Source organism: Novosphingobium sp. (assembly GCF_041905565.1).
Classification (GTDB): Bacteria; Pseudomonadota; Alphaproteobacteria; order Sphingomonadales; family Sphingomonadaceae; genus Novosphingobium.
On sequence record NZ_JAYRKX010000020.1, the window covers coordinates 1 to 53441 of the forward strand.

Genomic DNA, 53441 nt, shown 5'->3' on the forward strand with positions numbered 1-53441 from the left:
CCCGCTCCCCCGGCCCAACCACCCACAGGGTACCTTGAACGGGTGGTTGGGCCGGGGGAGCGGGCTGGTGTTGCAAGGACAGGCCGGATGGCCTGTCCGCACCGCCGTCAGGCGGATAAAAAGAGCCCCCGTCCTTGCGGGCGGGGGCCTTCTTGAGGTGGGGGCTGTAAGGAGTGCCTGGGTATTGCGTCAGGCGGCCGCGTTGCAGCGCGCGAGCTTGTCGGCGCTCAATTCGCCCTTCGGGGTGGCGAACTTGGTGATCTGGCCGAATTCCTTGGCAACCCGGGCGCAGGTGTTGACCGGCGACGAACCGTCGCTGCGGCCGGTGCACTGATCGCCGGTGCAGTTCCACACCGCACCGTTGACGACCTTGCGCACCGGGGCATCAAGGCCCTTGGCAAGGACAGCCGAATAGGAGGCGCTGGACTGCGCCTGGGCCGGCGCGGCGGTGAGCGAGAAGCTGGCGACGGTGCCGACCACGGCAAGGGCGCCAACGAACAGGTTGCGGGCAAACGGCCGCTGGAAAGTGCGGATCATGGTAATTCCCCTTATGTCTGGCACGCAGGGATCAAGCCGTTCCTGGGAGGGAGGGATGCCGATTTGCGTTGCGAAAGGCTACCTAATGCGCTAGTCGATCAGTTGCAAGATGAAACGATGCAGTGCAGCAAAGATTTTTTTGTCACACTCAAAGCGGCTTTGCGTTAGGCTCGTTACGGGTATGGGGAATTGAACATGGGCAAATTGCACGAACCGCTCGACAGCCAGACTTGCGGGCTGCCTGCCGCGCTGGAAGTCATGGGTGAACGCTGGAGCTTCATGATCCTGCGCGCCGCGTTCAATGGCCTGCACCATTTCGAGGAATTCCTGGGCGTGCTGGGCATTGCCCGTAACATCCTGTCGAACCGCCTGGCGCGGCTGGTCGAACATGGCATCATGAAGCGCGAACCGCTGCCCGATGATCGCCGCAAGATCGAATACCGTCTGACCGAAAAGGGGTTGGACCTGCTCCCGGCCATGCTGGCGCTGCGCCAGTGGGGCGAAAAGTATGGCTGCGGCGTGCCCGCCAACCCCGTGCTGTGCGATGAGCGTGACGGCCTGCCGATCGCGCCGATCGGGATTTACGCCCACGATGGCCGCCTGCTTGGTCCCAAGGAGCTGGAATGGCGCGATCCCGCCGATGTCGGCAAACTGCGCGAGCAGCATGAAGACCCCGTGGTGCGCCCGCAGCTCAACGTGCTGCGATGAATTTAGGGCGACGGTCTGATTTTCAGCCCTTGCCCTGATCGGCAAGGCTGCGCATAGCGCCGTGATGCCCGCCGATTCCCCCGAACGCACCTGCCTTGAAGCCATCGCCACGCGCAAGTTGATCCGCGCCGATTACAACGGCGCCGAACTGCGGCTTGCCCCGCACCTGCTGTTCATGCGCCATGGCGAGCCGTTCATCGGCGCGTTCAACCCCGGCAAGGCCTGGCGCAGCGAGGAAGAACGCCGCCTCGGCTATTTCAAGCTGGCCGGCCTGCACAACCTGGCACTGACCGACGAGGGGTTCGAGCCGCTGGACGGCGCCGACACCAGCCCTCCGCGCGAGGACGACGATCTGCTGTTCGCGATCTAGACTGCCTCAACTGCGCGGGGCGACTCGGCGATAGCTCAGCGCCTCGGCCACGTGGATCCGCCCGATCCCCTCGCTGCCCGACAGGTCGGCAACGGTCCGGGCCACGCGCAGCATCCGGGTATAGCCGCGCGCCGACAGGCGCATGGCCTCGGCCGCCTGCATCAGCAGCTTGCGGCCCGGCTCATCCGGCGTGGCGTGGCGTTCCAGCAGGTCGCCGTCCAGTTCGGCATTGCTGCGCCGACCCGTCCCTTCGAGCCGCGCGACCTGCACCCGGCGAGCGGCGGCGACCCGCGCGGCCACTTCGGCGCTGCCTTCTGCCGGTGGCGGCAGGGCAAGATCGGCCGCGCTGACCGGGTCAACCTCGACGTGCAGATCGATTCGATCGAGCAGCGGGCCTGATACCTTGCCCTGGTAATCGGCGGCGCAGCGCGGAGCGCGGCTGCACCCCAGCGCCGGATCGCCGAGATAGCCGCAGCGGCACGGGTTCATCGCCGCGACCAGCTGGACCCGCGCCGGATAGGTAACGTGGGCATTGGCCCGCGCCACATCGACCACCCCGGTTTCAAGCGGCTGGCGCAGCGAATCGAGCACCGCGCGCTGGAATTCAGGCAACTCGTCGAGAAACAGCACGCCGAGGTGCGCCATGCTGACCTCGCCCGGGCGGACGCGCAGGCCGCCCCCGGTCAGCGCCGCCATCGAGGCAGAATGGTGCGGCGAACGGAACGGCCGGGTGCGGCTGATCCGCCCTTCCTCCAGCGTTCCCGCGACCGAGGCGACCATCGACACTTCCAGCGCCTCGGCCGGGGTCAGCTCGGGCAGGATGCCGGGCAGGCAGCTGGCCAGCAGGCTTTTCCCGGCGCCAGGCGGGCCGATCATCAGCAGGTTGTGCCCCCCGGCGGCGGCGATCTCCAGCGCGCGCTTGGCCGTTTCCTGGCCCTTTACCTGGCGCAGGTCCGGGCCGTGGTCAGGCTCTGCCGCCACGCCCGGCGCGGGCGGCGGCAATTGCTGCACGCCCTTCAGGTGGTTGAGCAGGCTGATGATGTCGGGCGCGGCCAGCACCGGCACACCGCTCGCCCAGCTGGCCTCGCTGCCTTGCGCGGCGGGGCAGATCAGCCCCCGGTCAATGCCGCTGGCGTGAAGGGCGGCGAGCAGCACGCCCGGAGTGGGCACGATTCGCCCATCCAGTGCCAGCTCCCCCACGGCGACGAAATCGGCCAATTGCTCCGCATCGGTCACCCCCATCGCGGCGAGCAGCGCCAGCGCGATCGGCAGATCATAGTGCGAGCCTTCCTTCGGCAGGTCGGCCGGGGACAGGTTGATGGTGATTCGCTTGGGCGGGAGCGCCAGCCCCATCGAGGCGAGCGCGGCGTTAACCCTTTCGCGGCTTTCATTCACCGCCTTGTCCGGCAGGCCGACCAGGTTGAAACGCGGCATCCCCGGGGCGATCTGGCACTGCACTTCGACGCTGCGCGCCTCAAGCCCCAGGTAAGCCACTGTCTGAACCAGTGCGACCAAGCAAACCCCCACGGATAAACACCTAATTGCCGGTGATGGCCCAGCGCCCCGCGCAAGTCGAGAGGGACTGCGCCCATTGCGGCGACAACCTGTTCTTAACTGTCTGGCTTGCGATTCGCGTAAGTGGCCCATGCGATAATCCGGTCATGCGCAAGCTGATCGTCCTCTTCCTCTCGTTGCTGGCCCTGGCCGCCCATCCCGCCCTGGCGGGCGAGCGGGTGACCGTGACCACCGAGGAGACGGTCGAGGAGACAGTCTTTGTCAGCGAGGGCGGTTCGGAACGATTCGTCGCCAGTATGCCGACGGCGGTGCCGCAAGGCATCGCCCGGTTCGGCCCGTTCCGCGTGCTCGATGCCGGCCGGGCCGCGCTGGTCGATGTTACCGATGCGCGCAGCCCGGCGCAGTTCGCCGCGCTGCTCAAGGCCTTTCCCGGCGTCTCGCTGATCGAGATGATCGATTGCCCCGGCACCGAGGACGACCGCGCCAACCTGGCCCTGGGCCGGATGATCCGGGCGCGCGGCATTGCCACTCACGTGCCGCAGGGCGGCTCGGTCCGCTCGGGCGGGGTGGAACTGTTCCTGGCCGGCGCGCGCCGCATTGCCGATCCCGGCAGCGAATTCGCGGTCCACAGTTGGGCCGACGAGGACGGCCGCGAGGCCCGTGACTATCCCGAAAACGCCCCCGAAAACCGCGCCTACCTTGATTATTATGCCGAAATGGGGATGAGCGCGGACCAGGCCCGGGCGTTCTATGCCATGACCAATTCCGTGCCGTTCGAAAGCGCCCTGTGGCTGGGCGCGGCCGACATGGGGCGGTGGGTACCGCTAGACTGATCCGGCCTGCCCAGCGAATCCCTTGACTCGGTCCATGGCCTCCGTTAACGGCCCGCCTCTCTATTCCTGCTGACGGTTTCCGCCAGCGTATCAGTTCTGATTCGAAGGTTTTTGCAATGAAGCGCACTTTCCAGCCCAGCCGCCTCGTCCGCGCCCGCCGCCACGGTTTCCGTGCCCGCACGGCCACTGTTGGCGGTCGCAAGGTGCTGCGTGCGCGCCGCGCCCGCGGCCGCAAGAAGCTCAGCGCCTGAGCGACACTCCGAAGATGTCCGTCCTTGTGCGGCGGGCTGACTTCCTAGCAGCAAACCGGGGCTTGCGGGTAGCACGTCCCGGTTTCGTGTTGCTGGTAAACCCCAACGGCGCCGACGACCTGCGCTGGGGTATTACCGTCACCAAGAAGATTGGCGGCGCGGTGATCCGCAACCGGATGAAGCGCCGCTTTCGCGCCCTGCTGCGCGAGGCGCTGCCCGGCGCGGGGCTGCCCGGCCACGATCATGTGCTGATCGGCCGCGAAGGCGGGGTCGAACGCGATTTCGCCCTGCTGCGCGGCGAGCTGTCCGCCGCGCTCGCCCGCGCCGCCGCCGGCAAGGGCGATCCCCCCCGCCGCCGCAAGCCGCCCCGCAAATGAAGCGCGTGCTGATCCTGATTGCGCGCGGCTGGCAGCTTGGCCCCTCGCGCATTCTCCCGCCCTCGTGCCGCTATGCCCCCTCGTGCTCGCAATATGCGATCGAGGCGCTGGACAAGCACGGCGCGATCAAGGGTGGATGGCTGGCGCTTAAGCGGCTATTGCGCTGCCACCCATGGGGGGGACACGGCTATGACCCGGTGCCTTGAACGGCCCGGTGTCTTGACCTTGTAATACACACCCCCATCTAACGACTTTACGCAAGAAAACAGGAAGTGCCTCGTGGATAGCCAGAACCAGCGCAACATGATCCTGGCGGTGTTGCTGACCGCACTTATCCTGTTCGGCTGGGACGCGGGGATGCGCTATCTCTATCCCAACGCGGACAAGGCCAAGCCTGCCGCTGCCGCCAGCCCCTCGTCCGCAGCCAGCACCACGCCGACCCGCGAAGGCGGCCTGACCAGCGCGGCCGACCAGGCGCTGGAAGCGCGCGACCTGCAAACCGCGCTGAACCCCGCCAGCCGCGTGCCGATCCAGGCGCCGGGCCTGGCCGGCTCGATCAACCTGGCCGGCGGCGTGGTCGACGATCTCGTCACCAACCGCCACACCGCCAGCGTCGATACGGCCAGCGGCCCGCAGCGGATCTATTCGCCCGCCGGCACCCCCGCGCAGCAGTTCGCCCAGTTCGGCTGGGTCGGCCAGAACGTTGCGCTGCCGACTGCCGGGACCATGTGGACCGCCCCCGCCGGCGCGAAGCTGACCCCGCAGACCCCCGTAACGCTGAGCTGGAACAACGGCGCCGGCCTGAACTTCACGCTGACTTACGCGATTGACGCGGACTACATGATCACCGTCAGCCAGGCGGTCAGCAATGCCGGCCAGGCCCCGGTGGCGGTCCAGCCCTTCGCGCTGATCAACCGCACCGACAAGACCGCCAGCGTCGACATCTGGAACCTGCATTCCGGCCCGTTCGGCGCCTTCGACGGCAAGGTCGCGTTTGCTCCCAACTATTCCGAAGTGGCCGAAACCGGCCAGTTCGTGCCCGAAGGCAAGGCCGACTGGGTGGGCTTCACCGACATCTACTGGATGAGCGCGCTGATTCCCGACCGGAATGATGCCAGCAGCACCTTCCGCGCGGTCACCCCCGGCGTGTTCCGCGCCGACCTGCTTTACCCCGTGGTTTCGATCGCGCCGGGCAAGCAGTGGGTGCGCCAGACCCGTCTGTTCGCCGGGGCCAAGGAAAGCGCCGTGTTGGACCGCTACGAGGACAGCGGCATCACCCATTTCAGCCTGGCGATCGACTGGGGCTGGTTCCGCTGGTTCGAAAAGCCGATCCTGCTGCTGCTCAAGTCGCTGTTTTCCGCCGTGGGCAATTTCGGCGTGGCGATCATGCTGCTGACCGTGATTGTGCGCGGGATCATGTTCCCGCTGGCCCAGCGCCAGTTCGCCAGCATGGCGGCGATGAAGGCGATCCAGCCCAAGATGAAGGCCCTGCAGGAGCGCTACAAGGACGACCGCGCCAAGCAGCAGGAAGAAATCATGGCGCTCTACAAGAAGGAAGGCGTCAACCCGCTGGCCGGGTGTCTGCCGATCTTCCTGCAGATCCCGGTATTCTTCGCGCTGTACAAGGTGCTGACCCTGGCGATCGAAATGCGCCACCAGCCGTTCGTGCTGTGGATCAAGGACCTGTCCGCGCCCGATCCGCTGCATGTGCTGAACCTGTTCGGGCTGCTGCCCTTCACCCCGCCCGCCTTCCTGGCGATCGGCGTGCTGGCCGTGCTGCTGGGCATCACCATGTGGCTGCAGTTCAAGCTGAACCCGGCGCAGATGGACCCGATGCAGCAGCAGGTCTTCGCGATCATGCCGTGGATGATGATGTTCATCATGGCGCCGTTCGCCGCCGGGCTGCTGCTCTACTGGATCACCTCGAACGTGCTGGCGATTGCGCAGCAGGCCTATCTCTATTCGCGCCACCCGCAATTGGCGGCCCAGTCCGAAAAGGACGCGGTCGATGCCAAGCGCGCCCAGGAACGGAGCAAGTAGGATGGATCCCGATACCGCCGAACAGGCGCGCCGCCTGTTCGCGGGGCCGATCGCGTTCCTGAAAAGCGCCCCGGCGCTGCAATTCCTGCCCGATCCAGTGCTACCCGAGATCGCCTTTGCCGGCCGTTCGAACGTCGGCAAAAGCTCGCTGCTCAACGCGCTGACCGGGCGCAAATCGCTCGCCCGCGCCTCGGTCACGCCGGGGCGGACGCAGGAACTGAACTTCTTCGACGTGGGCGATCCCACCGTGATCCGGCTGGTCGACATGCCGGGCTATGGTTATGCCAAGGCCCCGATCAAGGTGGTCGAACAGTGGAAGCGGCTGGTGCGCGATTACCTGCGCGGGCGGGTGGTGCTGAAGCGCACCCTGGTGCTGATCGACAGCCGCCACGGCGTGAAGGACGTCGACCGAGACATGATGAAGCTGCTTGATGAAAGCGCGGTCGGCTACCGGCTGGTGCTGACCAAGGCAGACAAGATCAAGGCGAGCGAGCTGGAAGCAGTCCACGCCGCGACCATGGCCGAAGCGCGCAAGCATTCCGCCGCCTTTCCCGAAGTGGCGATCACCAGTTCGGAAAAAGGCATGGGCATTGCCGAGCTGCGCGCCGCCGTGCTGGAAGATTCCGGGATCTGACCACCATGCATGAGCATATCGAGGAGGCCGATCTCGAACGCGTGATCCCGGCCTTCTATGCGCGTGTCCGCCAGGATCCGCTGATCGGCCCGGTGTTCGATGCCGCGATCGACGATTGGGACCACCACCTGGGCAAGCTGGTGGCCTTCTGGTCATCGGTGATGCGCTCGACCGGGCGGTACAAGGGCAGTCCGATGGCCGCCCATGCCCAGCACCGCGCCGTGCTGACGCGCGAGATGTTCGCCCGCTGGCTGGCACTGTGGGGCGAGGTGACGAGCGAACTGCTATCCGCAGAAGGCGCCGCCGCGATGCAGGCCAAGGCCGCAACGATTGCCGAAAGCCTGCAACTGGGCCTGTTCTTCCGCCTTGCGCCCGGCGCGCCGCCGCAGCCCTACCGGGTCACTGCCGAATGGGACGAAGCCAGCCTGCCGCAGGCGCTGCGCCAGCGCCACAACACCAAGGCCGGCACCTGGGGCCTGCTGCGGGTCAGCGCAGGCAGCGCCGACCTGGTGTTCGAGGACCCGCCCGCGCGCGTCACGGTTACCCCCGGCCAGCCGGCGCAAATCCCGCCGCAGGCGTGGCACCATGTCGAACTGACCGGCCCGGTGCGGCTGCGGGTCGAATTCTACCGCGAACAGCCGCCGGGCTGACCCGCTACCTGGCGAACAGCTGGTCCAGGCTGGCGAAGGCCTTCATCTCGACCGCGTTGCCGCTGGGATCGCGGAAGAACATGGTCGCCTGTTCGCCCACTTCGCCTTTGAAGCGAACGTAAGGCTCGATCTCGAACTTTACACCCGCCGCGCCCAGCCGGTCGGCCAGCGCGTGCCAATCCTCCAGCGTCAGCACGATGCCGAAATGCGGCACCGGCACGCCGTGCCCATCGACCGGATTGTTGCCCGCGTCCGCCGCCGCCTGCCCGGTGCAGTGCGCGACGATCTGGTGGCCATAGAAATCGAAATCGATCCACTGCTCGCTGCTGCGCCCTTCGGCGCAGCCCATTACGCCGCCCCAGAAGGCGCGCGCTTCGGCCAGATCGCGGACGGGAAAGGCGAGGTGGAAGGGACGCAGGCTCATCGCGGGGGCTCCGTTCAGACTCGACAGCACTTGACTGAATGGCTAGCCCGCTAGGCCATGAAGCTGATCCTCGGCAACAAGAACTATTCCAGCTGGTCGCTGCGCGGGTGGCTGGCGTGCAAGCAGTCCGGCCTGCCGTTCGAGGAGATCATGGTCCCGCTGTTTGGCGAGGACTGGGACGAGATCAAGAAGAACCACGAGGAAATCGCCCCCTCCAGCGGCAAGGTGCCGGTGCTGTGGGATGGCGACGCGGTGGTGTGGGACAGCCTGGCGATCATCGAATACCTGGCCGACAAGGTCGGGCGCGACCGGTTCTGGCCCAAGGCCGACGATGCCCGCGCGATGGCGCGATCAATGGTCGCGGAAATGCACAGTTCCTACCAGGCGCTGCGCAGCGAATGCCCGATGAACATGCGCGCCGAGGTTGAAGGCGTGGAACTGAGCGCTGCCGCCCGCGCCGATGTGGTCCGCATCCTGACCCTGTGGGCCGAAGCGCGCGCCCGGTTCGGCCAGGGCGGCCCGTTCCTGTTCGGCACCTACAGCGCGGCGGACATCATCTATGCCCCGGTGGTCAGCCGCTTCATGACCTATGGCATCGGCGTACCGGGCTTCGCGCTGGCCTACATGGAAGCGGTGTGGGACCACGAATGGCTGCAATCCTGGCTCCACGCTGCCGAAGCCGAGGACTGGACGATCGAACAGTACGAGACGCCGGTCGCGCGAAAATAAGTCAGTAAGCCGTGCCGTCCTTGTGGCGGTACAGGTCGTCGGTGCCCCAGATCATGTCGATATCCGAGTAGACCCCGCCCAGCGCCTGCCCGGCGCTGACGCACAGGAAGGCGCAATCCTCGGCGCTTTCGTTGATCAGGTGATGGCCGTTTTCGACCCCCGCCGGCCAGGCGCAGATGTCGCCGGGGCGCAGCACGGTCCGGCTCTCGTTCTCGACCAGCACCACCTCGCCGCGCAGCATCACCAGCAATTCGTCCTCTCCGTGGTGCCAGTGGCGCTGGCTTGACCAGGCTCCGGGCTTCAGCTCGACATAGCCCGCACCCAGGTGCGCCAGCCCCAGCGCCGCGCCGATCCGGCGCGACTGGCGCCCGGCCACTGCCCGGTCGAAGGGCGCGGGATAAGTGGTGGTAGTCTTGAGCGGGATCTGGCTGAGGTCGATCCTGGGCATGGGCTTGTCTCCGGCTTGTCTTGGCGGGGCATAGCCCATATGCCGGGCGTCAGTCATGACTTCCGTCCTTGCCCTTGCCGAAGCGCTGATCGCCTGTCCCAGTGTCACCCCCGCCGCGGGGCTGGTGTTCGATTGCCTGGAAGGGCAGCTGCGCCCGCTGGGTTTCGAAGTGCACCGTTTTTCCGCCGGCGAAGCGCCGGATGGTCCGGTGGAGAACCTGTTCGCGGTCCGGCGCGGCCCTGCGGGCAGCCGCCACTTTGCCTTTGCCGGGCACGTCGATGTCGTCCCGCCGGGCGAAGGCTGGGCCAGCGCGCCCTTCGCGCCCGAAGTGCGGGGCGAGCTGCTCTATGGCCGGGGGGCGGTGGACATGAAAGGCGCGATCGCCGCCATGGTCGCGGCTTGCGCCGAGGTGCCGCAGGATGCCGGCACGATCAGCCTGATCATCACCGGGGACGAGGAAGGCCCGGCGCGCTTCGGCACGCTCGCCCTGATCGACCACATGCGCGAGCTGGGCGAGCTGCCGGACCTGTGCCTGGTGGGCGAGCCGACCAGCGTCAACCGCCTGGGTGACATGATGAAGATCGGGCGGCGCGGTTCGGTCAACATCTGGCTGGAGGTCGAGGGCAAGGAAGGCCACGTCGCCTATCCGCACCTCGCCGACAATCCGATCACCCGGCTGGTCGCCATGCTGGCCGAACTGGACGCGCTGGTGCTGGACGAAGGGACCGAATGGTTCCAGCCGAGCAACCTGGAAGTGACCGACATCACGGTCGGCAATCCCGCCACCAACGTGATCCCCAGCCGGGCGTCGGCGCGGATCTCGATCCGCTTCAACGCGCTCCACACCGGACAGCAGCTGGCCGATCGGGTCGGCGCGATTGCGCAGAAGCACGGCGGCACGGCTCGCCCGGTAATTTCGGGCGAAGCGTTCCTGACGCCGCCGGGCGATTTTTCCGCAATGATCGCCCGCGCGGTTGAAGCAGAAACCGGCCTGTCGCCCGAGGCCAGCACCACCGGCGGGACGAGTGACGCGCGGTTCCTGAAGGACCTGTGCCCGGTGATCGAATTCGGCCTGTGCAACGCCACCATGCACAAGCGCGACGAGGCCGTGGCCATTCCCGATCTGGAAGCGCTGGCGCGGATCTATGCCCGCGTCGCGCAGGATGCCCTGGCCCAGGGGTGAACCCGGGCTTCTGACCCTCTGCCAAAATCGACGGGCGCTGGGCGGGGAGGCACGATTGCCCCCCGGCCATCGCGCTGTTACCAAAGACACAAACCGACAAGGGGAGCAGCATGACCACCACCACCACCCAGCGGCGTTCGGCCTTCGGCCTGCTGCTGCACGTGCTGACCGAACACCTGACCAAGGCGATCATGGCCGGCATGGTGCTGGGCATCTTCGTGGGCTACCTGGTCAACCAGGGGGTGCTGGCCGGGGTGATGGAGACCGAGCACTGGACCCGCAGCTTCCAGATGCTGTCCACCATCTTCCTCAACCTGATCAAGATGCTGGTCGCGCCGCTGGTGCTGGCCACGATCATTTCGGGTCTGGCGCACATGGGTGATAGCGCGGCGGTGGGACGGATCGGCTTTCGCGCGATCGTGTGGTTCATCCTCGCCAGCTTCATTTCGATCAGCCTGGGGCTGGTCATGGTCAACTTCTTCCAGCCGGGCGTGGGCGTGGACCTGACCGCCAAGGCCCAGACCATCGGCGAGGTCAAGAAGCTCGACCTGTTCGAATTCATCGAACACGTGTTCCCCAAGAACATCATCGCCGCGATGGGCGAAAACAACGTGCTGCAGATCCTGGTCTTCGCGCTGTTCGCCGGGATCGGGCTGACCGCGATCGGCGAAAAGGGCGCGCCGCTGGTGCGCGGGGCCGAAGCGCTGGGCGACCTGATGCTGCAGGTGACCGGCTATGTCATGCGTTTTGCCCCCTTCGCGGTGTTCGGCGCGCTGGCCAAGGTGGTGGCCGAAAACGGGCTGGGGATCCTCGGCACCTATGCTCAGCTGCTGCTGGAATTCTACCTTTCGCTGGGGCTGCTGTGGTCGCTCCTGCTGGGGATCGGCTTCCTGTTCCTGGGCGCGCGGGCCTTTACCCTGGTGCGCTATGTGCGCGAGCCGGTGATGATCGCCTTTTCGACCGCCAGCAGCGAAGCGGCCATGCCCAAGCTGTTCGAACAGCTGGACCGGTTCGGCGTGCCGCGCCGCATTTCGGGGCTGATGATCCCGCTGGGCTATTCGTTCAACCTTGACGGGTCGATGATGTACGCCAGCTTCGCGACGATCTTCATCGCGCAGGCCTATGGCATCCACCTTGATTGGGGCACCCAGATCCTGATCCTCTTGACCCTGATGGTCAGTTCCAAGGGCATCGCCGCCGTGCCCCGCGCGAGCCTGGTGGTGATCGCGGCGACGCTCGCGATGTTCGATCTGCCGGTTGAAGGGATCGCGCTGGTGCTGGCGATCGACCAGTTCCTCGACATGGGCCGCACCGCCACCAACGTCCTGGGCAACGCGGTGGCGACCAGCGTCATCACCAAGTGGGAAGGCATGCTCCAGGTCCCGCTCGATCCCGACCAGGGCGAGCCCGAGGCCCCGACGCAAACCCCGGACCACGGCAAGAAGGGCCTGCACCTCGACGGCGAACAATAAGCCCTACTTGCCCTTGGGCGGCTCGCTCTTGGGCTTGTAGGCGCACAGGTCCGCCACCGGGCAGCGCCAGCATTCGGGTCGGCGCGCCTTGCAGATGTAGCGGCCGTGCAGGATCAGCCAGTGGTGCGCCCCCACCCGGAACGGCTGGGGGACCTTCTTTTCCAGCGCCTTCTCGACCGCCAGCACCGTCTTGCCCTTGGCCAGGCCGGTGCGGTTGCCCACCCGAAAGATGTGGGTATCGACCGCGAAGGTTTCCGCCCCGAAGGCGCAGTTCATCACCACGTTGGCGGTCTTGCGGCCGACGCCCGGCAGGGTCGTCAGCACGTCGCGGTCGGCCGGAACCTCGCCGCCATGCTCGCGCACCAGGATTTCCGACAGGGCGATCACGTTCTTCGCCTTGCCGTTGAACAGGCCGATGGTCTTGATGTGCTGCTTCAAGCCTTCCTCGCCCAGGTCCAGCATCTGCTGGGGAGTCTTGACCGTCTCGAACAGCGCGCGGGTGGCCTTGTTCACCCCCACGTCGGTCGCCTGGGCCGAAAGCACCACCGCGACCAGCAATTGATAGGTGTTGCCGAATTCCAGCTCGGTCTGGGGCGAAGGGTTGTCCTCGGCCAGCCGGCGGAAGAACTCGAAAATGGCCTCGCGCTTCATCGCAGCCACCGGGTCATGGCCGGAAAGGGCTCGCGCCCCCATTCCGCCGCGCGGCTTGGTTCGGCGCTCATCCCCCAGGCGGACAGCAGCGGCACGCCCGGCCCCATCGGCCCGGCAAAGGCCTCCAGCAGGGCTTGCGAGCCGCCGCGATAGCCGGCGGGGTGGAACACCACCTCCAGCGGCAGGCCGCAGTGCTTAGCAGCGGCGACCGACCAGGCGATCGCGGTCATTTCCTCGCCCGGTTCCACCTCGAATGCGCTGGCGGCGGTGCGCCGTTCGGCCTCGACCACCGCAAGGTGCCCGGCCTCGTGCAGCAGGTCGCCGGGATGGGCGTCGCGCGCCGGATCGATCCGCACCGCGCCCTGGTGCACATCGATCCCGGGCAGGAACATGTCGCCCTCGACCGGCTCGATCCGCAGCGCGATGCCGATCTCCTGCAGGAAAGCGCAAATCACCTGGGCCGCCGCCGTTCCGCCCGGCTCAAGCCAGCGGCACTGCGCGACCTCAGCCGGGGTAATCACAGGTTCAGCACCTGCGGCATGGTATAGCGGCCCGCCGGGCGGCCCAGCAGCCACTGCGCCGCGCGGATCGCGCCCTTGGCAAAGATCCGCCGGTTTTCCGCCAGGTGCGACAGGGAGAGACGTTCGTCATCGCCCAGGAACAGCACGGTGTGATCGCCCGCGACGCTACCGCCGCGCAGCGCGGCAAAGCCGATGTCGCCCGCCCGCCGCGCCCCGGTGATCCCGTCGCGCCCGCGCGCGCTGACGCCGGCCAGATCGACCTGCCTCCCTTCGGCCGCGGCCTGGCCCAGCAGCAGCGCCGTACCCGACGGCGCATCGACCTTCATCCGGTGGTGGGTTTCGCTGATCTCGATGTCCCAGTCCTCACCCAGCCGGGCAGCGGCCTCGCGCACCAGGTGTGCGAGCAGGGTGACGCCCAGCGAGGTGTTGCCGGTCTGCAGCACGGGGATGTGTTCAGCGGCGGAATCGATCAGCCAGTGGTGGCGTTCTTCCAGTCCGGTGGTGCCGATGACCAAGCCCGCGCCTGCCGCCATCGCGGCATCAAGGTTGGCTTCAAGCGCGTGCGGGCTGGAGAAATCGACCAGCACGTCCGACGCCTTGGCCAGCGCGGCCACATCGTCGCCCTTGTCCACCCCGCCGGCGTGCGTTTCGCCTGCCGCGGCGACCGCCTCGACCAGCGCCTGCCCCATGCGCCCTGCGCTGCCGATGATCCCGATTCTAGCCATTGCCATTCCCCTACAGGGCGTGCTTCATGGCCGCGATGAGGGAAATCCGCAACATCGTGATCCTGACCGGGGCCGGGATTTCCGCCGAAAGCGGGATCGACACCTTCCGCGGCGCAGGCGGGCTTTGGGAAAACCACCGGGTCGAGGATGTCGCCACGCCCGAAGCCTTTGCCCGCGATCCCCAGCTGGTGCTGCGTTTCTATGATATGCGCCGCGAGGCAATCCAGACCAAAGAGCCCAATGCTGCTCACACCGCGCTGGCGCGGCTCGATGCCGAGTGGCCGGGGGAACTGCTGATCGTGACGCAGAACGTCGATGACCTGCACGAGCGCGGCGGGGCGCGGCGGGTGCTGCACATGCACGGCGAACACCTGAAAGCCTGGTGCACCTGGTGCGACAGCCGCCACGCCTGGTCCGGCCCGCTGGCTGATTGCCCGCCCTGCCCCAAGTGCGAGGCGCGCAGCCTGCGCCCGGACGTGGTCTGGTTTGGCGAAGTGCCCTATCACATGGACCGCATCTACCGCGCGCTGCGCGAAGCGGACCTGTTCGTCTCGATCGGCACGTCGGGCGCGGTCTATCCGGCGGCGGGCTTTGTCCAGAACGCGCGCGAACTGGGCGCGCGGACGTTGGAGCTCAACCTCGAACCCTCGCAAGGTTCGCGCCTGTTCCACGAAAGCCGGCTTGGCCCGGCAAGCGAGGTGGTTCCCGCCTGGGTGGACGAGTTACTGGCCGGCTGAACAGCCCCGGCATTCGCCGTCGCGGGCGATGGTCATGGTCCGCAGACTGGGCACCAGCCCTTCCAGCAGGTGCAGCTTGCCCCACTGCGGATCGCCAAGCGCGGTCTTGCCGTCCAGGATCACGCGGATCGCCTGCATCGCGGCAAAGGCGCCGACCATGCCGACCATCGCCCCCAGCACGCCGTCCGCCGCGCAGGTATCGCAATCCTCCGCATCGAAGGCATCGCCCACGAAACAGCGATAGCAGCTGTGTCCGGGCAGGTGCCCGGCAAAGTTCGCCACCTGCCCCTGGAACCGCCCGATCGCCGCCGTAGTCAGCGGCACCCCGAGGCGCACGCAGGTATCGGACACCAGCAGGCGAGTCGCGAAATTGTCACACCCGTCGAGTACCACGGTGGCACCTCCGAGGACCTGCGCGGCGTCGACGCCCCCCCCAATACGCCCGGCGACCGCGCAGGCTTCGAGGGCCGGATCGAACCGCCCCACCCACTGCGCCGCAGCTTCCGCCTTGGACCGGCCGATGTCTGCCTGGGTGAACACCGTCTGGCGCTGCAGGTTGCTCGCCTCGATCACGTCATCGTCGATCAGCGTCAGCCGCCCCACGCCCGCCGCCGCCAGGTATTGCAGCGCGGGCGAGCCGATCCCGCCGCAGCCGACCAGCACGACATGCGCCTCGCTGAGCGCGACCTGCCCGGCCCCGCCCACTTCGGGCAGGACGATGTGGCGGGCAAAGCGGTCGAGGCGGTCGGGCGGCAGGGTCATGGCCCTTCCCCTAGCCGGATGCGGTCCCCTGCGCAAAAGGTAGTGACAAGCAACCCATCGCTGCGCAGAGTATGCACAAACACAATGCGGAGAGATTCATGGGTGACCTGACAGGCCGGATCGCGCTGGTGACCGGTGCCTCGCGCGGGATCGGCGCGGCGACGGCGCGGGCGCTGGCGGCGGCCGGTGCGAAAGTGGCGGTAACCGACCTCAAGGCGCCAGAGGAGCTCGCGGCGGAAATCGGCGGCCTTGCGCGCGCCCAGAACGTGACGAGCGAGGAGGACTGGGCCGCGACGATGGACTGGCTGCGGGCCGAGGCCGGCGGGCTCGACATCCTGGTCAACAATGCCGGGCTGTTCCTGATGAAGCCCCTGCTGGAAACCTCGCTGGCCGAATGGCAGCGGCTCCACGCGGTCAACGTCGAAGGGGTGTTCCTCGGCACCAAGGCCGCGATCCCGCTGCTGGCCGAACGCGCGGCGAAGTGGACCGGCGGCACCGCGATCATCAACCTGTCGTCGATGGCCGGGCTGGTCGGATCGGCGGGCGCGGCCTGCTACAACGCGTCGAAAGGCGCGGTGCGATTGTTCACCAAGGGGGTGGCGCTAGAACTGGCTTCGTCCGGGATCCGGGTCAATTCGGTCCACCCCGGGGTCATCGAGACCAATATGGGCCAGGAGGTGATCGACGCGATTTCCACCCTGGGCGGGATCGGCGCGAACGAGGCGCGCGACAGCGCGGCGGCGCTTCACCCGCTGGGCCGCATGGGCCAGCCGCAGAACGTGGCCGATGCCATCGTGTTCCTGGCCAGCGACAAGGCGGCCTTCATGACCGGCAGCGAAGTGGTGGTCGATGGCGGGGTGACCGCCGGCTGATCCACTCTTGCGCGGGGCGGCCCGCGCTGCTCCACTCAATTGCAACCACAACACCACGACGGGACGAGAGATGCATTACGCACAGCTGCGCCAAGCGCGCGAGGAACTGACCGGGCCGGGCGGCCAATTCGAGATCGTCGAACAGGAGGTGCTGGGCCACAAGCTGCGCTGCTTCAAGAACGCGCCGCCCAGCGTGCGCGAATTCTGGCTGTCCACCGCCGCTTATGGCGACCGGACCTACCTGATCTATGAAGGTGACCGGCTGACCTATGCCCAGGCCCACGCCCAGGCGAATGCCCTGGCCGCCTGGCTGGCCGAGCAGGGCGTCCAGCCGGGCGACCGGGTCGCAATCGCCATGCGCAACTATCCCGAATGGCTGGTCGCCTACTGGTCCTGCGTCAGCTGCGGGATTGCCGTGGTTGGCATGAACGCCTGGTGGACCGCCGAGGAGATGGAATACGCGCTCAAGGATTCGCAGCCCAAGGTACTGATCTGCGATAGCGAACGCCTCGCCCGCTTCCGCGAGATCGCGGCGAACGTGCCTGCGGTCAAGCTGGTCGGGGTCCGGCTGAACGACTACCCGGCCGATGTCACGCCGTGGAGCGTGGTGGCCAGCCATCCCGGGGCGATGCCGCAGGTCGCGGTCGATCCCGATGCCGATGCCTGCATCTTCTACACCAGCGGCACCACCGGCTTTCCCAAGGGGGCGCAGCTGACCCACCGGGGCTGCATCGCCAATCTGATGAACATGCTGTTCGCCGGGGCGTCGAGCGCGGTGGCGCTGGAGCGCGCGGTGGGCGAAGTCCCGCCTGAAGTGCCCCCGGTGCCGGTGGTGCTGCTCACCACCCCGCTGTTCCACGTCACCGCCAACAATTGCGGCGCTTACCTCACCAGCGCGGCCGGCGGCACGATCGTGCTGATGTACCGCTGGGACGCGGGCGAAGCGCTGAAGCTGATCGAACGGGAAAAAATCTCCTCGGTCAGCGGCGTGCCGGTGATGAGCCGCGAGCTGATCAACCACCCCGATTTCGCCACGACCGACACTTCCAGCCTGACCGGCCTGTCCGGCGGCGGGGCGCAGGTCCCGCCCGACCTGGTGCTGAAGATCGAGGAAGCAGTCGCCACGGCGCGGCCGACCACCGGCTATGGCATGACCGAAACCTGCGGGATCATCACGTCGGTCAGCGGCGATTTCTTCGTCGACCGCCCGGATACCGCCGGCCCCTACATGCCCAGTTTCGACGCCAAGATCGTCGACGATGATGGCAACGAGCTGCCGCTGGGTGAAGTGGGCGAACTGTGGGTCAAGGGCAGCCCGGTGATCAAGGGCTACCTCAACCGCCCCGATGCCACCGCCCAGACCATCACCGATGGCTGGCTGCACACCGGCGACGTGGCACGGATGGACGAGGACAAGTTCATCTACATCGTCGACCGCAAGAAGGACCTGGTGATCCGCGGCGGCGAGAACATCAGCTGCACCGAAGTCGAAGCCTGCGTCTATCGCCACCCGGCCGTGGCGGAATGCTGCGTGTTCGGCGTGCCCGACCAGCGCCTGGGCGAGGAAATCGGCGTGGCCGTGGTGCTGAAGCCCGGCGCCACCTGCACCGAGGCCGAATTGCAGCAGCACTGCCTTGACCACATGAGCAAGCACAAGGTCCCGCGCTATGTCTGGTTCGAGGCTGAGGCCCTGCCCCGCAACGCGAGCGGCAAGTTCCTGCGCCGCGAGCTGCGCGACCGGTTGAGCGCAACCGTCAGCTGAACGGCAGGGCGGCGGCAAAGCTGCGATTGGCGTCAGCCAAGGACTTGTTTGTTTGCTTGCCGGCCGAACCGGCTAGTGCCCCGTGAACATGAGCGGACGCTAATGTCCGCCACCAGTTCACAGGGAACAGACCAGATGACCGACACCTTCGGCGCGCGCCGCCGCCACGCTTTCCGGCCCCATGCGGTGCTGCCGCTGCTGGCGCTGGGTCTGGCCATGTCGGCCCCGGCCCATGCCACCGACGGCTATTTCCTCAACGGCACCGGAGCCAAGGCCAAGGGCGCCGGCGGGGTCGAGATTGCCTTGCCGCAGGACGGCCTGGCAATCGCGGTCAACCCGGCCGCCGTGACCGAGGTCGGCCACCGCCTCGATGTCGGCTTCGAAGTGTTCGTGCCGCGCCGCGGCGCCAGGATCAGTGGCAATACGGCCGGACTGAACGGCGACTATTCGGGCAACGGCGCGAACCCCTTCGTCCTGCCCGAACTAGCCTATGTCCGCCCGCTGTCCGACCGCGTTGCGGTGGGCCTGGCGATCAGCGGCAACGGCGGGATGAACACCCGTTACAAGGTCAATCCCTTCGCCAGCTTTGGCGCCACCGGCCCGGCCGGAGTCAATCTGCAGCAAATCATGATCTCGCCCACGATCGGGGTGAAACTGGCCAAGGGGCATTCGCTCGGCCTGTCGCCCACCGTCGTGGTGCAGGGCTTCGAAATGCTGGGCGTGCAGCCCTTTGCCGGCTACTCGCAGGACCCCGCCAATTTCACCAACCGCGGCACCGACTGGGCCGTCGGCGCGGGCTTTCGCGTCGGCTATCTCGGCTCGCTGGGCGAAGCGGTGAAGATCGGCGCGTTCTACCAGTCGAAGGTGTGGACCGGGCGGTTCAAGAAATACGCCGGCCTCTACGCCGATCGCGGCGGGTTCGACGTGCCGGCCGCCTGGGGCGCGGGCATTTCGGTGAAGCCGGTCCCGGCGCTGACGCTGGGCGCGGACTACAAGCGGATCGAATATTCGAAGGTCGCCTCGGTCGGCAATCCGGTTGGGCTGCTGTTCCAGGGCAAGCCGTTTGGCGCGGCGGGCGGTCCGGGCTTTGGCTGGCGCGACGTTGACGTGTGGAAGATCGGCGCGGTCTATCAGGCCCGTCCGGGGTTGACCCTGCGCGCGGGCTATGGCCGTTCGGACAACCCGGTGCCGTCCTCGCAGACGCTGCTCAACATCCTCGCGCCGGGCGTGGTGCGCGGCCACATCACCGGCGGCGCCAGCGTCGACCTGTCGTCCCGCGCGGAACTGACCGGCTATGTCATGCACGCCCCCCGGCAGACCGTGCGCGGGGCCGGATCGATCCCGCCGGGCATGCCGCCGGCCGGGTTCGGCGGCGGCGAGGCTGACATCCATCTGTCCGAAACGGCAGTTGGCCTGTCGTTCGGCCTGAAGCTCTAGGCCCGGGCGCGTGCTGGATCCGTTCCTGGCGCCGCTGGCCGGCGGCGTGCTGATCGGCCTGGCTTCGGGCGGGCTGTACCTGCTGGCGGGGGAGATCGCCGGAATTACCGGGATCACCCGCTCTGCCCTGATCGGCCCGGCACGCGGCTGGCAGGCGGCGTTCATCGCCGGGCTGCTGGCGGCCGGGCTGGCCGCGGCATGGGCCAAGGGGCCGGCGCTGGTGGCCGGGATCGAACAGACATCGCTGCCGGTCATGGTGCTGGCCGGGCTGCTGGTTGGCCTGGGCACCGACATCGGCAACGGCTGCACCAGCGGGCACGGGGTCTGCGGACTGTCGCGGCTGTCGCGCCGTTCGCTGGCGGCGGTCGCGGTGTTCATGGCTGCCGCCGCAGCCACGGTCTACCTTGTCCGCCACGGAGGTTTGCTGTGAAGATCGCGATCGGGTTCATCACCGGTCTCACCTTTGGCCTCGGCCTGGCGCTGTCGGGCATGACCAGCCCTGACCGGGTGCTGGGCTTCCTCGACATTGCCGGGGCCTGGGATCCCAGCCTGGCCTTCGTCATGGGCGGGGCAGTGCTGACCGCGCTGCCGCTGTTCGCGCTGGCCCGCAGCCGGGCAACACCGCTGGCCGGCGCGGCATTCGACCAGCCGCCGACCACGCTGATCGACCGCCGGTTGATCGGCGGGGCGGTGCTGTTCGGGATCGGCTGGGGCCTGGCGGGGATCTGCCCGGGGCCGGCGCTGGTCGATCTGGCCATTGCCCCCGGCCAGACCCTGGCCTTCGTCAGCGCGATGATCGCCGGCCTGCTGGCTTCGGCCTGGTGGCGCCGCCGCGCCGGTTGAGTGCCGCCTAGCGCGTGAAGGCGGGGCGAAACCGGGGCTTGGCCAGCCGCAGCACCGCGTAAAGCAGCGCGGCGGCCAGCCCTGCCGCGCCAAGCGAGCGCGCATCCAGCACCGGCAGGCCAAACAGCGCGGCGACCGGCGGGACCAGGAACAGCCCCGCGCACAGCGTGCCAACCAGGCCCAGGATTGCCGCCAGCGCGGCGTTGCGCCCGGCCCTGCCCGCACCCCGCCCGGCCGCGAACGAGCGGTTGGCAAAGATCAGCACCACCAGCGCCGCGACCAGCGCCGCAAAGGTGGTCGCGCGGGCCAGATCGGCGCCCATGCCGGACAGGTTGACCGCGACCGCCAGCCCCGTCAGCAAGGCCAGCGCCGCCCCGCCCTGGAGCAGCGCCCAGCCCAGCAGCGCCGGTGACACCAGCGCGCTGTCCGGATCGCGCGGCGGGCGGCGCATCAGGTCATCCTCCTCGGCCTCGGCCTCGAAGGCCAGGGTGCAAACCGGGTCGATCACCAGTTCGAGCAGCGCGATCTGCACAGGCCCCAGGATCAGCGGCCAGCCGGTCAGCAACGGCAGCAGCGCGAGTCCCGCAATCGGCACGTGGACCGCGATGATGAAGCCGATCGCCTTGCGCACGTTGTCATAGATCCGCCGCCCCAGCCGCAGCGCCGCGACGATCGAGCCGAAATCGTCATCCAGCAGCACGATCCCCGCCGCCTCGCGCGCCACGTCGGTGCCGCGCTGGCCCATCGCCACCCCGATATGCGCGGCTTTGAGCGAGGGGGCATCGTTCACCCCGTCGCCGATCATCGCCACCACTGCGCCTGCCGCCTTGAGCGCGCGGACGATCCGCAGCTTGTGTTCGGGCATGGCGCGGGCGAATACCGCCACCGCGCCCACCCGGCGGGCGAGTTCGTCATCGTCGAGGCGCGCGAGTTCCTCGCCGGTCATCACTTCCCCGGCAGCGATCCCGGCCTGCGCGGCAATCGCGGCGGCTGTGGCCGGATAGTCACCGGTGATCATCACCACGCGCAGCCCGGCCTGCTGCAAGGCATCCACCGCCGGGGGCACGCTGGGCCGCACCGGATCGGCCAGCCCAACGAGACCGACGAAGGCAAAGGCGAAGTGGCGCTGGCTTTCGGGCAAGGCAGCCTCGCCCCAGAGTGCTTCGGCCACCCCCAGCACCCGCAGGCCGCGCTCGGCCATCGCCGCGACCTGTGCTTCCATCGCGGCGCGTTGATCGTCAGGCAGGGAGCACAATTCGGCAATCGCCTCGGGCGCGCCCTTGGCGGCGATCAGCCGGGCGGCCTCGCCATCGCTGCCCCAGACCTGCGACATGGCGAGCAAGTCAGGGCGCAGCTCGTAATGACGGTGCAAGGCCCAGCCATCCTGGTGATGGGCATCCAGCGCGGCAGCGGGATGCGCCTTTGCCAGGCCATGGAAGGCCAGTTCCATCGGATCGCTGGGTTCGCGCGGGCAGGCCAGGATGCCCCGGCTGGCGAGCGTGCGGAACGCTTCGGGAAAGGACACGCCGGCCACCGGCTCGAGGCTTTCCCCGCCGGGCAGGCGCAGTTCGGCAATTTCCATCCGGTTCTGCGTCAGCGTGCCGGTCTTGTCGGTGCACAGCACGCTGGCCGCGCCCAGCGTTTCGATCGCCGCGCCGCGCCGGGCCAGCACCCGCGCCCCGGCCATGCGCAGCGCGCCCATAGTCATGAACAGCGCCAGCACGATCGGCAGTTCTTCGGGCAGCATCGACATGGCCAGCGCGATCCCCACCAGCGCTCCGTCCAGCCAGCCCCCGCGCAGCAGCGCAAACAGCACGCCCGCCAGCACGCTGACCCCCAGGCCGATCACGGCGAACCAGCGCACCAGCCGCCGCGTCTGCACCACCAGCCTTGGCGGCTCGTTTTCCAGCCGGGCCAGCGACAGGCCGATTTCCCCGATGCGGGTCGCCGCGCCGGTCGCCGCAACCTGCATCAGGCCGCTGCCGCGCACCGCCATGGTGCCCGCCCAGGCATAAGGCAGCCCCTCGCCGCCCGGCGGGGGCGGGCTGGACGGCATCGGGCCAGCCAGCACGGTCTTGCCCACCGGCACCGATTCGCCGGTCAGCAGCGCTTCGTCGATGCTCAGTCCCTGCCCCTCGACCAGCCAGCCATCGGCGGTCAGCCGCGCGCCTTCGCCCACCACCAGCAGGTCGCCGCGCACCACCTCGCGCGAGGGGATCACCACCCGCTCGCCCGCGCGGATCACGGCGGCGTGGGGCATAGCGAATTCGCGCAAGGCCTCGATCGCCCGCTCGCTGCGCAGTTCCTGCACCACCGCGATCAGGGTGGTCAGCCCGGCAAAGACCATCAGCACCACCGCGTCGCGCGGCTCACCCAGCACCAGGTAGATTGCCCCGGCGGCGAGCAGCAGCAGCAGCATCGGCTCGCTCAGCACATCGATCACGATCGCGCCCAGCGCCAGGCGGCGCCCGGCGGGCAGCTCGTTCGGCCCGTCCTGAGCGAGCCGCCGCGCGGCTTCGGCATGGGACAGGCCGGTGGGCCGGGCAGCAGCGGCAGGATCGGACATGCCGGGCAGTCTGGCGGCAACGGCCCGCCGAGGCAAGCCGCAGCCCGGTTGACAGCATTGCACACTTCGATATTTTGATATTTATCGAATCATGGGACCGCAAGCAATGGACGCACAACCTGTCATCCGCGCGCTGGGGGCCCTGGCCCAGGAACACCGCCTGGCCGCCTTCCGCCTGCTGGTTCAGGCCGGCCCCGATGGGCTGCCCGCCGGTACGCTGGCCGAACGCCTTGGCGTGCCGCCATCGTCAATGAGCTTTCACCTGGCCCAGCTGGCAAATGCCGGGCTGGTCAACCAGCGCCGGCAAAGCCGCTCGATCATTTATGCGGCCGACTATGCCGCGATGAACGGCTTGATGGCCTACCTGACCGAAAACTGCTGCGCGGGCGTGCCTTGCACCACTGGCGCGGTCTGCAATCCTGCCCTCGAACCTGCAAAGGATGTCGCATGAAGCGCTTTCACGTTCACGTCGGGGTCGCCGACCTCGATGCCTCGATCGCGTTCTATTCGGGCCTGTTCGGCGCTGCCCCCAGTGTGACCAAGCCCGACTATGCCAAGTGGATGCTGGACGATCCGCGCATCAACTTTGCCATTTCGCAGAAGTGCGGCGCGGCCAAGGGGATCGAGCACCTGGGCCTGCAGGTCGAGGATGCGGACGAGCTGGCCGAAGTCTACGGTCGGCTCAAGACCGCGAACGGCCCCGTGCTGGAAGAAGGCGCGACGACCTGCTGCTATGCCAAGTCGGAAAAGAGCTGGATCGCCGACCCCGACGGGGTGGTCTGGGAAGCCTTCCTGACCATGGGCGAAAGCACCGTCTATGGCGACAGCCCGGACTTTGCCGGGCTGTCATCCGACCAGGCCGCCGCCAATGCCTGCTGTGCGCCGCAGGTTGCCGCGCCCGCGTCCACCGGCTGCTGCTGAGCCGGAGATGAGCGCGCGTTTGTTCAGCGTGCTGGTGCTGTGCACCGGCAATTCCGCCCGCTCGATCCTGGGCGAAGCGATTTTGGCCCAGGCCGGTGCCGGGCGGATCCTGGCCCACAGCGCGGGCAGCAAGCCCCGGGGCGAGCCGAACCCCGGCGCGCTGCGCCTGCTGGCGCGCCGCGGGATCGATCCCGCGCCGTTCCGCTCCAAGAGCTGGAACGAGTTCACCGGCCCCGGCGCGCCGCCGATTGACCTGGCCATCACCGTCTGCGGCAATGCCGCCGGAGAGGCCTGCCCGGTGTTCATGGGCGCACCGCTCAAGGCGCACTGGGGCCTCCCCGACCCGGCCGATGTTGCAGGCAGCGATGCCGAGGTCGATGCCTCTTTCGAGCAGACCTGGCACTGGCTCGACCTACGGGTCCAGGCCCTGCTGGCCCTGCCGTTCGAGACGATGGAGCGGGCCGAGCTGTCCGCCGCCCTGGCCCGCATCGGCCAGCTGGAAGGAGCCGCCTGATGACCACTGCGCCTGCCGCCGCGCGCCCGCGCCTCAGCTTCCTCGACCGCTTCCTGACCGTATGGATCTTTGCCGCGATGGCGCTGGGCATTGCCCTGGGCACGCTGGCCCCGTCGGTTCCGGCCGCACTGGGGGCGATGACCGTCGGATCGACCAGCGTGCCGATTGCCATCGGCCTGATCCTGATGATGTTCCCGCCGCTCGCCAAGGTGCGGTACGAGGAACTGGGCGCGGTATTCCGCGACCGGCGCGTGCTGGCGTTGTCTTTCGCCCTGTGCTGGATCATTGCGCCGGCCTTCATGTTTGCGCTGGCCGCGCTGCTGCTGCCGGACCAGCCGGAATACTTCACCGGCCTGATCCTGATCGGGATTGCCCCATGCATCGCCATGGTGCTGGTGTGGAACCAGCTGGCCGGGGGCAGCGCCGAATACGTCACGGGGCTGGTCGCGTTCAATTCGCTGTTCCAGATCGTGTTCTACGTGCCCTATGCCTGGTTCTACCTCACCGTTTTGCCGCCGCTGTTCGGGCTCGATGCGCAAGTGGTGGACATCGATTTTGCCACCATCACCCAGGCCGTGCTGACCTATCTGGGCGTGCCGTTCCTCGCCGGCTTCGTGGTCCGCCGCACGCTGATCCGGGCGCGCGGGGCGGCCTGGTACGAAAGCCGCTTCCTCCCCGCGATCAGCCCGCTGACGCTGGTCGCGCTGCTGTTCACCATCGTCGCGATGTTCAGCCTCAAGGGCGGGACGATCCTGGCCCTGCCCGCCGATGCGCTGCGCATCGCCCTGCCGCTGGTGGTGTTCTTCGCGGTGATGTTCGTGCTGGCCTTCGCCGCAGGGCGGGCGATCGGCGCGGACTATGCGCGCACCACGGCGCTGTCGTTCAGCGCGGCGTCGAACAATTTCGAGCTGGCCATTGCGGTTGCCATCGCTGCCTTCGGCCTGGCCTCGCCGGTCGCCTTCGCGGCGGTGATCGGCCCGCTGGTCGAAGTGCCGGTGCTGATCGCGCTGGTCAATCTGGCCTTGTGGTTCAAGCGGGAATGGTTCAGCCAGCAAGCCTGATCGGAGCCCCGGCAAGGCCTTGAAACACTCGTTCGACTCGCGCTTTGGCAAGCTGCACGCCCTGCACGTGGCCGGGCTGACGCGCCATCTAGTGGCCTGCCGGGCGGCGCTGGACGGGGACCTGGACCTGTTTCTGGTCCTGTCGATCATTGGCGAACGCAGCTTTTCGGCCCGCAACGCGCCCGCCACGATGACCGAGGAGGAATTTCGCGCCAGTCCGGTCAGCACGGTCAGGCCGGTGGCGATCAACTTGCAGTCGATCGCGGATTACAGCGGCATTCCGCGCGAAACCGTGCGGCGCAAGGTGGCGGCGCTGCTCGCGCGGGGCTGGGTCGAGCGCGACGCCCAGGGGCTGCTGGCGATAACCGACCTGGCCAAGGACAGCCTGGACGGCCTGACCGACAGTTCGGTGCGCTACCTGCGCGAGTTGCTGGCCGCGCTGGACGAAGGTTCTCCGGCAAGCTGAACGGCCCTTGCCGCCCATTTTGGGCGACGCGACGCACACTGGGGCCCAGTTCCGGATTATCCCCGCCAACCAGGCGCGCCGACACGACCAGACCGGCGCCGCCCCTGTTGGGAGATGCCGGAATGACCAGACCGCTTGCCACGCTCGACGTGTTTTCGCCCGATGCCTACCTCGACGAGGCCGAAGTGGCCCGGCGCTGCCAGCAACTGCGCGCCATTGGCCCGGTGCTGTGGGTGGAGCAGGAACCCTACCGCCCGTTCTGGGCCGTGCTGCGCCGCGACGACATCATGGCGGTGGAACGCGACAGCAAGACCTGGCTGGCCGCACCGCGCCAGACCCTGATCCCGCGTGACATCGAGGACGCGATCATCGCCCAATGGGGCGTGCGCACCGGGCCGGTGCGGACCCTGCTCGACATGGACGGGGCCGATCACCGCGATCACCGCGCCCTGACCCAAAGCTGGTTCAACTCGCGCTTCCTCGACACCCTGCGCGAGCGCATGACCGTGCTGGCACGCGAATATGTCGACAAGCTGGCGGCGCTGGGCGGCGAATGCGATTTCATCGAGGAAATCGCGGTGCCCTATCCGCTGATCATGATCACCTCGATCCTGGGGCTGCCCGACAGCGATGCGCCGCTGGTGCTGCGGCTGACCCAGGAACTGTTCGGCGCGCAGGACCCCGACCGGCAGCGCAGCGGCCAGTACGGGCAAGACGTGGCGATGGAATTCTTCCAGTACCTGGGCGCGGTCGTGGCGGATCGCCGCCGCCAACCTGCCGAGGACCTGATGTCGGTGGTAGCCAATGCCCGGCTGCACGATGCGCCGCTGTCGGACATCGACACGCTGTCCTATGGCATGCTGCTGGCCGCCGCCGGGCACGATACCACCAGCTCCTCCGTCGGCGTTGGCATGATGCAGTTGGCGCTTAACCCCGACCAGTTCGCCCGGCTGCGCGCCGATCCGGCGCTGATCCCGTCCGCCGCGCAGGAAATGTTCCGCTGGGCGACGCCGGTGCGGCACTTCATGCGCACCGCGGCATGCGACACCCAGCTGGGCGGGCAGGCGATCGCCGCCGGGGAAAGCGTGTGCCTGGTTTACCTTTCGGGCAACCGGGACGAGACTGTCTTTGCCGATCCGGACCAGTTCCGGGTGGACCGCAGCCCTAACCGCCACGTGGCCTTCGGCTATGGCGCGCACCACTGCCTGGGGCGGATCCTGGCCGAAATGGAAGTCGAGGCGCTGTTCCGCGAAATCGCCGCGCGGGTCGAAAGCATCGAGCTGGCCGGGCCGGCGGAATGGGTCAAGACCAACCACACCGGCGGGCTGAAGCGCCTGCCGATCCGCTACCGCATGGCCTGAACCGCGCCCGGGCAGGCCGGGCGCGCCCTGTGGACAATCTTGTGCACGGCCGGTGGACCGGCCGTGCATGACTGGTGGGCAGATGGTGGACCGGGCGGGGACAAGCCCCGCCCCGGCTCAGCTTTCCAGCTGGCGCAGCAGGCTGCGCACGTCGCCGTCCATGTCCGCGTCGCGGGCACGCAGATCCTCGATCAGGCGGACGGCGTGGATCACGGTCGAATGGTCGCGCCCGCCGAACTTGCGGCCGATTTCCGGGTAGCTGCGCGGGGTCAGCACCTTGGCCAGGTACATTGCCACCTGGCGCGGGCGCACCACCGCGCGGGCGCGGCGCTTGCTGGCCATCTCGGTGCGGTCGACCCGGTAGAACTGGCAGACCGTGCGCTGGATCTCGTCGATCGTGATCCGGCGGCGGTTGGCCGAGAGGATGTCGGTCAGCTGTTCTTCGGCCAGTTGCAGCGACACGGCCTGGCCGGTCAGCTGGGCATAGGCGATCAGCTTGTTCAATCCGCCAACCAGTTCGCGCACGTTGCGGTTGATCGTGCGTGCCAGGAATTCGACCACGTCCGCCGGCACATGGGTGGGCGAGAACCGCGCCAGCCGGTGTTCGAGGATCGCGCGGCGCAGCTCGATGTCGGCGGGCTGGATATCCGCCACCAGGCCCATCGACAGGCGGCTGAGCAGTCGCTGTTCCACCCCGTCGAGCGCCTGGGGCGCACGGTCGGCGGCGAACACCAGCCGCTTGCCTTCGGCCAGCAGGGCATCGATCGTGTAGAGCAGTTCTTCCTGGGCCGAAGCCTTGCCGATGATGAACTGGATGTCATCGACCAGCAGCAGGTCGAACCCGCGCAGCCGCGCCTTGAATTCGATCGTCTGGTTCTGGCGCAGCGCCTGGACGAATTCGACCATGAAGCGTTCGGCCGAGCAGTAGAAAATCCGCGCCCGCGGATGGGCCGCCAGATAGGCATGGCCGATCGCGTGGAGCAGGTGCGTCTTGCCCTGACCGGTCGCCGCCTTGAGGTAGAGCGGCGCGAATTGCGGGGTTTCGGTGGCCGCCATGCGCTGCGCCGCGTTGCTGGCCAGCACATTGGCCGCGCCGGTCACGAAGCTCTGGAAGGTCAGCGACGGATCGAGCCCGATCGAAGCCTGGCCCAGCGTGCCAAGTTCCGCCATGCCCAGCCCCAGCGCATCGCCCGGCTGGCCGCCCGAAGCGCCATCGTTGGCCGCACGCCGGCCGCGATCATCGCCGCCAAGCCGCAGGCCGGGCAGCGCACGCCGCCCCGGCAGCACCGAGACGCGCACCTGGCGAACGTCGGGCCGGGCGATCTTCCACGCCAGCGAAAGCCGATCGACAAACCGGTCCGTCACCCAATTGGCGGCGAACTCGGTCGGCAGATAGAGATCGAGCGTGCCCGTATCCTTGCAGATGCCGCCCAGCTGGATCGGCTTGATCCACTGGCTGTGCAGTTGCTGCCCAAGGTCCTTGCGCAGGCCCTGGCTGATGTCTGCCCAATCCGCTGCGAGATCGAGCGCTTCCTGTTCGTCCATCATGCGCTCGTGTTCAGTCCTGTTGCTGGCAGGCGCATTACCGCGCTGTCCGCCCGTTCCCGTACCAGTCACCCGGTCCGCCCCCGAATCCAAATATCACACCCACCCATGCCGAGCCTTGCGGCCCGGGCACAGAACCAGCCACCCCCCGAAAGCGGCCGGACGACACATCGAATCTGTTCAGTAGTGCCCGGGCTGAAAGCGCCTCGGGCAATTCCGGTTTTATGGAGGAGTGACCGGTAAGGGCAAGGCGCGGACTGCAAATAAACTGAAATAAATGCCCTTGACTCAAGGTGCTTGCGGAGAATCCCTCGATTATGACTAATCAGTTGTTAGTCATGGATTTTTTCCAAACACCCCGCACGAATCGTGCAATTCCACCGGGTTAGTGCGACGCAGCATTCCGGTTGCGCCGCACAACGGAAAAGGCCGGCGGGAGCCCCGCCGGCCTTGTTCGGATTTCGTTCTCCGAGAAAGCCCCTAGGGAGCCTTCCCCGATTCGCGAATCAGAGCGCGGAGACGCGCTTGGTCAGCCGCGACAGCTTGCGCGAGGCAGTGTTCTTGTGCAGCACGCCGCGCGCCACGCCGCGCGCCAGTTCGGGCTGCGCAGCCTTCAGCGCTTCAGCGGCCGCAGTCTTGTCGCCGCCAGCCAGGGCAGCTTCGACCTTCTTCACGAAAGTGCGGATACGGCCGAGACGGTTGCCGTTGATTTCGGCGCGGCGTTCATTGCGACGGATGCGCTTGCGGGCTTGCGGCGTATTGGCCATTTTCGTCCTTCGTTCGGCTGCGACGGCGCAGCCCTATCGGTTGAATCTCGTACAGATAGCGGAGAATCGACCGAGGCCGTCCCCGCAGGAAGCGCGGCCCTTACCCACGCCTGCCCGAATCGTCAAGCACTCGTGCTATTTCTGGCACCTCGCGCAGAACCAGGTGCTGCGCCCGCCTTGCGCCAATCGCTGGACCGGCGCCCCGCACACGCTGCACGGCTGCCCGGTCCGGTCATAGACATCGAACTGCTTCGAGAAGTAGCCGAGCTGGCCATCGGGCTGGGCATAGTCGCGCAGGGTCGATCCCCCTGCCTCGATCGCTTCGCCCAGCACGGCCTTGATCGCCGGCACCAGCCGCGCCAGCGCCGCCGTCGATACCCGCCCCGCGGCCTTGCGCGGATCGATCCCGGCGCGGAACAGCGCCTCGCAGACATAGATGTTGCCCAGCCCCGCGACGATCCGCTGATCCAGCAGCATCAGCTTGATCGCGGCGCTGCGTCCCGCCAGCGCGGACTTGAGATGCGCGGCGGTCAAAGCGTCGCCCAGCGGTTCGGGGCCCATCGCCGCGAACCGGGGCCAGGTTTCCAGCTCCGCACTATCAACCAGGTCGACCGAACCGAACCGGCGCGGGTCGCACAGCGACAGGCGGTGGCCGGCTTCGGTTTCCAGCACCAGATGGTCGTGCGCCCCCAGCTCCTCGGGCTCGATTCGCCAGCGCCCCGACATACCAAGGTGGAATACCATGGTCTGCCCGCGATCGAGATGGACCAGGCCATATTTGGCCCGCCGCCCCATGCCGCTGACCGTGGCGCCGGTCAGCACCTGGACCAGCCCATCGGGAAACGGCCGGCGCAAATCGGCGCGGCGCTGCTCGACCCGCGCGATCCGCGCGCCGTCCAGATAGCGCGCCAGGCCGCGCACGGTGGTTTCGACTTCGGGTAGCTCGGGCATGGCGATGGAGGTAGGGCGGCGCTTGCGGCTTGTCCATGTGGCAGCAGCGATAGTTTCGAATTGCAACCGAAATCGGCCGAAGCTAGCAAGGCGGCAAGCAACACATCCCCGGGAGAACCACCATGTCCGCCTACCAGTCCACTGTCCCCGCGTTCATCGCCATGCTGACCAACATGCGCACCTGGCTGGACAAGGCTGCCGCGCAAAAGAGCGAGGCCGAGTTGATCGAGGCCCGGCTGGCGCCGGACATGTTCCCGCTGGCCCGGCAATACCAGATCGCCTCGGACGCGGCCAAGGGCGCGGGCGCCCGGCTGACCGGGGCGGAAGCGCCCGCCATGCCCGATACCGAAGCCAGCTTTGCCGAACTCAAGGCGCGCTGCGACAAGACCATCGCCTATCTCCAGTCGATTGATCCGGCCGCTTACGATGCCGGGATCGGCCGCGAAGTGGTGATCACCTTCCCCAATGGCGCGGGCATGCGCTTTGATGGGCACACCTTCCTGACCGGGTTTGCCGTGCCCAACTTCTATTTCCACGCGATGGCCGCCTATTCGATCCTGCGCGCCCAGGGGGTGGAGATCGGCAAGCAGGATTTCCTCGCCCACCTGGCCCCCTGCATGTTCCCGCCGCCGGCCGCGAACTGATCCGCGCCGCGCACGGAATTGCTGGCACCTGCGCCCGCTTGCGGCTAAGGCGCGCGGCATGAGCGAACAGGTATCCTTCGGCTACGAACAGGTCTCTCCCGAGGAGAAGACCGAGCGCGTCGGCGCGGTCTTCTCCAGCGTGGCGAAGAAGTATGACGTGATGAACGACGCCATGTCGGTGGGCATGCACCGCCTGTGGAAGGACAAGTTCGTGCGGCGGGTGAAACCGCAGCCGGGCGAACAGATCCTCGACATGGCGGGCGGCACCGGCGACATCGCCTTCCGCATGGCGGCGAAGGGTGCACAGATCACCGTCAGCGACATCAACCAGGACATGCTGGACGTCGGCATCGAACGGGCGATGGAGCGCGGGCTCGACAGCCTGGTGTGGTCGCGCCAGAACGCCGAGGAGCTGAGCTTTCCCAGCCGGTTCTTCGATGCCTACACCATCGCTTTCGGCATCCGCAACGTCACCCGGATCGACCAGGCCCTGGCCGAAGCCTACCGTGTGCTCAAACACGGCGGGCGGTTCTATTGCCTGGAATTCTCGACCACCGAATGGCCCGGCTTCAAGGAAGTCTATGACTTCTATTCGCACCAGCTGGTGCCCAAGATCGGCCAGGCGATTGCCGGGGATGCCGAAAGCTATCGCTACCTGATCGAATCGATCCGCCGCTTTCCGACCATGCCGGAATTCGAAGCGATGATCCGCCAGGCCGGCTTCGTGAACACCCGGGTCGAACCGATCCTGGGCGGGCTGGTCGCGATCCATTCGGGGTGGAAGATCTGAAGTGACGCGTCCTCTGACGCATATCGTGCGGCTGCTGGGCTGGGGCCGCACCCTGGCGCGGCATGGTGCGCTGCGCGGGATCGAGCGCGATCCCAACACGCCGCCGCCGGTCCGCCGCCTGGCGCGCCTCGCCCGGTTCGGCACGTTCCAGCCGCGCCTGCCGGACTATGCCGGTGCCTTTCAGGACATCGGCCCGGCGGCGATCAAGCTGGGCCAGACGCTGGCTACCCGCCCCGACATCGTCGGCGATGAAGCCGCCGCCAACCTGCTGCTGCTGCAGGACAGCCTGCCGCCCGTGCCCTTCGCCGCGATCCGCCGCGAGATCGAGGCAAGCTTCGCCAAGCCGGTCGAGGCGCTGTTCGCGAGTGTCGAGGAAGTGCCGGTCGGCGCGGCCTCGATCGCGCAGGTCCACCGCGCGGTGACCACCGACGGCCGCACCGTCGCGGTGAAAGTGCTGCGTCCCGGCATCCGCGAAAAGTTCGCCCGCGACATCCAGACCTATGAATGGGCCGCGGCCCATCTCGAAGCGCTGGGCGGCGAGCCGGCGCGGCTCCGCCCCCGGCTGGTCATCGCCAATTTCAAACGCTGGACGCTGCGCGAGCTCGACCTGCGGCGCGAAGCGGCCTCCGCGTCCGAGTTGGCCGAAAAGATGCAGGCCGAAGCCGGTTACCGGGTGCCGGGGATCGACTGGGACCGGACGAACGGCCGGGTGATGACGGTCGACTGGATCGACGGGATCAAGATCAGCGAAACCGAAGCGTTGCGCGCTGCCGGGCACGATCTGTCCGCGCTGGCCCGGCGGCTGGTGCTGACTTTCCTGAAGCAGGCGATCAGCCTAGGCTATTTCCATGCCGATATGCACCAGGGCAACCTGTTCGTGCAGGCCGACGGAACCATCGCCGCGATCGATTTTGGCATCATGGGCCGGATCGACCGGCGGGCGCGGCTGTGGCTGGCGGAAATCCTCTATGGCCTGACCACCGGCAATTACCGCCGCGTCGCGGAAATCCATTTCGAGGCGCAATACGTCCCGAGCTATCATTCGGTCGATGAATTCGCGACCGCGCTGCGCGCCGTGGGCGAACCTACCCGCGGCCGCCCGGTGAGCGAACTGTCGGTCGGGCAGATGCTCGATTCGCTGTTCGCGATCACCCGCGAATTCGACATGCAGACCCAGCCGCACCTGCTGCTGCTGCAAAAGACCATGGTCATGGTCGAAGGGCTGGCCACCCAGCTCGACCCGCAGATCAACATGTGGGACGTCGCCTCGCCCTTCGTGCGCGACTGGATCCGGGACGAACTCGGCCCGGAAGCCGCGATTGCCGATCGGCTGCGCAAGGATGCCCAGACCCTGCTGGGCCTGCCTGACCTGGTGCGGCGGATCGAGGAAAAGTTCCCGCCCAAGGGCGGCGCGCCCGAGGCCCCGCCGCTGCCGGAAGTGGAACTGCTCTGGGAACGGCGGCAGCAGCAGCGCCAGGGCTGGGGCGGCTACCTGCTAGCCGCGCTGGCCGGGGGCGCCGCGCTGTGGGGCGCGCAGGCGCTGGGCTGGCTCTAGGCCGATGGACCTCGACACGCTGATCCAGCATTTCTTCGGCACCGAGGATCCGGCAGAGCTGACCGAAGCCGAATACGAGCGCGCGCTTGAACGCCTGAAGATCGCCTTCGGGGTGGAACGAGAGCCGGGCCGCAAGTTCGCACTGTGGACGCTGATGGACGCGCTGGGCATTGCCCCGCTGCCCGCCGATGCCTTCGCCAAGGAGCCGATGCTCAAGGCAGCGGCGGAAGACTATCTCAAGGCCGCGTTCCGGATGGAGCGGTATGGAGAGGACGATGCCTGACGGCGCGGTGCTGTTCGTCTGTCTTGGCAACATCTGTCGCTCCCCCATGGCCGAAGGCGCGCTGCGCGCCGAAGCGGCCCGTGCGGGCCTTGCGCTGCGGGTCGATTCGGCCGGGACTGCCGATTACCACGTCGGCGAAGCGCCCGATGCCCGCGCGGTCCGCACCGCGCAGCGGCACGGGGTGGACATTTCCGGCCTGCGTGGCCGCCAGGCCCGCGCGCAGGACTTTGACGACTTCACCCACATCTTCGCGCTCGATCACAACAACCTCAAGGGTTTGCAGCGCATTGCCCCGGCTGGGCACGGCGCGCACCTGGGCCTGCTGCTCGATCTGGTGCCGGGGCGCGAAGGACAAGCCGTGGCCGATCCATGGTATGGCGAGGAAGCCGGGTTCGAACAGACCTGGGCCGAAGTGACCGCCGCCGCCCGCGCCCTGGTGGAACGGTTGCGGCGATGAGCCAGGACAGCGTCCTTGCCTGGCTGGCTGTCCATGCGCCGGATCTCGCACTGATCGACCATGCGCGCAGCACCGCCACCGTGGCGGAAGCCGCCGAAGTGCTGGGGGTGGAGCCTGGCCGGATTGCCAAGACCCTGGCGTTCCGCGTGGGTGACCAGCCGCACCTGCTGATCGCGCGGGGCGACGCGCGGCTCGACAATGCGCGATGCAAGGCCGCGCTGGGCGGCCGCCCGCGGATGCTGGACCCGGACGAAACCCTGGCGCTGACCGGCCACGGCGTGGGCGGGGTCTGCCCGTTTGGCCTGGCCAACCCGGTGCCGATTGTCGCCGACCGCTCGCTGCTGGACTATCCCACGGTCTTTCCCGCCGCCGGATCGCGCACCAGTTCGATCGAGATCGAGCCGCTGCGCCTGGCCGCGCTGACCGGCGCGCAATGGGTCGAAATCTGCAAGCTGCCCGAAGGGTGAGACCGCTGCCGCTGGTCTATTTCCACGGCATGCCCGGCGGGCCGGGCGAATGGGCCGTGAACGCCCAGCCCGCCCTGCGCGAGAGTGCTTGGCTGGCTGACCGCAACGACCCGGCCGAAACGGTCGAGGCGATTGCGGCGCGGCTCGCTGCGGCCTTTCCGGGCGGCGTGCGCCTGATCGGTTTTTCGGCCGGGGCCTTTGCCGCGCTGCGCACTGCCGCACTGCTGGGCGATAAGGCCGCCGCGCTGGACCTGGTATCCCCGGCGGCGCCGTTGCAACTGGGCAACTTCCTGCCAGACATGGCCGGGGGGCCGATCTTCCGCATGGCGGCGCGGCAGCCCGGCCTGTTCGCCACGGTGGCACGCGCCCAGGGCTCGCTGGCGCGGCATTTCCCCGGCTTTTTGCTGGGGCGATTGCTGGCCACCGCTCAGGGCGGCGATGCCGAGCTGGCGCGCGATCCGGGTTTTCGTCAGAGGATGGCGGCAGTGCTGCGCGATGGCCTGGGCCGCGATTTCCGGGGCTTTGAAACCGAAGTTCTGGCCTATGTGGCCGACTGGCGCGATGTGCTGGGCCAGGTCAGCGGCGAAGTAACGATCTGGCAGGGCGACCGGGACAACTGGACCCCGCCAGCGATGGGCCGGGCACTGCTTGCGGCCATGCCGGGATCACGGCTGGAACTGCTGCCGGGCGCATCGCACTATTCGGCGTTGCGCGCCGCATTGGCGCGGATCGGCTAGGTCAGGCCTTTTCCAGCGTGCATTGCAGCGGGTGCTGGTTCTGCCGGGCATAGTCCATCACCTGGTTCACCTTGGTTTCGGCGATTTCGTAAGGGAAGATCCCGCAAACCCCCACGCCCTTCTGGTGAACATGCAGCATCACCCGCGTCGCCTGTTCCAGGTCCATGTGGAAGAAGCGCTTGAGACACATCACCACGAATTCCATCGGGGTGTAGTCGTCGTTCAGCATCAGCACCTTGAACTGGCTGGGTTTTTTCGGCTTGGCGCGGGTCTTGGTGGCGATGCCGACCTGGTTCTGCCCGCCGGAATCGCCCTCGCGCCCGCCATCCTCGGCAGCGCGGAACAGGTTGTCGGCAAGGTTCTGATCAAATGGCATCGGCGCAAAATATCGTATCGAGGGGTGATAAGACAAGCGTTTGCCTGACATGGGTTGCAAAAAGCCGAACGGGCCGGGCAGCCCTATGGCTACCCGGCCCGGATGGGGACCCGCGGGCCCGGCGTGGAGAGGAAGCGCCGGTTCCCGCGAGGAGCGGCCCGCCCTTAGGCGGCCTGCTTGACCTTTTCGACAGCCAGGCTGACGCGGGTCGAAACCGGCGCGAACGCTTCGTTCGCCAGCTTGACCATGGCTTCCGAATGCTTCGAACCCGACGCAACAGCGGCATCGAAGTTGCGACGCAGGATTTCGCCCTGCAGCTTGAAGAAGTCAGCCGGGCTCTTCACCGTGGCCAGTTCTTTGACGTCGGCCTGGACGGTTTCGATGGCGGTCTTGGCTTCGGCGACATAGTCCTTGCCGAGCGACTGCAGGCCGGCGGCCAGCACCTTGCCCGATTCGACCAGCGCTTCGATGTTGCCCTTGTTGAATTCGCCGGCATCGGCGAACAGGGCAGTGCCCTTTTCATAGACGGCCTTGGCGCGGTCCTGCGCTTCGGTGAAGGCTTCCTTCGCCTTGGCGGTGAAATCTTCGGCGACGTTCTGGGTCTTGGCCATGATGGTGTCCTTGATCTGCGAGATGGGGGTGGTCTTGGCCGCTGCCTGCTTGGCGGCGGGCTTCACGCTCTTCTTGACAGCGGGCTTCTTCGTCGCAGGCTTCGCAGCCTTGGGCGCAGCAGCACGCTTGGCGGCGACCACGGCCTTCTTCGCCGGCGCAGCCTTTTGCTTGACGGGGGTCAGGTCAGCCTGCGCCGCAGCGGTCTGTTCCGCCACGACTTCGGCCAGCGCCTGATCCATCTTCGTTTCGGTGGCTTCAGCCATCGCACGTTCCTTCGCACGATCCGCACCGACCATCGGCACGGTTCATGTTGCAGTGCACAAAATAGATATTGCGCGTGCGAAGTCAAGGCAATTTTGTGCAGTGCAACATAAGCCGCACACTACACATGTTTTTCAAAGTTTTACCGCGATTTGACGTAAGTCCCCGGGGCGTCTTCCAGCACGGTATCGCCCTTGCCCCCAGGCACCCGCTTGCCCTTGACCGGCACTTCGGCCTGGTCCTGCCGGCGCAGCCAGCCCAGCCAGTGCGGCCACCAGCTGCCCGGCGTTTCGGTCGCGCCCTGGACAAAGTCATCGAACGTTTCGGCCGGACCTTCGTTGGTCCAGTACTGGTATTTCCTGGCGCTGGGCGGGTTGACCACCCCAGCGATGTGGCCCGATCCGGCCAGCAGGAAAGTCCACGGCCCGCGCAGGTGCCGGGTCAGGCGCCACACGCTGGCGGCGGGCGCAATGTGATCCTCGCGCCCGGCCTGGACATAGGCCGGGGTCTCGATCCGCGTCAGGTCGATCGGAGTGCCATCGGCACTGAGCGCATCGGGCACCACCAGCTTGTTGTCGCGGTAGAGGTCCTTGAGATACGACATATGCCACTTGGCCGGCAGGTTGGTGACATCGCCGTTCCAGTGCAGCAAGTCGAACGCGGGGTAATCCTCACCCAGCAGGTAATTCTTGACCACGTAGTTCCAGATCAGATCGTTACCGCGCAGCAGGTTGAAGGTTGCCGCCATGTAGCGCCCGTCAAGATACCCGGTCTGCGCCGACAGCTTGGTCAGGGCGTCAAGCTGCTGATCGTCGATGAAAACCTTGAGTTCGCCCGACTTTTCGAAATCGATCTGAGCGGTGAAGAAGGTCGCGCTCTTGACCTTGTCGGCCTCGCCCCGCCGGGCCAGCACCGCCAGGGTGGCGGCCAGCGTGGTCCCGGCCACGCAATAGCCGATCGTGTGGACGCTCTTCACCCCCAGCCGCTCGCGCACTGTGTCGATCGCGTCGATCTGGGCGCGGATGTAATCGTCCCAGACCACGTCCTTCATGCTTTCGTCGGCCGATTTCCAGGACACGACAAATACGGTGATACCCTGTTCCACCGCCCAGCGGATGAAGCTTTTTTCCGGGCTGAGATCGAGGATGTAGAAGCGGTTGATCCACGGCGGGAAGATCACCAGCGGCACTTCCAGCACGCTTTCGGTGGTCGGGCTGTATTGCACCAGCTGATACAGCGGCGTCTGCTTGATCACCTTGCCGGGGGTCGACGCGATGTTCTCGCCCAGGCGGAAGGCCGCGGGATCGACGTGGGTCAGCTGCCCGCGCCGCATGTCGGCCAGAAGGTGCTCCATCCCCTTGACCAGGTTTTCGCCGCGCGTCGCCATGGTCTTTTCCACCACCAGCGGGTTGGTCATCGGGAAATGCGCGGGGCTCAGCGCCTCGACCAGGGTGCGGGCGGCGAACTTGAGCTGTTCGGTCCGGGCCGGATCGCCGGTTTCGGCATTTTCCGCCATGGCCATGATCTGTTCGGCCAGCAGCAGGTAAGTCTGGTGAACCAGCGCATAGAACGGTTGGTCGCGCCACTTGGGATCGGCGAAGCGGCGGTCCTTGCGTGGCAGTTCCACCCCGCCCGCGCCCTTTTCATGCGCGCGCGGGCCGATGCCGTACTGGCCCAGCACCCCTTCCCACAGCGCCATGCTTTCATCCCACATGCGCTTCTGCGTTTCGGGCGAGGACAGCGGCAGCGCTTTGAGCCAGCCCTGCATGATCCCGGCGAAATTGCCCGGATCGGCCAGCAGCAGCGAAGGCAGCTTGCCCGCCGCCTGGCTCGCCTGTTCGCGCTGGAAATCCAGCCACAGCGTTTGCAGGCGCTGGGCTACGCTGGCCCACTGGGCCAGGTCACCCACGGCCTCGTCCTCACCCGCGGCGGCAGTGGCCGGGGCAAGCTGACCGAACATCTGCTGCGCCAGTTCCGCCTGTTGCTGGAACAGGCCAGTGAACATTCCGGCAAGATCGGCAGGATTGGACTTGTCAGTCATGCAGGACTCCGTTCCGGCAAGCGCTTAGCGCCGGCATATTGCAGATTCGGGTCCTCTCATCCCCTGACCCAACGTCTAGCGCGATCAGCGGGCCTTGCAAACCGCCTTGCCCTTGGGCGCATAGATCGTGTGGAAGCTGGGCATGTTGTCGGACCGTTCCCCGAAATCGTATCCCTTGCCAAGGTAGAGCTCGAGCTGCTTGCCGCCCTGGTCCTGTTCGTAATCGAAGTAATAGATCACCACGTTCTTCCGGTCCTTGCCCCACTTGCCGTGGCCGCGCAGGGCATCGTCGGCATTGGCGCGCTTGGCCAGGAACCGGAACAGCACCGGGCCGCACTGGCCATTGGCGCCAACGCTGACTCCGCAGAAATCGTTGCCGCAGGGCGCAATGTCGACCGTGCGATAGTCACGCCCGCGAGCGGAAAAGGTTCTGTCGCCGTCGCTGGAAACCCAGCGCCCGTAATAGGGGCTGGTCGCGGCAGGACCGGCCTGGGCGGCACTGCCGATCAGGGCGGCGGCGGCAATCGACATCACGGCCAGGCGGTGGGATAAGGACTTCATGTCTTCCTCCAGTTCAGGGCCGACACCGGGTAGCGCGATTCCTGCGCGGCTGTTACGCGGCGCGATCCTAGCAGCATTGGCGGCCTTTGTAATAGTCACTGCATACAAGGCGTTGCGCGCGCCATTGGTGATCGACGAGTTTCCCGAGGAACTGCTGATCAAGGCCGAATTGTTGCCGGTGATCTTCCCGGTCCACATGGTGACCGGCGGGCTGGCCCTGCTGCTGGTCCCCGCCGCGCTGTTGCTGAGCGGGCACCCGCGCTGGCACCGCCCGGTGGCGCGACTGGCGGCGCTGGACGTGCTGCTGGCAGGGCTGACCGCCTTTCCGGTGGCCCTGATCGAGCCGGTGACCCTGGGATCGGCGCTGGGCTTTACCGCGCAGGGCGCGGTCTGGCTGGTACTGCTGGCGCTGGGCATCTGGCACATCCGCCATGGCCGGCGCGAGGCACACCGCGCCTGCATGTTGCTGATGACCGCGGCGACCAGCGGAGCAATCTTCTTCCGGGTCTACCTGGCGCTGTTCGCGATCTATGGCTCGTACCGGTTCTATCCGCAGTTCTACGCCGTCGATGCCTGGCTGGCCTGGGGCCTGCCGACGCTGCTGACCGCGCTGTTCCTGCAACGCACTGGTGGCTTTCCGCGCAAAGCCTGATAAGGACCGGCCAGCGCCGCATGAGGCGCGCAATCTGGAAAGGTCCAATGTCCGAGGAATTCTACCGCATCAAGCGACTGCCGCCCTATGTCATCGCCGAAGTCAACGGCATGCGGGCAGCAGCACGAGCGGCAGGCAAGGACATCATCGACCTGGGCATGGGCAATCCCGACCTGCCCCCGCCTAGCCACGTGATCGACAAGCTGTGCGAAGTGGCGCAAAAGCCTGATGCCCATGGCTATTCGGCCTCGTCGGGCATCCCCGGCATCCGCAAGGCCCAGGCCAACTATTACGGCCGCCGGTTCGGGGTCGACCTCGATCCCGAGACCGAAGTGGTGATGACCATGGGCTCGAAGGAAGGGCTGGCCAGCCTGGCAACCGCGATCACCGCGCCGGGCGACGTGGTGCTGGCCCCCAACCCCAGCTACCCGATCCACACTTTCGGCTTCATCATCGCCGGCGCGACGATCCGTTCGGTCCCGACCACGCCGGACGAAGCCTATTTCGCCGCGCTGGACCGGGCCATGGCCTTCACCGTGCCGCGCCCGTCGATCCTGATCGTCAACTATCCGTCGAACCCGACCGCTGAAACGGTCGACCTGGCGTTCTATGAACGGCTGGTTGCCTGGGCGAAGGAAAACAAGGTCTGGGTGCTGTCCGACCTCGCCTATTCCGAACTCTATTTCGATGGCAACCCGACCCCTTCGATCCTGCAGGTGCCGGGGGCCAAGGATGTCGCGGTGGAATTCACCTCGATGTCCAAGACCTTCTCGATGGCCGGCTGGCGGGTCGGCTTCGCGGTCGGCAACCAGCGGCTGATCGCCGCATTGAAGCGGGTCAAGAGCTACCTTGATTATGGCGCCTTCACGCCGATCCAGGCGGCGGCCTGCGCTGCGCTCAACGGTCCGCAGGACATCGTCGAGAAGAACCGCGAGCTCTACCAGAAGCGCCGCGACGTGCTGGTGGAAAGCTTCGGCCGCGCCGGGTGGGACATTCCCAGCCCCAAGGCCTCGATGTTCGCCTGGGCGCCGCTGCCCCCGGCGCTCAAGGAAATGGGCAGCCTGGAATTTTCCAAGCAGCTGCTGACCCACGCCGAAGTCGCGGTCGCCCCCGGCGTCGGCTACGGCGAGGAAGGCGAAGGCTATGTCCGCATCGCCATGGTCGAGAACGAGCAGCGCCTGCGCCAGGCCGCCCGCAACGTGAAGCGTTACCTCGCCAGCATGGGGGTCAACAGCTCGGCCGCCTAGGCCGGACGGTGACCGGGATCACAGCGCCAACCGCCTCGCCGTGGCAGCAACTCTGCTTGCACCGTTCGGGAAACTGTGCAGCCTGTTGATCCAACTGTGAAAAGTGCAAGGGGGCACGTTGCGGCGGTTTGAATGGTTGGCGGCGGGGCCGATCCCCGCTGCCTGGGACCTGCGCCGGCTGGGCTGGCGGCTGACCGAGCGGGTCCGCACCGCGGGCGACGATGAACTGCACCCCCTGCTGGCCATGCCCCACGGCCTGGCCTTTGCCGAATGGCTGGCCCTGACCGGGGCCGCCCCGCGCCGCCGCGCGCGCATCCTGATGCTGGGCGTCGGCTGCAGCGAGGAGCGCGCGCGGCTGCTGCGACTGGGCTTTGGCGATGCCCTGCCGCCCGGCGCCCAGCTTGAGGAGGTCGAGGCGCGCGCGCTGCAACGGATCGAGCGCGCCGGAGCGCTGCCGCGCCACCGCCAGCTCGGGGCGCTGCGGCTCGACCTGCTGGCGCGCGACGGGATGCTGGCGGGGCGCGGGCTGGCGCTGCACCCGCGCGAATTCGCGCTGCTGTGGCGGCTGAGCGACGAGCCGGGCACCCCGGTCAGCGCCGAAGTGCTGCTGCGCGACGTGTGGCGCCTGTCGTTCCGGCCGGAAACCAACAGCCTGGCGGTGCACATCAGCCGCCTGCGCGCCAAGCTGCGCGTCGCGGGGCTGGACGGGCTGATCGAAACCTTGCCCGACGGGGCCTACCGCCTGGCCCAGCCCGGCGCGCTGCCCTTGCCCCCGGCCAGTGGCAAATTGGCGCTGGACGGTTACCTGCGTTTGGGCGAGGAAAGCGGCGAAGCAATGCATCAGCAGGGAGCAGGAACCGATCATGCGGTATGAGATGAAGCCGGCCGGCCGCGTCGAAATCACGATGGAGGACAACGGCGTTGCCCAGGTGCGGTTGATCCGCGCCGACAAGATGAACGCGCTCGATCCCGACATGTTCGCCGCTTTGCTCGATGCGGGCCGCGCGCTGCACGAAATGCGCGGGCTGCGCTGCGTGGTGCTGGCGGGCGAAGGGCGCAGCTTCTGCGCCGGGCTCGACATGGGCAGCATGGCCAACACCGCCCGGCATGACCGCGTGCCGCTGACCGACCGGACCCACGGCAATTCCAACCATGCCCAGCAGGTGGCGATGCAGTGGCGCAAGCTGCCGGTCCCGGTGATCGCGGCGGTCCACGGCGTCTGCTTTGGCGGCGGGCTGCAAGTGGCGAGCGGCGCGGACATCCGCGTGGTCGATCCGACCGCGCGCATGGCGGTGATGGAAATGAAGTGGGGGCTGGTGCCCGACATGGCCGGCTATGCCCTGTGGCGCGGCACGGTGCGCGACGACATGCTGCGCGAGTTGACCTATACCAACCGCGAATTCACCGGTAGCCAGGCCCTCGAATACGGCTTCGCCACGATCGTCGATGCCAATCCGGTCGCCCGCGCCACCGCGATTGCCGCCGAAATCGCCAACCGCAACCCACAGGCCCAGCGCGCCGCCAAGCGCCTGTTCAACGCCTATCTCCACGCCTCGGTCGAGGAAATCCTGATGGCCGAAAGCGTCGAGCAGCAGGCCCTGATCGGCTCGAAGAACCAGGTCGAGGCGGTGATGAGCCAGATGGAAAAGCGCCCCGCGACTTTCGTCGATCCCTGAGCGGGCGCGGGGTCAGAACACCTGGGCGAAGGCCGCGTCCAGCCGCTTGAGGCTGGCCGGCACGTCGAGCAGCTTGTCGAGCCCGAACAGCCCGATGCGGAAGCTCTTGTAGTCCGGCCCTTCGTCGATCATCAGCGGCACCCCGGCGGCAACTTGCAGGCCCAGCGCGGCAAACTTCTTGCCGTTCTGGATTTCGGGATCGTCGGTAAAGCTGACCACCACGCCCGGCGCGGTGAACCCTTCGGCTGCAACTGAACGCACCCCGCGCGCCGCCAGCATGGCGCGCACGGCATTGCCCTGTTCCCACTGCGCGGCGCGCAGCGTTTCGAACCCGGCGGCGCGGGTGTCATGCATCGCGCGGTGGAAGGCGCGCAGGGCGTCGGTCGGCATGGTCGCGTGATAAGCGTGGCCGCCGTTCAGGTAGGCTTCCATGATCGTCAGCCACTTGCCAAGGTCCATCGCAAAGCAGGTGGACTGCGCGGCGCGCACCCGTTCCAGCGCTGCATCGTTCAGCATGACAAGGCCGGCGCAGGGCTGCGACGACCAGCCCTTTTGCGGGGCGGACAGCAGAACATCGACGCCGGTAGCGGCCATGTCGACCCAGACGCAGCCCGAGGCGATGCAATCGAGCACGAACAGCCCGCCGTGCTCGTGCACCGCATCGGCAATCGCGCGCAGGTAAGCGTCGGGCAGGATCATGCCGGACGCCGTTTCGACATGCGGGGCAAAGACCACGTCGGGCCGGTCCGCACGGATCCGTTCCACCGCCTGGTCCAGCGGGAACGGCGCGAAGGAACCATCCGCCTGCCGCTGCGCCTTCAGCACGATCTCGTCCGCAGGGATGCGGCCCATCTCGAAGATCTGGCTCCAGCGGTAGGAAAAGAACCCGTTGCGGATCACCAGCGCCTTCTTGCCGGTGGCCAGTTGGCGCGCGACCGCTTCCATGCCGTAAGTCCCGCCTCCCGGCACCACCACGGCGCGCGCCGCGCCATAGACTTCGCACAGCCCGGCGTGAATCTCGCGCATCACCTGCTGGAAGGCCAGGCTCATGTGGTTGAGCGAACGGTCGGTGAAGACCACCGAATATTCGAGCAGGCCGGTGGGATCGATCTCGGGACGCAGGCCGGGCATGGGGTGATCCTTGTGTAAATTCAGCCGCGCGATAGCCGCTCCACCGCGGCGCGGGCAATGGGCGAGAGCGCCGCGTGGTCATCGGCCAGGATCGCGGCTTTCATGCGCGGATCCCAGAAGTCGCGGATGTGCTGGCACGTTCCCTCGATCGCCGCTGCCTCGCCCTGGGGGGCAAGGTTGCGGGCGATCTGGTCGGCCATGTAGCGCAGGCGGTTGATGTCCATCGCCTACTCCGCCGCCACGCGGCTGATCCGGCGGCTCTTTTCGGACCAGCTGGCATAGGACTCCTGCCATTCGCTCGGCCCGTTGCTGGGCAGCACCTGCACCGCGGTCACCTTGTATTCGGGGCAGTTGGTGGCCCAGTCGGAATATTCGGTGGTGACCACGTTGGCCTGCGTCGCCGGGTGGTGGAAGGTGGTATAGACCACGCCCGGTGCAACCCGGTCGGTCACCGTCACGCGCAGGGTGGTCTCGCCAGTGCGGCTGGCGAGGCGCGCCCAGTCGCCATCCTTGAGGCCCCGGTTCTCCGCATCGCTGGGGTGCATTTCCAGCAGGTCTTCCTGGTGCCAGACGTTGTTGCCGGTGCGCCGGGTCTGCGCGCCGACGTTGTACTGGCTGAGCACGCGCCCGGTGGTCAGCAGCAGCGGATAGCGCGGGCCGGTCTTTTCATCGGTGGGCACATAGTCAGTCACCATGAACTTGCCCTTGCCGCGCACGAATCCATCGACATGCATGATCGGGCTGCCGTTGGGCGCCTTGTCGTTGACCGGCCATTGCAGCGAGCCTTCGGCATCAAGCCGCGCGTGGCTGACTCCGGCAAAGCTTGGGGTGAGGCGGGCGATTTCGTCCATGATCTCGCCGGTGTGGGCATAGTTCCAGCCCAGCCCCATCGCCTTGGCCAGTTCCTGCGTCACCTGCCAGTCTTCCAGGCCATTCGCCGGTTCCATCACCTTGCGCACCATCTGGATGCGGCGTTCGGCATTGGTGAAGGTCCCGGTCTTTTCAAGGAAAGTGCTGCCCGGCAGGAAGACGTGGGCGTAGTTGGCGGTTTCGTTGAGGAACAGGTCGTGGACGATGACCAGGTCCATCGCCTTCAGCCCGGCGGCAACGTGGTGGGTATTGGGGTCGGACTGGAGAATGTCCTCGCCCTGGATGTAGATCGCGCGGAAACTGCCATCCAATGCGGCGTCGAGCATGTTGGGAATGCGCAGGCCCGGTTCCGCGTCCAGCGGCACGCCCCAGTCCGCCTCGAAGCTGGCGCGCACCTCCGCGCCCGAGATATGGCGATAGCCCGGCAATTCGTGCGGGAAGCTGCCCATGTCGCAGCTGCCTTGCACGTTGTTCTGCCCGCGCAGCGGGTTCACCCCCACCCCGCGCCGGCCGATGTTGCCGGTGGCCATGGCGAGGTTGGCAATGCTCATCACGGTCGAGCTGCCCTGGCTGTGTTCGGTCACGCCAAGGCCATAGTAAATGGCGCCATTCCCGCCGGTGGCATAGAGCCGGGCGGCGGCGCGCAGTTCCGCGGCGGGCACGCGGGTAACGGGTTCGAGCGCTTCGGGGCTGTGCCGCTCCTGCGCGACGAAGGCCGCCCAGTCCTGGTATTCGTCGAAGTCGCAGCGTTCGCGGATGAAGGCCTCATCCGCCAGCCCTTCAGTGACGATCACATGGGCCATTGCGGTCAACACGGCGACATTCGTGCCGGGCTGCAGCGCCAGGTGATGTGCGGCCGCGATGTGGGGGCTGCGCACCAGGTCGATCCGGCGCGGGTCGATCACAATCAGCTTGGCACCCTGGCGCAGCCGGCGCTTCAGGCGGCTGGCGAAGACAGGGTGGCCATCGGTGGGGTTGGCGCCGATCACCATGACCACGTCGGCGTCCATCACGCTGTCGAAGTCCTGCGTCCCCGCGCTAGTCCCGAAGGTCTTGGACAGCCCATAGCCGGTTGGCGAATGGCACACCCGCGCGCAAGTATCGACGTTGTTGCTGCCAAAGCCGGAGCGGACCAGCTTTTGCACCAGCCACACTTCCTCGTTGGTGCAGCGGCTGGAGGTGATCCCGCCCAGCGCCCGCGCGCCGTATTGCGCCTTGATGCCGTTCAGCTTGTTCGCGGTGTAGGTCAGCGCCTCGTCCCAGCTGACTTCGCGCCAGGGCTGGTCCACGCTGTCGCGGATCATCGGGCTGAGGATCCGGTCCTGGTGATTAGCATAACCCCAGGCGAAGCGGCCCTTGACGCAGGAATGGCCGCGGTTGGCCTTGCCGTCCTTCCACGGCACCATGCGGACCAGCTGTTCGCCCTTCATTTCCGCGCGGAAAGTGCAACCGACCCCGCAATAGGCGCAGGTGGTAACGACCGCGCGCTCGGGCTTGCCGATCTCCTTCACCGCCTTTTCCTGCAAGGTCGCGGTCGGGCAGGCCGCGACGCAGGCCCCGCACGACACGCATTCGCTCGACAGGAAATCGTCGCTCGCCTGCCCGGCGGAAACCTTGCTGGCAAAGCCGCGCCCGTCGATCGTCAGCGCCAGCGTGCCCTGCACCTCGTCGCAGGCGCGCACGCAGCGCGAGCAGGCAATGCACTTGCTGGGATCGAAATCGAAATAGGGGTTCGACGTGTCGACCGGCAGGCCCAGATGATTGGCCCCGCCATAGCCATAGCGCACATCGCGCAGGCCCACTTCGGCGGCGGTATCCTGCAATTCGCAATCGTTGTTGGCGCTGCAGGTCAGGCAATCGAGCGGGTGATCGGAAATGTAGAGTTCCATCACCGAGCGGCGCAGCTTGGCGAGCTTCGGGGTCTGGGTATGGACCACCATGCCCGGTTCGACCGGGGTGGTGCAGCTGGCCGGGGTGCCGCGCCGCCCCTCGATCTCGACCAGGCACATCCGGCACGAGCCGAAGGCCGCGACGCTGTCAGTCGCGCAGAGGCTGGGGATCGAGCCGCCGCACTGCCCGGCGGCGCGCATCACGCTGGTCCCGGCGGGGACGGTCACGGCGCGGCCGTCGATCGTCAGGGTGACCGGGGTGTCCGAGCAGACTTCGGGCGTGCCGAAATCGGCCTGCCGTTCATAGCCCATGGCGCTTCTCCAGTTCCGCCAGATCCGCTGGCGTGTTGATATTGGCAGGATCGCGCGGCAGCTGCACCGCCCTTGCGCCCAAGCGTTCGGCCAGTGCGCGCAAGGAGTGCTTGCCGGGTCCGTTCAGGATCGCTTCGACATCGCCCAGCGCGCTGGCGGGCCAGCGAGCGATCACCGGCTGCGATGCGGCATAGGCCGGCGCGGCGCCAAGCAGGGCGGGCAGGTCACCCGGCAGATCGGCGCAATCGACCCCCAGGGTCAGCACTTCGTCGCAGCCGCTCTGTCCCGCATGGCGCAGCGCGGCGGCGATGCCGCCGAGTGGGCCCATGCCCGGGCGCGGCCAATCGGCCAGAGTCGGAGCAGGAGCGCTGTCACGCCCAACCACCACCACCGCATCGCACCAGCGCGACAGCGCCGCCACCGCGCGGGCCAGCAGGGTTTCGCCATCGAGCATGGCCAGCGCCTTGTCGCTGCCGAAGCGTGACGATTGCCCGCCCGCCAGCACCGCGCCGAGCATCATTGCCCGAAATCCTCGGGCCAGTGCTTCAGCGCGCTCATCACCGGATAGGGGGTAAAACCGCCCAGCGCGCAGAGCGATGCGCTCTGCATCGTTTCGGCGAGGTCCGCCAGCAGGGCCAGGTCTTCCGCGCGGCTGCGCCCGGCCTTGCGGGCGTTGTGCATCTGCGGCAGCGCCTCGACCGCGTCGGCTCCGGCCTTGCCGCCGGCGCGGATGCGGTCGATCAGTTCCACCCCGCGGGTCGAGCCAATCCGGCAGGGGGTGCATTTGCCGCAGCTTTCCGCCGCGCAGAATTCAAAGGCGAAGCGCGCCATCGCACCCATGTCGGCGCTGTCGTCGAACACGGTGATCCCCCCGTGGCCGATCAGCGCATCGGCGCGGGCATAGGCCTCGTAATCGAACGGCAAGTCGAACTGGCTGGGCGGGATGTAGGCGCCGAGCGGCCCGCCGACCTGCACCGCCTTGACCGGGCGGCCACTGGCCGTGCCGCCGCCGATGTCGAAGATCAGCTCGCGCAGGGAAATGCCGAAGGCCGTCTCGTAAAGCCCGCCGTGCCGGATGTTGCCGGCCAGCTGGATCGGCATGGTGCCCTTCGAACGGTCGATCCCCAGGCTGTCGTAAAGGCTCGCCCCGCCCTCGGCCAGGATGTGCGGCACTGCGGCCAGGGTCAGCACGTTGTTGACCACGGTCGGGCAGCCGAACAGCCCTTCCAGCGCGGGCAGCGGCGGTTTGGCCCGCACTTCGCCGCGCTTGCCCTCGATGCTGTTGAGCAGGCTGGTTTCCTCGCCGCAGACATAGGCGCCCGCGCCGACGCGCACTTCCAGCCGGAACGGGACGATATGCGGCTGGGCCAGGTCAATCGCGGCCTTCAGCTTGGCGATGGCATGGGGGTATTCGCTGCGGACGTAGATGTAGCCCTGCCCGGCGCCGACCGCATGGGCGGCAATCGCCATGCCCTCGATCAGCTGGAACGGATCGCCTTCCATCAACATCCGGTCGGCAAAGGTGCCGCTATCGCCCTCGTCGGCGTTGCACACCACGAACTTGCGGGTGCCCGGCGCGTTGGCGACGGTCTGCCACTTGATCCCCGCCGGAAACCCGGCCCCGCCGCGCCCGCGCAGGCCCGATTGCAGCACCTGCGCGACGACCTCGGCCGGGGCCAAGGCCCGCGCCCGCTCCAGCGAGGCCCAGCCGCCGGTCGCGGCATAGTCGTCCAGACTGAGCGGCCGGGTCTTGCCCGCGCGGGCAAAGGTCAGCCGATGCTGCCCGGCGATGAAGGGATGATCGGCAATCCGCCCGATCGCCTTGTCAGAAGTGCCGGCAAGGATCGCGGCGACATCGCCCACGCCCGCCGGGCCGAACCCGTTTCCGTCGATCTCGACCAGCGGTTCGAGCCAGTGCATCCCCCAGCTCGACACCCGCTCGACCGTGCAGCCCGCCGCTTCGAACGCAGTGGCAAGCGCGTCCGCCCCGCAGGCGAGGGCCAGCGCATCGTCGCTGATCCGCACCACGCTCACAGCTTGTTCACCAGATCGACCAGCGCGGCCTCGTCCAGCCGCACGTGCAGTGTATCGCCCACGCGCGCCGCCGGGCCGGCGCTGCACAGGCCCAGGCAATAGACCGTCTTGATCCGCACCCGGCTGCCCGCCGCCGCTTCCGCTGCGGCGACCAGCGCATCGACGCCGCGCGCCTGGCAGGCTTCCGCCCGGCACAGCTGCACGCAGGGGCGCGGATCGGCCGCGGGGGTGAAATCGTGGTAGAAGCTGACCACCCCGTGCACTTCGGCGCGGCTGAGGTTGAGATGGCTGGCAATCGCCGCCTCGGCCGCCGCATCGACGCAGCCGAAGGCGGCTTGCACTTCGTGAAGGATCGGCAGCAGGCTGGCCTGCTCGGGCGCGAAATCGGCCAGGATCGCGTCGAGACTGGCCGCCCCGCTCATGCCGTCAGCCGCTGCGCGTGCCAGGCCACGTGATCGGCCATGAAGCTGGAAATGAAGTAATAGGAATGGTCGTAACCCGGTTGCATCCGGATCGTCGCCGGAATGCCGGCCTTGCGGCAGGCCATGACCAGCAGCCCGGTCTTGAGCTGTTCGTGCAGGAAATTGTCGGCATCGCCCTGGTCGACCAGCAAGTCGGGCAGGCGCGCGCCGTCCTCGATCAGGGCGCAGGCGTCATACTGCCGCCAGACCGCGCGGTCCGCGCCCAGATAGCCGCCCAGCGCCTTTTCCCCCCAGGGGCAGTTGAGCGGCCTGACAATCGGCGCAAAGGCGCTGACCGACCTGAACCGGCCGGGATTACGCAGCGCGGTGGTCAGCGCGCCGTGGCCGCCCATCGAATGGCCGGTGATGCCCTGCCGGGCCATGTCGGCCATCGGGAACTGCGCCGCGATCAGCGCTGGCAGTTCCTGTTCGATGTAGCTGCGCATCCGGAAATTGGCGGCCCACGGCTCCCGCGTCGCATCGACATAGAAGCCCGCGCCCTTGCCGAAGTCATAGCCTGCGTCATCGGGCACGTCATCGCCGCGCGGGGAGGTATCGGGGGCGATGAAGATCACCCCGGCCTTGGCGCAGGCGGCGCGATACTCACCCTTTTCGGTGACATTGGCATGGGTGCAGGTCAGCCCCGACAGGTACCACAAGACCGGGAGCTTAGCTCCTTCCGCGTGGTCGGGCACGAAGACCGAGAAAGTCATCGGCGTGCCGGTGACGGCGGACTGGTGGGTATAGACCCCCTGCACTCCGCCGTGGCTGCGATTGGCGCTGACCTGTTCCATGCCGCTATACCCTGCTCAGCCGGGAAGCTGGCAGAAGGCGCAGATCTTGTTGCCGACCGGATCGCGCAGGTAGGCACCATAGGCGTTGCCCGGCGCATTGGGACGCGGCCCCTGCGCGCCTTCATCGGTGCCGCCCGCAGCCAGGCCAGCCGCATGGAAGGCATCGACAGTCGCGGCGTCCTTGGCCTCGAAGCCGATCGTACCGCCGTTGGCAAAGGTCGCCTGCCCGCCATCGGCCGGGGTCATCACCAGCAGCTTGCCGGTTTCGGTGGCATAGACGCAGGTGCGATCATTCACCTGGCCGATGCTGGCAACGCCCAGCGGCGCCAGCGCGGCATCGTAGAAGGCCTTCGACTGGGCCAGGTCCTGCGCCGAAATGCAGATATGGGTGAACATTGCTCTCTCCTTAGAAAACGACGACCGAACGGATCGACTTGCCCGCGTGCATCAGGTCGAACGCGGTGTTGATTTCTTCCAGCCCCATCACGTGGGTGATCATCGGGTCGATCTCGATCTTGCCGGTCATGTACATGTCAACGATCTTGGGCACGTCGGTGCGGCCCTTGGCCCCGCCGAACGCGGTGCCGCGCCAGTTGCGGCCGGTCACCAGCTGGAACGGTCGGGTGCTGATTTCCTTGCCCGCTTCGGCCACGCCGATGATGATGCTGGTGCCCCAGCCGCGATGGCAGGCTTCCAGCGCGGTGCGCATCACATCGGTGTTGCCGGTGGCATCGAAGGTATAGTCCGCGCCGCCATCGGTCATCGCGACGATCATCGCCACCACGTCCTCGCGGCTCATGCCCTTTGAGTTGAGGAATTCGGTCATGCCGAACTTGCGTCCCCATTCCTCGCGGTCGGGGTTGATGTCGACGCCGATGATCTTGTTCGCGCCCGCCAGCCGCGCGCCCTGGATCACGTTGAGCCCGATCCCGCCGAGGCCGAACACCACCACGTTGTCGCCCACCTGGACCTTGGCGGTGTTGATCACCGCGCCAACGCCGGTGGTCACCCCGCAGCCGATGTAGCAGCTGGACTGGAACGGCGCGTCCTCGCGGATCTTGGCGACCGCGATTTCGGGCAGGACAGTGAAGTTCGAAAAGGTGCTGCAGCCCATGTAGTGGAAGATGGTCTGGCCCTTGTAGGAGAAGCGGCTGGTGCCATCCGGCATCAGCCCCTGACCCTGGGTCGCGCGGATCGCGGTGCACAGGTTGGTCTTGCCCGACAGGCACGACTTACACTGGCGGCATTCCGGCGTGTAGAGCGGGATCACGTGATCGCCCGGCTTCACGCTGGTCACGCCCGCGCCAACCTCGCGCACGATCCCGGCGCCTTCGTGGCCGAGGATCGAGGGGAAGATCCCTTCGCTGTCGAACCCGTCAAGCGTGTAGGCATCGGTGTGGCACACGCCGGTGGCCATGATTTCGACCAGCACTTCGCCGCCCTTGGGCCCTTCAAGGTCGAGCTCGACGATTTCCAGCGGCTGCTTGGGGGCGAACGCAACGGCGGCGCGGGTTTTCATGGCGGTAGGTGCTCCTCTCCACGGCATGGCGTGGTTTTGTAAGCTATGCTTACTAAATGACGGAAGGCGGCGTCAATGCCGCTGTTGCCGGTAATGCGCATGGGGGCATGGCTTGGCAAGCATGGTCTGAGCGGTTAGCCAAGCCCCATGAAGACCTTGCGCGATCCCGAATGCCTGCTGACCCAAGGACTTGCGGCGATCCGGGGGCAGTTCAAGGTGCCCAGCCAGTTCCCGCCAGACGTGCTGGCCGCGGCGGACCGCGCGGCGGCGCGCATGCCTGCCGATCATGCCGACTGGACGGCGCGGCCCTTCGTCACCCTTGACCCCGCCGGCGCGACCGACCTTGACCAGGCCTTCGCGATCGAACCGGCCGGGGTGGACTGGCTGCTGCACTATGCCATTGCCGATGTCGGCTGGTTCGTCGACCACGGCGATCCGCTGGACGGCGAAGCCTGGCAACGCGGGATGACCACCTACCTCCCCGATGGCAAGGCCGGGCTTTACCCCCCGGTGCTGGCCGAAGGCGCGGCCAGCCTGCTGCCCGATGGCCCGCGCCCGGCGGTGGTGTTCACCACCCGGGTCACGCCCGATGGCGCGGTGGTGCTGGACGGGGTAACCCGCGCGGTGATCCGCAGCCGCGCCAAGCTGGCCTACGAAACCGTGCGCGATGCCTATCTGCCCGACGGCTTCGCCGAACTCGCCGGACGGATCACCGCGGCCGAACAGCGCCGCGGCGCCGCCCGCGTCGATCCACCCGAACAAGAGGTGGAGCAGGGCGGCGATGGCCGCTTTGCCCTGCGCTTTCGCCCGCTGCTGCCCAGCGAACGGCGCAACGCCGCGCTGTCATTGGCGACCAACATGGCGGTCGCGGACCTGCTCCAGGCCCATCGCACCGGGCTGTACCGGGTGATGGCCGAACCGGATGAATTCGCCGTTGCCCGCCTGCGCCAGACCGCGCGCGCCTTTGGCATGGAATGGCCCGCCCAGGCCCCGCTCGCCCAGTTCGAAAAATCGCTCGATCCCGCCGATCCGCGCCACGCCGCCTTCATGCTCGCGGTGCGCCGCGCCGGGCAGGGCGCCAGCTACCAGCCGTGGCGCGCGGGCGTGGTGCCGTGGCACGCGGCGATGGCGGCGACCTATGCCCATGCCACCGCGCCGCTGCGGCGGCTGGCCGATCGCTTCGTGGTGCTGGCAGCGCTGGCGGTGGCCAACGGCCGACCTGTGCCCGAGCCTGTCGCCGCCGCGTTTGACCAGCTGCCCGGCGTGATGGACAAGGCCGAGGCCCGCAGCGCCCAGGTCGAACGCGCGGTGGTGGACCTGGCTGAAACCGCGCTGCTGGCCGGGCGCGAGGGGCAGACCTTTGCCGCCGTGGTGACCGACCTTGGCCCCACCGGCGCGCGGATCCAGCTGTGCGACGTGCCGGTGGTGGCCCGCACCGC

General features: G+C 67.5%; 61 protein-coding genes (1 of these 61 running past the window's edge). 36 read left to right on the top strand and 25 right to left on the bottom strand.

Translation table 11 applies throughout. The features are described from left to right. Positions 1-189 precede the first annotated feature (189 nt). Complete coding sequence (locus tag ACE3N9_RS14215) at positions 190-537, bottom strand: hypothetical protein (RefSeq protein WP_374284698.1); 348 nt, start codon at positions 535-537, stop codon at positions 190-192. Positions 538-732: 195 nt separating this feature from the next. Between ACE3N9_RS14215 and ACE3N9_RS14220 the strand changes: the two genes are divergently transcribed. Together ACE3N9_RS14220 and ACE3N9_RS14225 are read left to right on the top strand one after the other, a co-directional pair. Beyond that, positions 733-1245, top strand: a complete 513-nt coding sequence (locus ACE3N9_RS14220) for a winged helix-turn-helix transcriptional regulator (protein WP_374284700.1) — start codon at positions 733-735, stop codon at positions 1243-1245. A 64-nt stretch (positions 1246-1309) separates the two neighbouring features. Then, positions 1310-1615: a hypothetical protein gene (locus ACE3N9_RS14225; protein ID WP_374284702.1), complete on the top strand. Its 306-nt coding sequence runs from the start codon at positions 1310-1312 to the stop codon at positions 1613-1615. A gap of 6 nt (positions 1616-1621) precedes the next feature. Here the strand turns inward: ACE3N9_RS14225 and ACE3N9_RS14230 are convergent, their stop codons facing one another. Then, entirely contained in the window at positions 1622-3130 is a 1509-nt protein-coding gene (locus ACE3N9_RS14230; protein WP_374284703.1) for a YifB family Mg chelatase-like AAA ATPase, read from the bottom strand. A 146-nt stretch (positions 3131-3276) separates the two neighbouring features. Here ACE3N9_RS14230 and ACE3N9_RS14235 point away from each other — a divergent pair, with 146 nt between their 5' ends. The 7 genes from ACE3N9_RS14235 to ACE3N9_RS14265 all read left to right on the top strand — a co-directional run bounded on the left by ACE3N9_RS14235 (position 3277) and on the right by ACE3N9_RS14265 (position 7915). Beyond that, entirely contained in the window at positions 3277-3963 is a 687-nt protein-coding gene (locus tag ACE3N9_RS14235) for an alpha/beta hydrolase (protein ID WP_374284705.1), read from the top strand. 116 nt (positions 3964-4079) lie between these two features. After that, entirely contained in the window at positions 4080-4214 is a 135-nt protein-coding gene (rpmH, locus tag ACE3N9_RS14240; protein ID WP_039388288.1) for a 50S ribosomal protein L34, read from the top strand. 14 nt (positions 4215-4228) lie between these two features. Beyond that, positions 4229-4591 (top strand): ribonuclease P protein component, encoded by a 363-nt coding sequence (rnpA, locus tag ACE3N9_RS14245; protein ID WP_374284707.1) that lies wholly within the window; start codon positions 4229-4231, stop codon positions 4589-4591. After that, complete coding sequence (gene yidD, locus ACE3N9_RS14250; RefSeq protein WP_374284709.1) at positions 4588-4797, top strand: membrane protein insertion efficiency factor YidD; 210 nt, start codon at positions 4588-4590, stop codon at positions 4795-4797. The genes rnpA and yidD overlap by 4 nt, the downstream gene beginning before the upstream one ends. 73 nt (positions 4798-4870) lie before the next feature. After that, entirely contained in the window at positions 4871-6631 is a 1761-nt protein-coding gene (gene yidC, locus ACE3N9_RS14255) for a membrane protein insertase YidC (protein ID WP_374284711.1), read from the top strand. A 1-nt stretch (position 6632) separates the two neighbouring features. After that, positions 6633-7265: a ribosome biogenesis GTP-binding protein YihA/YsxC gene (gene yihA, locus ACE3N9_RS14260; protein ID WP_374284713.1), complete on the top strand. Its 633-nt coding sequence runs from the start codon at positions 6633-6635 to the stop codon at positions 7263-7265. A 5-nt stretch (positions 7266-7270) separates the two neighbouring features. Next, on the top strand, positions 7271-7915 hold the full coding sequence (locus ACE3N9_RS14265) for a DUF1971 domain-containing protein (protein ID WP_374284715.1): 645 nt from the start codon (positions 7271-7273) through the stop codon (positions 7913-7915). 4 nt (positions 7916-7919) lie between these two features. Here the strand turns inward: ACE3N9_RS14265 and ACE3N9_RS14270 are convergent, their stop codons facing one another. Next, on the bottom strand, positions 7920-8339 hold the full coding sequence (locus ACE3N9_RS14270) for a VOC family protein (RefSeq protein WP_374284717.1): 420 nt from the start codon (positions 8337-8339) through the stop codon (positions 7920-7922). A 57-nt stretch (positions 8340-8396) separates the two neighbouring features. Here ACE3N9_RS14270 and ACE3N9_RS14275 point away from each other — a divergent pair, with 57 nt between their 5' ends. Continuing rightward, entirely contained in the window at positions 8397-9068 is a 672-nt protein-coding gene (locus tag ACE3N9_RS14275) for a glutathione S-transferase family protein (RefSeq protein ID WP_374284719.1), read from the top strand. 1 nt (position 9069) lies between these two features. On the opposite strand, the gene ACE3N9_RS14280 is transcribed toward ACE3N9_RS14275, so the two are convergent. Further along, a complete protein-coding gene (locus ACE3N9_RS14280; protein ID WP_374284805.1) occupies positions 9070-9516 on the bottom strand; it encodes a cupin domain-containing protein in 447 nt (148 codons plus the stop codon). A 55-nt stretch (positions 9517-9571) separates the two neighbouring features. Here ACE3N9_RS14280 and dapE point away from each other — a divergent pair, with 55 nt between their 5' ends. Beyond that, positions 9572-10699, top strand: coding sequence for a succinyl-diaminopimelate desuccinylase (gene dapE, locus ACE3N9_RS14285; protein WP_374284721.1), 1128 nt, complete (start codon positions 9572-9574; stop codon positions 10697-10699). A gap of 164 nt (positions 10700-10863) precedes the next feature. Further along, entirely contained in the window at positions 10864-12171 is a 1308-nt protein-coding gene (locus tag ACE3N9_RS14290; protein ID WP_374284807.1) for a dicarboxylate/amino acid:cation symporter, read from the top strand. A 3-nt stretch (positions 12172-12174) separates the two neighbouring features. Here the strand turns inward: ACE3N9_RS14290 and nth are convergent, their stop codons facing one another. From nth to dapB, 3 genes are read right to left on the bottom strand one after another with little or no spacing between them, the layout of a single operon-like run. Beyond that, on the bottom strand, positions 12175-12822 hold the full coding sequence (gene nth, locus ACE3N9_RS14295; RefSeq protein WP_374284722.1) for an endonuclease III: 648 nt from the start codon (positions 12820-12822) through the stop codon (positions 12175-12177). After that, positions 12819-13343: a hypothetical protein gene (locus tag ACE3N9_RS14300; RefSeq protein WP_374284724.1), complete on the bottom strand. Its 525-nt coding sequence runs from the start codon at positions 13341-13343 to the stop codon at positions 12819-12821. The genes nth and ACE3N9_RS14300 overlap by 4 nt, the downstream gene beginning before the upstream one ends. Then, positions 13340-14068, bottom strand: a complete 729-nt coding sequence (gene dapB / locus ACE3N9_RS14305; protein WP_374284726.1) for a 4-hydroxy-tetrahydrodipicolinate reductase — start codon at positions 14066-14068, stop codon at positions 13340-13342. The genes ACE3N9_RS14300 and dapB overlap by 4 nt, the downstream gene beginning before the upstream one ends. Before the next feature lie 35 nt (positions 14069-14103). On the opposite strand from dapB, the gene ACE3N9_RS14310 reads away from it, so the two are divergent. After that, positions 14104-14805: an NAD-dependent deacylase gene (locus ACE3N9_RS14310; protein WP_374284728.1), complete on the top strand. Its 702-nt coding sequence runs from the start codon at positions 14104-14106 to the stop codon at positions 14803-14805. On the opposite strand, the gene ACE3N9_RS14315 is transcribed toward ACE3N9_RS14310, so the two are convergent. Then, the gene (locus ACE3N9_RS14315) at positions 14791-15567 is read right to left on the bottom strand and encodes a ThiF family adenylyltransferase (protein WP_374284730.1); all 777 of its coding nucleotides are present in this window, start codon (positions 15565-15567) and stop codon (positions 14791-14793) included. The two genes, ACE3N9_RS14310 and ACE3N9_RS14315, sit on opposite strands and share 15 nt — an antisense overlap. Before the next feature lie 98 nt (positions 15568-15665). Here ACE3N9_RS14315 and ACE3N9_RS14320 point away from each other — a divergent pair, with 98 nt between their 5' ends. From ACE3N9_RS14320 to ACE3N9_RS14340, 5 genes are all read left to right on the top strand, one after another. Beyond that, positions 15666-16439, top strand: a complete 774-nt coding sequence (locus tag ACE3N9_RS14320) for an SDR family NAD(P)-dependent oxidoreductase (RefSeq protein ID WP_374284732.1) — start codon at positions 15666-15668, stop codon at positions 16437-16439. 70 nt (positions 16440-16509) lie between these two features. Next, the gene (locus tag ACE3N9_RS14325) at positions 16510-18201 is read left to right on the top strand and encodes a class I adenylate-forming enzyme family protein (protein ID WP_374284734.1); all 1692 of its coding nucleotides are present in this window, start codon (positions 16510-16512) and stop codon (positions 18199-18201) included. Between the two features lie 135 nt (positions 18202-18336). After that, the gene (locus tag ACE3N9_RS14330) at positions 18337-19638 is read left to right on the top strand and encodes an OmpP1/FadL family transporter (RefSeq protein WP_374284736.1); all 1302 of its coding nucleotides are present in this window, start codon (positions 18337-18339) and stop codon (positions 19636-19638) included. A 10-nt stretch (positions 19639-19648) separates the two neighbouring features. Then, a complete protein-coding gene (locus ACE3N9_RS14335) occupies positions 19649-20068 on the top strand; it encodes a YeeE/YedE family protein (protein ID WP_374284738.1) in 420 nt (139 codons plus the stop codon). Next, the gene (locus ACE3N9_RS14340) at positions 20065-20481 is read left to right on the top strand and encodes a DUF6691 family protein (RefSeq protein WP_374284740.1); all 417 of its coding nucleotides are present in this window, start codon (positions 20065-20067) and stop codon (positions 20479-20481) included. The genes ACE3N9_RS14335 and ACE3N9_RS14340 overlap by 4 nt, the downstream gene beginning before the upstream one ends. A gap of 7 nt (positions 20482-20488) precedes the next feature. Here the strand turns inward: ACE3N9_RS14340 and ACE3N9_RS14345 are convergent, their stop codons facing one another. After that, complete coding sequence (locus ACE3N9_RS14345; RefSeq protein ID WP_374284743.1) at positions 20489-23047, bottom strand: cation-translocating P-type ATPase; 2559 nt, start codon at positions 23045-23047, stop codon at positions 20489-20491. Positions 23048-23153: 106 nt separating this feature from the next. Here ACE3N9_RS14345 and ACE3N9_RS14350 point away from each other — a divergent pair, with 106 nt between their 5' ends. From ACE3N9_RS14350 to ACE3N9_RS14375, 6 genes are all read left to right on the top strand, one after another. After that, complete coding sequence (locus ACE3N9_RS14350) at positions 23154-23498, top strand: ArsR/SmtB family transcription factor (protein WP_374284745.1); 345 nt, start codon at positions 23154-23156, stop codon at positions 23496-23498. After that, positions 23495-23968, top strand: coding sequence for an ArsI/CadI family heavy metal resistance metalloenzyme (locus ACE3N9_RS14355; protein WP_374284747.1), 474 nt, complete (start codon positions 23495-23497; stop codon positions 23966-23968). Before ACE3N9_RS14350 ends, ACE3N9_RS14355 begins: the two co-directional genes overlap by 4 nt. Positions 23969-23975: 7 nt before the next feature. Further along, positions 23976-24482: an arsenate reductase ArsC gene (locus tag ACE3N9_RS14360; protein WP_374284749.1), complete on the top strand. Its 507-nt coding sequence runs from the start codon at positions 23976-23978 to the stop codon at positions 24480-24482. Then, positions 24482-25543, top strand: coding sequence for an ACR3 family arsenite efflux transporter (arsB, locus tag ACE3N9_RS14365; RefSeq protein WP_374284751.1), 1062 nt, complete (start codon positions 24482-24484; stop codon positions 25541-25543). Before ACE3N9_RS14360 ends, arsB begins: the two co-directional genes overlap by 1 nt. Positions 25544-25562: 19 nt before the next feature. After that, entirely contained in the window at positions 25563-26009 is a 447-nt protein-coding gene (locus tag ACE3N9_RS14370; protein ID WP_374284752.1) for a helix-turn-helix domain-containing protein, read from the top strand. 122 nt (positions 26010-26131) lie between these two features. Next, the gene (locus ACE3N9_RS14375; RefSeq protein WP_374284754.1) at positions 26132-27370 is read left to right on the top strand and encodes a cytochrome P450; all 1239 of its coding nucleotides are present in this window, start codon (positions 26132-26134) and stop codon (positions 27368-27370) included. 117 nt (positions 27371-27487) lie between these two features. Here ACE3N9_RS14375 and dnaA read toward each other — a convergent pair whose 3' ends face one another. The 3 genes from dnaA to mutM form a co-directional block, all read right to left on the bottom strand. Next, positions 27488-28918 carry a chromosomal replication initiator protein DnaA gene (gene dnaA / locus ACE3N9_RS14380; protein WP_374284755.1) on the bottom strand — a complete coding sequence of 477 codons (1431 nt, stop codon included), beginning with the start codon at positions 28916-28918 and terminating at the stop codon, positions 27488-27490. 503 nt (positions 28919-29421) lie between these two features. Then, positions 29422-29682: a 30S ribosomal protein S20 gene (gene rpsT / locus ACE3N9_RS14385; RefSeq protein ID WP_374284756.1), complete on the bottom strand. Its 261-nt coding sequence runs from the start codon at positions 29680-29682 to the stop codon at positions 29422-29424. A 135-nt stretch (positions 29683-29817) separates the two neighbouring features. Beyond that, positions 29818-30633, bottom strand: coding sequence for a bifunctional DNA-formamidopyrimidine glycosylase/DNA-(apurinic or apyrimidinic site) lyase (gene mutM / locus ACE3N9_RS14390; RefSeq protein WP_374284757.1), 816 nt, complete (start codon positions 30631-30633; stop codon positions 29818-29820). Between the two features lie 122 nt (positions 30634-30755). Here mutM and ACE3N9_RS14395 point away from each other — a divergent pair, with 122 nt between their 5' ends. The 7 genes from ACE3N9_RS14395 to ACE3N9_RS14425 are packed head-to-tail and all read left to right on the top strand — an operon-like array spanning position 30756 to position 35566. Next, positions 30756-31277 (top strand): DUF1993 family protein, encoded by a 522-nt coding sequence (locus ACE3N9_RS14395; protein ID WP_374284758.1) that lies wholly within the window; start codon positions 30756-30758, stop codon positions 31275-31277. A gap of 58 nt (positions 31278-31335) precedes the next feature. Further along, positions 31336-32067: a bifunctional demethylmenaquinone methyltransferase/2-methoxy-6-polyprenyl-1,4-benzoquinol methylase UbiE gene (ubiE, locus tag ACE3N9_RS14400; RefSeq protein ID WP_374284759.1), complete on the top strand. Its 732-nt coding sequence runs from the start codon at positions 31336-31338 to the stop codon at positions 32065-32067. 1 nt (position 32068) lies between these two features. Beyond that, complete coding sequence (gene ubiB / locus ACE3N9_RS14405) at positions 32069-33622, top strand: 2-polyprenylphenol 6-hydroxylase (RefSeq protein ID WP_374284760.1); 1554 nt, start codon at positions 32069-32071, stop codon at positions 33620-33622. Positions 33623-33626: 4 nt separating this feature from the next. After that, the gene (locus tag ACE3N9_RS14410; protein ID WP_374284761.1) at positions 33627-33905 is read left to right on the top strand and encodes a hypothetical protein; all 279 of its coding nucleotides are present in this window, start codon (positions 33627-33629) and stop codon (positions 33903-33905) included. Next, a complete protein-coding gene (locus ACE3N9_RS14415; RefSeq protein WP_374284762.1) occupies positions 33898-34362 on the top strand; it encodes a low molecular weight protein-tyrosine-phosphatase in 465 nt (154 codons plus the stop codon). The genes ACE3N9_RS14410 and ACE3N9_RS14415 overlap by 8 nt, the downstream gene beginning before the upstream one ends. Continuing rightward, a complete protein-coding gene (locus ACE3N9_RS14420) occupies positions 34359-34829 on the top strand; it encodes a YbaK/EbsC family protein (protein ID WP_374284764.1) in 471 nt (156 codons plus the stop codon). The genes ACE3N9_RS14415 and ACE3N9_RS14420 overlap by 4 nt, the downstream gene beginning before the upstream one ends. After that, positions 34826-35566 carry an alpha/beta hydrolase gene (locus tag ACE3N9_RS14425; RefSeq protein WP_374284765.1) on the top strand — a complete coding sequence of 247 codons (741 nt, stop codon included), beginning with the start codon at positions 34826-34828 and terminating at the stop codon, positions 35564-35566. The genes ACE3N9_RS14420 and ACE3N9_RS14425 overlap by 4 nt, the downstream gene beginning before the upstream one ends. A gap of 1 nt (position 35567) precedes the next feature. Here ACE3N9_RS14425 and clpS read toward each other — a convergent pair whose 3' ends face one another. From clpS to ACE3N9_RS14445, 4 genes are all read right to left on the bottom strand, one after another. After that, the gene (clpS, locus tag ACE3N9_RS14430; RefSeq protein WP_374284767.1) at positions 35568-35942 is read right to left on the bottom strand and encodes an ATP-dependent Clp protease adapter ClpS; all 375 of its coding nucleotides are present in this window, start codon (positions 35940-35942) and stop codon (positions 35568-35570) included. 164 nt (positions 35943-36106) lie between these two features. Then, positions 36107-36817 (bottom strand): phasin family protein, encoded by a 711-nt coding sequence (locus ACE3N9_RS14435; protein WP_374284769.1) that lies wholly within the window; start codon positions 36815-36817, stop codon positions 36107-36109. Positions 36818-36957: 140 nt separating this feature from the next. Then, complete coding sequence (locus tag ACE3N9_RS14440) at positions 36958-38856, bottom strand: PHA/PHB synthase family protein (protein WP_374284772.1); 1899 nt, start codon at positions 38854-38856, stop codon at positions 36958-36960. A gap of 84 nt (positions 38857-38940) precedes the next feature. Beyond that, positions 38941-39417, bottom strand: a complete 477-nt coding sequence (locus ACE3N9_RS14445; RefSeq protein ID WP_374284774.1) for a hypothetical protein — start codon at positions 39415-39417, stop codon at positions 38941-38943. 127 nt (positions 39418-39544) lie between these two features. Here ACE3N9_RS14445 and ACE3N9_RS14450 point away from each other — a divergent pair, with 127 nt between their 5' ends. The 4 genes from ACE3N9_RS14450 to ACE3N9_RS14465 all read left to right on the top strand — a co-directional run bounded on the left by ACE3N9_RS14450 (position 39545) and on the right by ACE3N9_RS14465 (position 42992). Beyond that, the gene (locus ACE3N9_RS14450) at positions 39545-40069 is read left to right on the top strand and encodes a DUF2306 domain-containing protein (RefSeq protein WP_374284775.1); all 525 of its coding nucleotides are present in this window, start codon (positions 39545-39547) and stop codon (positions 40067-40069) included. Positions 40070-40116: 47 nt separating this feature from the next. Continuing rightward, positions 40117-41316 (top strand): LL-diaminopimelate aminotransferase, encoded by a 1200-nt coding sequence (locus ACE3N9_RS14455; RefSeq protein ID WP_374284776.1) that lies wholly within the window; start codon positions 40117-40119, stop codon positions 41314-41316. A 118-nt stretch (positions 41317-41434) separates the two neighbouring features. Beyond that, complete coding sequence (locus ACE3N9_RS14460; RefSeq protein WP_374284777.1) at positions 41435-42190, top strand: winged helix-turn-helix domain-containing protein; 756 nt, start codon at positions 41435-41437, stop codon at positions 42188-42190. Next, the gene (locus tag ACE3N9_RS14465; RefSeq protein ID WP_374284778.1) at positions 42180-42992 is read left to right on the top strand and encodes a crotonase/enoyl-CoA hydratase family protein; all 813 of its coding nucleotides are present in this window, start codon (positions 42180-42182) and stop codon (positions 42990-42992) included. The genes ACE3N9_RS14460 and ACE3N9_RS14465 overlap by 11 nt, the downstream gene beginning before the upstream one ends. Positions 42993-43004: 12 nt before the next feature. Here ACE3N9_RS14465 and ACE3N9_RS14470 read toward each other — a convergent pair whose 3' ends face one another. From ACE3N9_RS14470 to ACE3N9_RS14510, 9 genes are read right to left on the bottom strand one after another with little or no spacing between them, the layout of a single operon-like run. Beyond that, positions 43005-44123, bottom strand: coding sequence for an aminotransferase class V-fold PLP-dependent enzyme (locus tag ACE3N9_RS14470; protein ID WP_374284780.1), 1119 nt, complete (start codon positions 44121-44123; stop codon positions 43005-43007). Between the two features lie 20 nt (positions 44124-44143). Further along, a complete protein-coding gene (locus ACE3N9_RS14475) occupies positions 44144-44347 on the bottom strand; it encodes a formate dehydrogenase subunit delta (protein WP_374284782.1) in 204 nt (67 codons plus the stop codon). 3 nt (positions 44348-44350) lie between these two features. Further along, positions 44351-47194: a formate dehydrogenase subunit alpha gene (gene fdhF / locus ACE3N9_RS14480; protein ID WP_374284784.1), complete on the bottom strand. Its 2844-nt coding sequence runs from the start codon at positions 47192-47194 to the stop codon at positions 44351-44353. Beyond that, positions 47184-47714, bottom strand: a complete 531-nt coding sequence (locus ACE3N9_RS14485; protein WP_374284785.1) for a molybdenum cofactor guanylyltransferase — start codon at positions 47712-47714, stop codon at positions 47184-47186. The genes fdhF and ACE3N9_RS14485 overlap by 11 nt, the downstream gene beginning before the upstream one ends. After that, on the bottom strand, positions 47711-49228 hold the full coding sequence (locus ACE3N9_RS14490; protein WP_374284787.1) for an NADH-ubiquinone oxidoreductase-F iron-sulfur binding region domain-containing protein: 1518 nt from the start codon (positions 49226-49228) through the stop codon (positions 47711-47713). The genes ACE3N9_RS14485 and ACE3N9_RS14490 overlap by 4 nt, the downstream gene beginning before the upstream one ends. Continuing rightward, the gene (locus tag ACE3N9_RS14495) at positions 49225-49650 is read right to left on the bottom strand and encodes an NAD(P)H-dependent oxidoreductase subunit E (RefSeq protein ID WP_374284789.1); all 426 of its coding nucleotides are present in this window, start codon (positions 49648-49650) and stop codon (positions 49225-49227) included. The genes ACE3N9_RS14490 and ACE3N9_RS14495 overlap by 4 nt, the downstream gene beginning before the upstream one ends. Further along, positions 49647-50483: an S-formylglutathione hydrolase gene (gene fghA, locus ACE3N9_RS14500; RefSeq protein WP_374284791.1), complete on the bottom strand. Its 837-nt coding sequence runs from the start codon at positions 50481-50483 to the stop codon at positions 49647-49649. Before fghA ends, ACE3N9_RS14495 begins: the two co-directional genes overlap by 4 nt. Before the next feature lie 15 nt (positions 50484-50498). Further along, the gene (locus ACE3N9_RS14505; protein WP_374284792.1) at positions 50499-50879 is read right to left on the bottom strand and encodes a VOC family protein; all 381 of its coding nucleotides are present in this window, start codon (positions 50877-50879) and stop codon (positions 50499-50501) included. Positions 50880-50889: 10 nt separating this feature from the next. Further along, the gene (locus tag ACE3N9_RS14510) at positions 50890-52002 is read right to left on the bottom strand and encodes an S-(hydroxymethyl)glutathione dehydrogenase/class III alcohol dehydrogenase (protein WP_374284795.1); all 1113 of its coding nucleotides are present in this window, start codon (positions 52000-52002) and stop codon (positions 50890-50892) included. 147 nt (positions 52003-52149) lie between these two features. Between ACE3N9_RS14510 and ACE3N9_RS14515 the strand changes: the two genes are divergently transcribed. After that, positions 52150-53441, top strand: partial view of an RNB domain-containing ribonuclease gene (locus ACE3N9_RS14515; RefSeq protein ID WP_374284797.1) — the 5' portion only. It continues 94 nt past the right edge of the window; only the first 1292 of its 1386 coding nucleotides appear in the window; it begins with the start codon at positions 52150-52152; the stop codon falls past the right edge of the window.

What these genes read in the sequence shown, in the direction of transcription:
- ACE3N9_RS14445 (WP_374284774.1), bottom strand. Translation starts at nt 39,417, where the DNA reads ATGAAGTCCTTATCCCACCGCCTGGCCGTGATGTCGATTGCCGCCGCC.
- dapE (WP_374284721.1), top strand. Translation starts at nt 9,572, where the DNA reads ATGACTTCCGTCCTTGCCCTTGCCGAAGCGCTGATCGCCTGTCCCAGT.
- fdhF (WP_374284784.1), bottom strand. Translation starts at nt 47,194, where the DNA reads ATGGGCTATGAACGGCAGGCCGATTTCGGCACGCCCGAAGTCTGCTCG.
- ACE3N9_RS14395 (WP_374284758.1), top strand. Translation starts at nt 30,756, where the DNA reads ATGTCCGCCTACCAGTCCACTGTCCCCGCGTTCATCGCCATGCTGACC.
- ACE3N9_RS14360 (WP_374284749.1), top strand. Translation starts at nt 23,976, where the DNA reads ATGAGCGCGCGTTTGTTCAGCGTGCTGGTGCTGTGCACCGGCAATTCC.
- ACE3N9_RS14475 (WP_374284782.1), bottom strand. Translation starts at nt 44,347, where the DNA reads ATGGACATCAACCGCCTGCGCTACATGGCCGACCAGATCGCCCGCAAC.
- dapB (WP_374284726.1), bottom strand. Translation starts at nt 14,068, where the DNA reads ATGGCTAGAATCGGGATCATCGGCAGCGCAGGGCGCATGGGGCAGGCG.
- arsB (WP_374284751.1), top strand. Translation starts at nt 24,482, where the DNA reads ATGACCACTGCGCCTGCCGCCGCGCGCCCGCGCCTCAGCTTCCTCGAC.
- ACE3N9_RS14325 (WP_374284734.1), top strand. Translation starts at nt 16,510, where the DNA reads ATGCATTACGCACAGCTGCGCCAAGCGCGCGAGGAACTGACCGGGCCG.
- ACE3N9_RS14350 (WP_374284745.1), top strand. Translation starts at nt 23,154, where the DNA reads ATGGACGCACAACCTGTCATCCGCGCGCTGGGGGCCCTGGCCCAGGAA.
- ubiE (WP_374284759.1), top strand. Translation starts at nt 31,336, where the DNA reads ATGAGCGAACAGGTATCCTTCGGCTACGAACAGGTCTCTCCCGAGGAG.
- ACE3N9_RS14505 (WP_374284792.1), bottom strand. Translation starts at nt 50,879, where the DNA reads ATGTTCACCCATATCTGCATTTCGGCGCAGGACCTGGCCCAGTCGAAG.
- ACE3N9_RS14345 (WP_374284743.1), bottom strand. Translation starts at nt 23,047, where the DNA reads ATGTCCGATCCTGCCGCTGCTGCCCGGCCCACCGGCCTGTCCCATGCC.
- ACE3N9_RS14330 (WP_374284736.1), top strand. Translation starts at nt 18,337, where the DNA reads ATGACCGACACCTTCGGCGCGCGCCGCCGCCACGCTTTCCGGCCCCAT.
- ACE3N9_RS14265 (WP_374284715.1), top strand. Translation starts at nt 7,271, where the DNA reads ATGCATGAGCATATCGAGGAGGCCGATCTCGAACGCGTGATCCCGGCC.
- ACE3N9_RS14470 (WP_374284780.1), bottom strand. Translation starts at nt 44,123, where the DNA reads ATGCCCGGCCTGCGTCCCGAGATCGATCCCACCGGCCTGCTCGAATAT.
- rpsT (WP_374284756.1), bottom strand. Translation starts at nt 29,682, where the DNA reads ATGGCCAATACGCCGCAAGCCCGCAAGCGCATCCGTCGCAATGAACGC.
- yihA (WP_374284713.1), top strand. Translation starts at nt 6,633, where the DNA reads ATGGATCCCGATACCGCCGAACAGGCGCGCCGCCTGTTCGCGGGGCCG.
- ACE3N9_RS14410 (WP_374284761.1), top strand. Translation starts at nt 33,627, where the DNA reads ATGGACCTCGACACGCTGATCCAGCATTTCTTCGGCACCGAGGATCCG.
- yidD (WP_374284709.1), top strand. Translation starts at nt 4,588, where the DNA reads ATGAAGCGCGTGCTGATCCTGATTGCGCGCGGCTGGCAGCTTGGCCCC.
- rnpA (WP_374284707.1), top strand. Translation starts at nt 4,229, where the DNA reads ATGTCCGTCCTTGTGCGGCGGGCTGACTTCCTAGCAGCAAACCGGGGC.
- ACE3N9_RS14270 (WP_374284717.1), bottom strand. Translation starts at nt 8,339, where the DNA reads ATGAGCCTGCGTCCCTTCCACCTCGCCTTTCCCGTCCGCGATCTGGCC.
- ACE3N9_RS14275 (WP_374284719.1), top strand. Translation starts at nt 8,397, where the DNA reads ATGAAGCTGATCCTCGGCAACAAGAACTATTCCAGCTGGTCGCTGCGC.
- ACE3N9_RS14355 (WP_374284747.1), top strand. Translation starts at nt 23,495, where the DNA reads ATGAAGCGCTTTCACGTTCACGTCGGGGTCGCCGACCTCGATGCCTCG.
- ACE3N9_RS14485 (WP_374284785.1), bottom strand. Translation starts at nt 47,714, where the DNA reads ATGATGCTCGGCGCGGTGCTGGCGGGCGGGCAATCGTCACGCTTCGGC.
- ACE3N9_RS14320 (WP_374284732.1), top strand. Translation starts at nt 15,666, where the DNA reads ATGGGTGACCTGACAGGCCGGATCGCGCTGGTGACCGGTGCCTCGCGC.
- clpS (WP_374284767.1), bottom strand. Translation starts at nt 35,942, where the DNA reads ATGCCATTTGATCAGAACCTTGCCGACAACCTGTTCCGCGCTGCCGAG.
- ACE3N9_RS14220 (WP_374284700.1), top strand. Translation starts at nt 733, where the DNA reads ATGGGCAAATTGCACGAACCGCTCGACAGCCAGACTTGCGGGCTGCCT.
- ACE3N9_RS14465 (WP_374284778.1), top strand. Translation starts at nt 42,180, where the DNA reads ATGCGGTATGAGATGAAGCCGGCCGGCCGCGTCGAAATCACGATGGAG.
- dnaA (WP_374284755.1), bottom strand. Translation starts at nt 28,918, where the DNA reads ATGATGGACGAACAGGAAGCGCTCGATCTCGCAGCGGATTGGGCAGAC.
- ACE3N9_RS14510 (WP_374284795.1), bottom strand. Translation starts at nt 52,002, where the DNA reads ATGAAAACCCGCGCCGCCGTTGCGTTCGCCCCCAAGCAGCCGCTGGAA.
- ACE3N9_RS14375 (WP_374284754.1), top strand. Translation starts at nt 26,132, where the DNA reads ATGACCAGACCGCTTGCCACGCTCGACGTGTTTTCGCCCGATGCCTAC.
- ACE3N9_RS14435 (WP_374284769.1), bottom strand. Translation starts at nt 36,817, where the DNA reads ATGGCTGAAGCCACCGAAACGAAGATGGATCAGGCGCTGGCCGAAGTC.
- ACE3N9_RS14415 (WP_374284762.1), top strand. Translation starts at nt 33,898, where the DNA reads ATGCCTGACGGCGCGGTGCTGTTCGTCTGTCTTGGCAACATCTGTCGC.
- ACE3N9_RS14225 (WP_374284702.1), top strand. Translation starts at nt 1,310, where the DNA reads ATGCCCGCCGATTCCCCCGAACGCACCTGCCTTGAAGCCATCGCCACG.
- rpmH (WP_039388288.1), top strand. Translation starts at nt 4,080, where the DNA reads ATGAAGCGCACTTTCCAGCCCAGCCGCCTCGTCCGCGCCCGCCGCCAC.
- ACE3N9_RS14440 (WP_374284772.1), bottom strand. Translation starts at nt 38,856, where the DNA reads ATGACTGACAAGTCCAATCCTGCCGATCTTGCCGGAATGTTCACTGGC.
- mutM (WP_374284757.1), bottom strand. Translation starts at nt 30,633, where the DNA reads ATGCCCGAGCTACCCGAAGTCGAAACCACCGTGCGCGGCCTGGCGCGC.
- ACE3N9_RS14310 (WP_374284728.1), top strand. Translation starts at nt 14,104, where the DNA reads ATGAGGGAAATCCGCAACATCGTGATCCTGACCGGGGCCGGGATTTCC.
- ACE3N9_RS14455 (WP_374284776.1), top strand. Translation starts at nt 40,117, where the DNA reads ATGTCCGAGGAATTCTACCGCATCAAGCGACTGCCGCCCTATGTCATC.
- ACE3N9_RS14235 (WP_374284705.1), top strand. Translation starts at nt 3,277, where the DNA reads ATGCGCAAGCTGATCGTCCTCTTCCTCTCGTTGCTGGCCCTGGCCGCC.
- ACE3N9_RS14495 (WP_374284789.1), bottom strand. Translation starts at nt 49,650, where the DNA reads ATGAGCGGGGCGGCCAGTCTCGACGCGATCCTGGCCGATTTCGCGCCC.
- ACE3N9_RS14280 (WP_374284805.1), bottom strand. Translation starts at nt 9,516, where the DNA reads ATGCCCAGGATCGACCTCAGCCAGATCCCGCTCAAGACTACCACCACT.
- ACE3N9_RS14315 (WP_374284730.1), bottom strand. Translation starts at nt 15,567, where the DNA reads ATGACCCTGCCGCCCGACCGCCTCGACCGCTTTGCCCGCCACATCGTC.
- ACE3N9_RS14215 (WP_374284698.1), bottom strand. Translation starts at nt 537, where the DNA reads ATGATCCGCACTTTCCAGCGGCCGTTTGCCCGCAACCTGTTCGTTGGC.
- fghA (WP_374284791.1), bottom strand. Translation starts at nt 50,483, where the DNA reads ATGGAACAGGTCAGCGCCAATCGCAGCCACGGCGGAGTGCAGGGGGTC.
- ACE3N9_RS14420 (WP_374284764.1), top strand. Translation starts at nt 34,359, where the DNA reads ATGAGCCAGGACAGCGTCCTTGCCTGGCTGGCTGTCCATGCGCCGGAT.
- nth (WP_374284722.1), bottom strand. Translation starts at nt 12,822, where the DNA reads ATGAAGCGCGAGGCCATTTTCGAGTTCTTCCGCCGGCTGGCCGAGGAC.